48 protein-coding genes (2 of these 48 only partly in view) are annotated in these 57,469 nt (G+C 65.6%); 16 read left to right on the top strand and 32 right to left on the bottom strand.

All coding sequences use genetic code 11. The annotated features are described in order from the left end of the window. A protein-coding gene (locus tag CTR2_RS00990; RefSeq protein WP_087085439.1) for a feruloyl-CoA synthase crosses the window boundary here: on the top strand, positions 1-398 show its final stretch. 1,408 nt of this gene lie to the left of the window's left edge; the window shows 398 of its 1,806 coding nt (coding positions 1,409-1,806); its start codon lies beyond the left edge, outside the window; the stop codon is at positions 396-398. A gap of 131 nt (positions 399-529) precedes the next feature. On the opposite strand, the gene CTR2_RS00985 is transcribed toward CTR2_RS00990, so the two are convergent. Next, positions 530-1,597 carry an NAD(P)H-dependent flavin oxidoreductase gene (locus CTR2_RS00985; RefSeq protein ID WP_087085440.1) on the bottom strand — a complete coding sequence of 356 codons (1,068 nt, stop codon included), beginning with the start codon at positions 1,595-1,597 and terminating at the stop codon, positions 530-532. Positions 1,598-1,631: 34 nt separating this feature from the next. After that, on the bottom strand, positions 1,632-2,813 hold the full coding sequence (locus tag CTR2_RS00980) for a YbfB/YjiJ family MFS transporter (protein WP_087085441.1): 1,182 nt from the start codon (positions 2,811-2,813) through the stop codon (positions 1,632-1,634). Positions 2,814-2,923: 110 nt separating this feature from the next. Here CTR2_RS00980 and CTR2_RS00975 point away from each other — a divergent pair, with 110 nt between their 5' ends. Then, complete coding sequence (locus CTR2_RS00975; RefSeq protein ID WP_087085442.1) at positions 2,924-3,853, top strand: LysR substrate-binding domain-containing protein; 930 nt, start codon at positions 2,924-2,926, stop codon at positions 3,851-3,853. A 13-nt stretch (positions 3,854-3,866) separates the two neighbouring features. On the opposite strand, the gene CTR2_RS00970 is transcribed toward CTR2_RS00975, so the two are convergent. Beyond that, on the bottom strand, positions 3,867-5,405 hold the full coding sequence (locus CTR2_RS00970) for a YifB family Mg chelatase-like AAA ATPase (protein ID WP_087085443.1): 1,539 nt from the start codon (positions 5,403-5,405) through the stop codon (positions 3,867-3,869). Positions 5,406-5,489: 84 nt separating this feature from the next. Continuing rightward, complete coding sequence (locus CTR2_RS00965; RefSeq protein WP_087085444.1) at positions 5,490-6,038, bottom strand: MarR family winged helix-turn-helix transcriptional regulator; 549 nt, start codon at positions 6,036-6,038, stop codon at positions 5,490-5,492. Between the two features lie 92 nt (positions 6,039-6,130). Between CTR2_RS00965 and CTR2_RS00960 the strand changes: the two genes are divergently transcribed. From CTR2_RS00960 to CTR2_RS00920, 9 genes are all read left to right on the top strand, one after another. Then, on the top strand, positions 6,131-7,102 hold the full coding sequence (locus CTR2_RS00960) for a tripartite tricarboxylate transporter substrate binding protein (RefSeq protein WP_087085445.1): 972 nt from the start codon (positions 6,131-6,133) through the stop codon (positions 7,100-7,102). Positions 7,103-7,231: 129 nt separating this feature from the next. Next, positions 7,232-8,224 carry a Bug family tripartite tricarboxylate transporter substrate binding protein gene (locus tag CTR2_RS00955; RefSeq protein ID WP_087085769.1) on the top strand — a complete coding sequence of 331 codons (993 nt, stop codon included), beginning with the start codon at positions 7,232-7,234 and terminating at the stop codon, positions 8,222-8,224. Between the two features lie 113 nt (positions 8,225-8,337). Next, positions 8,338-9,666: a sulfatase family protein gene (locus tag CTR2_RS00950; protein ID WP_087085446.1), complete on the top strand. Its 1,329-nt coding sequence runs from the start codon at positions 8,338-8,340 to the stop codon at positions 9,664-9,666. A 375-nt stretch (positions 9,667-10,041) separates the two neighbouring features. Continuing rightward, a complete protein-coding gene (locus tag CTR2_RS00945) occupies positions 10,042-10,794 on the top strand; it encodes a TorF family putative porin (RefSeq protein WP_052057548.1) in 753 nt (250 codons plus the stop codon). Between the two features lie 17 nt (positions 10,795-10,811). Further along, a complete protein-coding gene (glnK, locus tag CTR2_RS00940) occupies positions 10,812-11,150 on the top strand; it encodes a P-II family nitrogen regulator (RefSeq protein WP_003059648.1) in 339 nt (112 codons plus the stop codon). A gap of 39 nt (positions 11,151-11,189) precedes the next feature. Further along, positions 11,190-12,542 carry an ammonium transporter gene (locus CTR2_RS00935; protein ID WP_087085447.1) on the top strand — a complete coding sequence of 451 codons (1,353 nt, stop codon included), beginning with the start codon at positions 11,190-11,192 and terminating at the stop codon, positions 12,540-12,542. Positions 12,543-12,674: 132 nt separating this feature from the next. Continuing rightward, positions 12,675-13,823, top strand: a complete 1,149-nt coding sequence (glcE, locus tag CTR2_RS00930; protein ID WP_087085448.1) for a glycolate oxidase subunit GlcE — start codon at positions 12,675-12,677, stop codon at positions 13,821-13,823. 18 nt (positions 13,824-13,841) lie between these two features. Beyond that, a complete protein-coding gene (gene glcF, locus CTR2_RS00925) occupies positions 13,842-15,095 on the top strand; it encodes a glycolate oxidase subunit GlcF (RefSeq protein WP_087085449.1) in 1,254 nt (417 codons plus the stop codon). A gap of 76 nt (positions 15,096-15,171) precedes the next feature. Further along, positions 15,172-15,924 (top strand): ProQ/FinO family protein, encoded by a 753-nt coding sequence (locus CTR2_RS00920; RefSeq protein WP_087085450.1) that lies wholly within the window; start codon positions 15,172-15,174, stop codon positions 15,922-15,924. A 55-nt stretch (positions 15,925-15,979) separates the two neighbouring features. Here CTR2_RS00920 and CTR2_RS00915 read toward each other — a convergent pair whose 3' ends face one another. Beyond that, positions 15,980-17,410, bottom strand: a complete 1,431-nt coding sequence (locus CTR2_RS00915) for an aldehyde dehydrogenase family protein (RefSeq protein WP_087085451.1) — start codon at positions 17,408-17,410, stop codon at positions 15,980-15,982. A gap of 104 nt (positions 17,411-17,514) precedes the next feature. Continuing rightward, entirely contained in the window at positions 17,515-19,641 is a 2,127-nt protein-coding gene (locus tag CTR2_RS00910; protein WP_087085452.1) for a PQQ-dependent dehydrogenase, methanol/ethanol family, read from the bottom strand. Positions 19,642-19,802: 161 nt separating this feature from the next. Here CTR2_RS00910 and CTR2_RS00905 point away from each other — a divergent pair, with 161 nt between their 5' ends. Both CTR2_RS00905 and CTR2_RS00900 read left to right on the top strand, forming a co-directional pair. After that, a complete protein-coding gene (locus CTR2_RS00905; protein ID WP_087085453.1) occupies positions 19,803-20,954 on the top strand; it encodes a helix-turn-helix domain-containing protein in 1,152 nt (383 codons plus the stop codon). A 115-nt stretch (positions 20,955-21,069) separates the two neighbouring features. Continuing rightward, complete coding sequence (locus CTR2_RS00900; RefSeq protein ID WP_087085454.1) at positions 21,070-21,585, top strand: AmiS/UreI family transporter; 516 nt, start codon at positions 21,070-21,072, stop codon at positions 21,583-21,585. 95 nt (positions 21,586-21,680) lie between these two features. Here the strand turns inward: CTR2_RS00900 and CTR2_RS00895 are convergent, their stop codons facing one another. Both CTR2_RS00895 and lplT read right to left on the bottom strand, forming a co-directional pair. Beyond that, positions 21,681-22,565, bottom strand: coding sequence for a DMT family transporter (locus tag CTR2_RS00895; protein WP_087085455.1), 885 nt, complete (start codon positions 22,563-22,565; stop codon positions 21,681-21,683). A gap of 87 nt (positions 22,566-22,652) precedes the next feature. After that, complete coding sequence (gene lplT, locus CTR2_RS00890) at positions 22,653-23,954, bottom strand: lysophospholipid transporter LplT (RefSeq protein ID WP_087085456.1); 1,302 nt, start codon at positions 23,952-23,954, stop codon at positions 22,653-22,655. 133 nt (positions 23,955-24,087) lie between these two features. On the opposite strand from lplT, the gene alr reads away from it, so the two are divergent. Beyond that, positions 24,088-25,194 carry an alanine racemase gene (alr, locus tag CTR2_RS00885; protein ID WP_087085457.1) on the top strand — a complete coding sequence of 369 codons (1,107 nt, stop codon included), beginning with the start codon at positions 24,088-24,090 and terminating at the stop codon, positions 25,192-25,194. 107 nt (positions 25,195-25,301) lie between these two features. Here the strand turns inward: alr and CTR2_RS00880 are convergent, their stop codons facing one another. The 3 genes from CTR2_RS00880 to CTR2_RS00870 all read right to left on the bottom strand — a co-directional run bounded on the left by CTR2_RS00880 (position 25,302) and on the right by CTR2_RS00870 (position 28,778). Beyond that, a complete protein-coding gene (locus CTR2_RS00880) occupies positions 25,302-26,501 on the bottom strand; it encodes an aspartate aminotransferase family protein (protein WP_087085458.1) in 1,200 nt (399 codons plus the stop codon). 218 nt (positions 26,502-26,719) lie between these two features. Then, the gene (locus CTR2_RS00875; RefSeq protein WP_087085770.1) at positions 26,720-27,544 is read right to left on the bottom strand and encodes a YggS family pyridoxal phosphate-dependent enzyme; all 825 of its coding nucleotides are present in this window, start codon (positions 27,542-27,544) and stop codon (positions 26,720-26,722) included. A 4-nt stretch (positions 27,545-27,548) separates the two neighbouring features. After that, on the bottom strand, positions 27,549-28,778 hold the full coding sequence (locus tag CTR2_RS00870) for a benzoate/H(+) symporter BenE family transporter (protein ID WP_087085459.1): 1,230 nt from the start codon (positions 28,776-28,778) through the stop codon (positions 27,549-27,551). Positions 28,779-28,886: 108 nt separating this feature from the next. Here CTR2_RS00870 and pdxR point away from each other — a divergent pair, with 108 nt between their 5' ends. After that, positions 28,887-30,368 (top strand): MocR-like pyridoxine biosynthesis transcription factor PdxR, encoded by a 1,482-nt coding sequence (pdxR, locus tag CTR2_RS00865; protein WP_087085460.1) that lies wholly within the window; start codon positions 28,887-28,889, stop codon positions 30,366-30,368. Positions 30,369-30,410: 42 nt separating this feature from the next. On the opposite strand, the gene bioF is transcribed toward pdxR, so the two are convergent. From bioF to CTR2_RS00800, 13 genes are all read right to left on the bottom strand, one after another. Beyond that, complete coding sequence (gene bioF / locus CTR2_RS00860) at positions 30,411-31,607, bottom strand: 8-amino-7-oxononanoate synthase (RefSeq protein WP_087085461.1); 1,197 nt, start codon at positions 31,605-31,607, stop codon at positions 30,411-30,413. Next, the gene (bioD, locus tag CTR2_RS00855; protein ID WP_087085462.1) at positions 31,604-32,287 is read right to left on the bottom strand and encodes a dethiobiotin synthase; all 684 of its coding nucleotides are present in this window, start codon (positions 32,285-32,287) and stop codon (positions 31,604-31,606) included. Before bioD ends, bioF begins: the two co-directional genes overlap by 4 nt. Further along, a complete protein-coding gene (gene bioA / locus CTR2_RS00850; RefSeq protein ID WP_087085771.1) occupies positions 32,284-33,627 on the bottom strand; it encodes an adenosylmethionine--8-amino-7-oxononanoate transaminase in 1,344 nt (447 codons plus the stop codon). The genes bioD and bioA overlap by 4 nt, the downstream gene beginning before the upstream one ends. A gap of 131 nt (positions 33,628-33,758) precedes the next feature. Further along, positions 33,759-34,751, bottom strand: a complete 993-nt coding sequence (gene bioB / locus CTR2_RS00845) for a biotin synthase BioB (RefSeq protein ID WP_254913495.1) — start codon at positions 34,749-34,751, stop codon at positions 33,759-33,761. A gap of 542 nt (positions 34,752-35,293) precedes the next feature. Then, complete coding sequence (locus tag CTR2_RS00840) at positions 35,294-36,289, bottom strand: porin (protein WP_087085465.1); 996 nt, start codon at positions 36,287-36,289, stop codon at positions 35,294-35,296. Between the two features lie 258 nt (positions 36,290-36,547). Then, positions 36,548-37,693 carry a Fe-S oxidoreductase gene (locus CTR2_RS00835; protein WP_087085466.1) on the bottom strand — a complete coding sequence of 382 codons (1,146 nt, stop codon included), beginning with the start codon at positions 37,691-37,693 and terminating at the stop codon, positions 36,548-36,550. A 149-nt stretch (positions 37,694-37,842) separates the two neighbouring features. Beyond that, positions 37,843-38,919 (bottom strand): homocysteine S-methyltransferase family protein, encoded by a 1,077-nt coding sequence (locus CTR2_RS00830; protein ID WP_087085467.1) that lies wholly within the window; start codon positions 38,917-38,919, stop codon positions 37,843-37,845. 66 nt (positions 38,920-38,985) lie between these two features. Beyond that, positions 38,986-39,660 carry a DNA oxidative demethylase AlkB gene (gene alkB / locus CTR2_RS00825; RefSeq protein WP_087085468.1) on the bottom strand — a complete coding sequence of 225 codons (675 nt, stop codon included), beginning with the start codon at positions 39,658-39,660 and terminating at the stop codon, positions 38,986-38,988. Then, on the bottom strand, positions 39,657-41,129 hold the full coding sequence (locus CTR2_RS00820) for an efflux transporter outer membrane subunit (protein WP_087085469.1): 1,473 nt from the start codon (positions 41,127-41,129) through the stop codon (positions 39,657-39,659). Before CTR2_RS00820 ends, alkB begins: the two co-directional genes overlap by 4 nt. Then, positions 41,122-44,316 (bottom strand): efflux RND transporter permease subunit, encoded by a 3,195-nt coding sequence (locus CTR2_RS00815; protein ID WP_087085470.1) that lies wholly within the window; start codon positions 44,314-44,316, stop codon positions 41,122-41,124. Before CTR2_RS00815 ends, CTR2_RS00820 begins: the two co-directional genes overlap by 8 nt. Positions 44,317-44,328: 12 nt before the next feature. Next, the gene (locus tag CTR2_RS00810; protein ID WP_087085471.1) at positions 44,329-45,519 is read right to left on the bottom strand and encodes an efflux RND transporter periplasmic adaptor subunit; all 1,191 of its coding nucleotides are present in this window, start codon (positions 45,517-45,519) and stop codon (positions 44,329-44,331) included. 131 nt (positions 45,520-45,650) lie between these two features. Further along, on the bottom strand, positions 45,651-46,508 hold the full coding sequence (locus tag CTR2_RS00805) for an AraC family transcriptional regulator (RefSeq protein WP_087085472.1): 858 nt from the start codon (positions 46,506-46,508) through the stop codon (positions 45,651-45,653). A gap of 20 nt (positions 46,509-46,528) precedes the next feature. Continuing rightward, a complete protein-coding gene (locus CTR2_RS00800; RefSeq protein ID WP_254913478.1) occupies positions 46,529-46,954 on the bottom strand; it encodes a hypothetical protein in 426 nt (141 codons plus the stop codon). Positions 46,955-47,135: 181 nt separating this feature from the next. Here CTR2_RS00800 and soxR point away from each other — a divergent pair, with 181 nt between their 5' ends. Next, on the top strand, positions 47,136-47,612 hold the full coding sequence (gene soxR, locus CTR2_RS00795; protein WP_087085473.1) for a redox-sensitive transcriptional activator SoxR: 477 nt from the start codon (positions 47,136-47,138) through the stop codon (positions 47,610-47,612). A gap of 22 nt (positions 47,613-47,634) precedes the next feature. Here the strand turns inward: soxR and hutG are convergent, their stop codons facing one another. The 8 genes from hutG to hutU all read right to left on the bottom strand — a co-directional run. After that, complete coding sequence (gene hutG / locus CTR2_RS00790) at positions 47,635-48,441, bottom strand: N-formylglutamate deformylase (RefSeq protein ID WP_087085474.1); 807 nt, start codon at positions 48,439-48,441, stop codon at positions 47,635-47,637. A 41-nt stretch (positions 48,442-48,482) separates the two neighbouring features. Further along, on the bottom strand, positions 48,483-49,910 hold the full coding sequence (locus CTR2_RS00785) for a formimidoylglutamate deiminase (protein ID WP_087085475.1): 1,428 nt from the start codon (positions 49,908-49,910) through the stop codon (positions 48,483-48,485). Further along, on the bottom strand, positions 49,907-51,136 hold the full coding sequence (locus CTR2_RS00780) for an MFS transporter (RefSeq protein WP_087085476.1): 1,230 nt from the start codon (positions 51,134-51,136) through the stop codon (positions 49,907-49,909). The genes CTR2_RS00785 and CTR2_RS00780 overlap by 4 nt, the downstream gene beginning before the upstream one ends. Positions 51,137-51,139: 3 nt before the next feature. Further along, on the bottom strand, positions 51,140-52,282 hold the full coding sequence (locus tag CTR2_RS00775) for a histidinol-phosphate transaminase (protein WP_087085477.1): 1,143 nt from the start codon (positions 52,280-52,282) through the stop codon (positions 51,140-51,142). After that, positions 52,279-53,667, bottom strand: coding sequence for an FAD-binding oxidoreductase (locus CTR2_RS00770; protein WP_087085478.1), 1,389 nt, complete (start codon positions 53,665-53,667; stop codon positions 52,279-52,281). The genes CTR2_RS00775 and CTR2_RS00770 overlap by 4 nt, the downstream gene beginning before the upstream one ends. Before the next feature lie 25 nt (positions 53,668-53,692). Further along, entirely contained in the window at positions 53,693-54,955 is a 1,263-nt protein-coding gene (gene hutI / locus CTR2_RS00765; RefSeq protein WP_087085479.1) for an imidazolonepropionase, read from the bottom strand. A gap of 139 nt (positions 54,956-55,094) precedes the next feature. Next, positions 55,095-55,661: a HutD/Ves family protein gene (locus CTR2_RS00760; RefSeq protein WP_087085480.1), complete on the bottom strand. Its 567-nt coding sequence runs from the start codon at positions 55,659-55,661 to the stop codon at positions 55,095-55,097. A 138-nt stretch (positions 55,662-55,799) separates the two neighbouring features. After that, on the bottom strand, positions 55,800-57,469 hold the 3' portion of the coding sequence (hutU, locus tag CTR2_RS00755; protein ID WP_087085481.1) for a urocanate hydratase. 52 nt of this gene lie beyond the right edge of the window; the window shows 1,670 of its 1,722 coding nt (coding positions 53-1,722); the start codon falls outside the window, past its right edge; its stop codon occupies positions 55,800-55,802.

The following is a 57,469-nucleotide window of genomic DNA, read 5'->3' as shown; positions in this document are numbered from 1 at the left end:
AGGATTTCAAGCTCTCCAGCGGCACCTGGGTCTCGGTGGGAACGCTGCGCGTGGAACTGGTGTCGCGCCTGGCGCCATGGGTGCAGGACATCGTCATCGCAGGCCACGACCGTGACGAGCTGGGCCTGCTGGTATTTGCCACGCCTGCGGGCGCTGCCGCCCCCGAAGCCCTGGCACAGGCGCTGCGCCGCGTGATGCATGAGCAGCGCAACGCAGGCGCGGGCAGCTCGCAAAGCCCCGGCTGCGCGCTGGTCCTGGCCGATCCGCCGGATGCGGAGGCCGGAGAGATCACCGACAAGGGCTACGTCAACCAGCGCGCGGTGCTAACGCGGCGCGCCGATGCGGTGCGACGTCTGTTCGCGTCAAAGGATGCATCGGTCATTCGCTGCAACAGCTGAAACCATAGCAGTCATCGCAAGTCAGTATTCAAATCTTGGCGCAAACAATCCATATTTGAAGCATTACAAGCGATGACAGCTATCAAATCAGATGCTTGCTCCAGGCGCACCGCATATCCGCTCAAGCCCGGTCAGGCGTGCTCCGCCTGCTCCAGCTCCTGCGCCAGCGTGCGCACGAGTTCGGCTGCGGGCATGGCGCGAGCCAGCGGTGCGCCCTGACCGGCCCAGTGCGCGGCATAGTCGCTGCTGCCTTGCGCGCTGGCTGCCTGGTGCAGCGCCTTGCCCGCGTCATACACCATGGGATAGGCGGGCAGTGCTCCCGCATAGTCTCGTCCCAGCTGGTGCAGACGGTTGAACATGCCGCGCGCAGGACGCCCGGAAATGGCCGCGGTGATGGCCGTGTGCTGCGCGCTATCGCTTTGCAGCTCGGCGCGGTAGGCCGGGCTGGCTGCGGACTCGGGGCAGAGGATGAAGGCCGTACCCATCTGCGCGGCACAGGCTCCCAACTGCAAAGCGGCAGCAATGCCGGCACCGTCCATGATGCCGCCTGCGGCGACCACGGGCAGGCGGGACTCGCGCGCCAGCAGCCGCACCAGCGCCAAAGTCCCCATCAGAGTGTCCTGCTCTGGCACGAAGGCGCCGCGATGACCGCCCGCCTCCATGCCCTGGGCCACGATCACATCCACCCCGGCCTGCTCGATCTGGCGCGCCTCATCGAGACTGGTGGCGCAGGCCAGCATGGTGATGCCGGCGGCGCGCAAGGCATCGACAAAGCTCTGCTCCGGCAGGCCGAAATGAAAGCTCACCACGGCGGGACGCAGCTCCAGCACCATGGCCTGCAATCGCGCATTGCCCTGCGCGGACTCGTAGATGCAGCGCAGGCCCGGCGGCGCGGACGCGCCGTAGCGCTCGAACTCCGGCGCCAGATAGCGCAGCCACTGTGCTTCGCGCTCTGCATCTGCTGCCGGTGCACGATGACAGAAGAGGTTGACGTTGAAAGGACGGTCGGTCAGCGCACGCGTCTGCTCGATGTGCTGACGTGCCTGCTCAAGGCCATAGGCGCCTATGCCGACCGAGCCCAGGGCCGATGCATTGCTCACGGCAGCTGCCAGCTGCGGGGTCGAGGTCCCGGCCATCGGGGCCTGAATGATGGGATGCTGCAGGCCCAGGCCTGTCATCCACAAAGGTAGTTTGCTCATCGTGCGTCTCCCGGTTGTCACATCTCGATCCTGATCATTGCGCAGTGCGGGCCAGGCGGCTTGAAGCCACCAGCAGCGCCCCCAGGCCCAGCGCCGCGCAGCCCAGCACGAACAGCTGGCGATAGCTGCCGCTGCTGGCGTAGACGAATGCCATCAGATAGCCGGAGCTGGCCTGCAACAGCGCAAACGCCGCCGTGGCATAGCCCCACATTTTCTTGTGCTGGCCGGGGCCGATCAGCTGCATCAGATAGCCCGAGGTGATGGCCGCCATGCCTGGCGACAGCGCCCCCACCAGAAAGCCCGACAGCGCATGACCGCCGAAACCGGCCCAGGCCAGCGGCAGGCCGATGGCCACGGCCTTGACAGCATAGGCGCCCGTGGTCGTACCCCACCAGCCCCAGCGCGTGGCACAGTAGGCCGCACACAGCGGCCCGACCATCGCTCCAAGCCCGAAGAATGCCCATTGCGTCGATGCATAGGCGCCGCCCAGTTGCAGCTCGCGATCCAGGTAGTCCACCCAGAACACGGTGTGCGGCACAAAGCCGAAGGCGTCGCAGGCATAGGCGACCAGCACCAGAACCACCGCCAGGCTCCACGGGGTTGCGCCGGAGGTTGCGGCCGTCGCCGTGGGCTGGACCGCCACCGGCGCATGCAGCTGGATCCGGCGCGCAGCATGCCAGCCGCTGTAAAGCGCCAGCGCAGACAGCGCCGTCAGCGCCCACCAGACGGCGCTCAGGCTGCTGCGCGCAAACATGGGCACCAGGGTGGCGGCCAGCAAGGCACCCACGCCAATGCCGCAGAACATCAGCGGACCCAGCGTGGCACGGCGCTGCGGCGCGGCTGCAGCCATGGCCACCGACGGGCCCAGCACCATCAACGCGGCCCCGGCAATGCCCGAGATCAGCCGCCAGACAAAGAACAGGGCCATGGGCTGGGGCAGGCTGCAGCCCGCAAAGCTGAGCATCACGGCCACCCAGCAGATCACCAGCACGCGCAGCGCACCCATGCGCTCGGCCAGCGGCGCTGCGATCAGGGCGCCGATCAGATAGCCCAGCAGATTGGCTGCGCCCAGATAAGCCACCTGCTCGCCGCTGAACCAGCCCGCATGCACCATCTGCGGCATCAGCGCGGTATAGGCGAAACGAGCCAGGCCGACGCCGCTCAGGGTGGCCATGAAGCCGGTCAACAGCAGGGGAAGTTCTTTGCGTTCGATCACAGCTCGGGTTCCGGAGGGAAATTGGCATCAAGCCTAAACGCTGCGACTCGATCATGTCCAATGATTCAAAATGATGACTTGCATCTCAATTCAAGATATTGGAGCCGTCTATGCAACTCAAATCCCTGCGCATGTTCGAAGCCGTCTGCGAAAGCGGCAGCTTTGGCGCCGCTGCCCAGCGGCTGCACACCGTGCAATCCAATGTCACGGCCCATATCAAAAAGCTCGAGGACGAAGCAGGCGTTCAGCTGCTGATGCGGGCCAACCCGGTCTTTCCCACTCCGGCCGGGCGTACGCTGCTGGAGTCTGCGCGGCAGATGCTGCAGTCGCATGACCAGGTGCTGGCCATGCTGCAAACCCCGCAATTTGCAGCCGGCCAGGTCAAAGGCGCCTTGCGCATAGGCTCGATGGAAACCACGGCCGCACTGCGTCTGCCGCCACTGCTGGCCGAGTTGCGCAGGCAGCATCCGGGTATCGACCTGGAGCTGGACGCCCAGCCCAGCGCCGCATTGCTGATGGAGCTGGCTGCCGGTCGCATCGACTGTGCCTTCATCAACGGTGCAGCCCCACAAAACGAGCTGCAATCCTGGCCGGTATTTCGTGAAGAGCTGGTGCTGGTCAGCGGACAGCCGCTGACGCGTTTCCCCACCGCCGCAGAGTTCAGCAGCTCCGTGTTTCTGGCCTTTCGCCAGGGCTGCAGTTACCGCCAGCGGATCGAGCTGCTGATGGCCTCTATGGGTGTGACGGCGGTACGCATCATGGAGCTGGGCATGCTGGACACCATCCTCGGCTGCGTGGCGGCCGGTATGGGCTATGCGCTGCTGTCGCGCTCGCTGGTCGAAGCCCAGCAGCAGCGCTTTGGTGTGCACTGGATGACTCTGCCAGGCAAGAGCGGACAGGAGCTGGCCTTTGTCGACACCTGTTTTGTGACTGCTGCCGTACAAGGCTGGTCGCCGGCACTGCATGCATTTGCGCAGGTACTGGGTGTCCATCCACATGCCACACAGGCACAGCCCGTGGCGCTGGCTCTTGCCGCCTGAGGGCGGCAGGACATCACGGCTGCATCAGCGCGCGGCGGTATTGCAATGCCTCGGCCAGATGGGCTTGCGTGATGGCATCCGAGTCCGCCAGATCGGCAATGGTTCGCGCCACCTTCAAGGCCCGGTGCGTGCCGCGCGCCGACCAGCCAAGGCGCGCTGCAGCCTTGTGCGCGAAGGTCAGCGCCTCGGGCTCCAGCTGCAGATGCGTGTCGAGCTGCACCCCCTGCAACTGATGATTGGGCAGGCCCTGGCGTTGCAAGGCCTTGTCTCTGGCGGCACTCACACGTTGCTGCACGGCAGCGCTGCTCTCCCCTTCGGGCGCTGCCAGCAGCTCCTCGGGCGACAGTGCCGCCACCTCAACATGCAGATCGATACGGTCCAGCAAGGGTCCGCTGATACGAGCCTGATAACGTGCCACCTGATCAGGCGAGCAGCGGCAGGCCCTCACGCGCGAGCCCCAGTAGCCGCAGGGACAGGGGTTCATGGCTGCCACCAGCTGGAAACGGGCCGGAAACTCCGCCCTCTGCACGGCCCGCACGATGGTGATGCGCCCGGTCTCCAGCGGCTCGCGCAGGGCCTCCAGGGCGCTGCGCGCGAACTCGGGCAACTCGTCGAGAAACAGCGCCCCGCAATGGGCATAGGAGATTTCGCCAGGCCGGGGCGGAGAGCCGCCGCCGACCAGCGCGATGGAGCTGGCCGTGTGATGGGGAGCGGCAAACGGCCGCTGACGCCACAACTGCGGCGTGAAACGACCGCTGAGGCTGGCAATGGCTGCGGCTTCGAGCGCTTCCTCATCGGTCATGCCAGGCAGCAAGCCCGCAAAGCGCTGGGCCAGCATGGATTTCCCCGAACCCGGAGGGCCGATCATCAGCACGCCATGTGCGCCGGCAGCTGCAATTTCAAGAGCACGCTTGGCCTGCATCTGACCGCGCACCTCGCGCAGATCCAGCGACTGCAAAGAGGCTTCAGCAGGTCTGGAGTGCACCCGCTGCCAGCCCTCCACGCCATCGCCCTGCTCCGACAGGGTGGCGTCATGGGCGATGAACTGCCTGACCACATCCAGCAGATGCGCAGCGCCGAAGACTTCGATAGCCGGCACAAAGGCGGCCTCCTGCGCACTGTCCGGCGGCAGCACCAGCCGCACGCGCTGTTGCTGACGCTGCAGGGCCAGTGCCGTCGCCAGGGCCCCGCGTACCGGGCGCAGGGCACCTGTCAGGGACAGCTCTCCTGCAAACTCATAATCGGCGAGCCGCTGTGCATCGATCTGCCCGCTGGCCGCCAGAATACCCAGCGCTATCGGCAGGTCAAAGCGACCTGAGTCCTTGGGCAGATCCGCCGGAGCCAGGTTGACAGTGATGCGCTGGTTGTTCGGGAACTCCAGCCCCGCATTGACGATGGCCGCGCGCACGCGCTCTCGCGCCTCCTTGACCTCCACATCCGCCAGGCCCACCAGGGTGAACGAAGGCAGGCCGTTGGCCAGATGAACCTCCACCGTGACGGCCGGTGCCTGCAGGCCCAGCAAGGCACGACTTTGAACCAGAGCCAGACCCATCACGCCCCTCCCCTTCAAGCCGGACTGTAGGGCCTAGCGTATGCGCCAGCGGCTCAAACAGGCAATAGGGATGTGCACAGGCCGTCAGCTGGCGGCGTCGTCACGGGCCGGCTGTTTGCCCGCGGCCCGGCCACGACGGCGCTCGGCCTTGGGAAAGCTGCCCTGCTCCTGCATGAGCGCCGCCCTGGTGCGCACACGCTCGAAGACCTGCGACAACACCTCAAGCTCGGCATCGCTGACGTCGCCGAGCAGCTCCTGATTGATCGCCTGTATCTGCGGAAACAGCTGGGCGTGCAGCGCCAGCCCGGCGGCCGTCAGCTGCACCATGGCCTGGCGCCCGTCGCCGGCCATACCCTGCTTGTGCAGCAGCCCCTTGGCAATCAACGCGGAGATGGTGCGCGAGGTGCGCGTGCGATCGAGCTGTGCCAGCTCTGCGAGCCCGGACGGCTGCATGGCGCCCTTGGTGGCCAGCAGTCCTATCATGCGCCACTCGCGCCGGGTGATGCCGAAGCCGCCCTCGCACAGGCGCACCACCATGGTTCCGGCCGAGCTCATCAGACGGGCCAGATGGTAGAGGAACAGATCGTCCAGCTCGGACGGTTGCCGCCAGGGGTGGCACTGCGCCTTGGTCATGGGTCTTTGTGGGTTTTCTCTAGGAATGATGGATTAGATCCATTATCGAGTCACTGCTTACAGTGGCTCCAAAGAAAACGACAGGAGACACCATGCCTTGCACCCGTATCGCCCGCAGCGCTCTGGCCGGGCTGGCGACCGCCGCGCTGCTCACGGCAGCTCATGCGGCCGACAGCTGGCCCGCCAAGCCCATACGCATCATCGTTCCCACACCGCCCGCAGGCCCTTCCGACATCGCCGTGCGTCCGCTGGCGGCGGCCGTGCAAAAGGCGCTAGGCCAGGCCGTGATCGTGGAAAACCGGGCCGGGGCCAACGGCAATATCGGGGCGGCCGAGGTCGCCCGAGCTCCAGCCGACGGCTACACCTGGCTGTGGGCCATGGACCCGGTGCTCACCGTCAACAAGCATATCTACAAGAACATCGGTTACTCCAGCGACGCCATCGTGGTGCTCAACGCCGCCGCCAGGTTCTCCCAGACCCTGATCTGCAACCCCGGCCTCGGCTTCAAGTCCGTCAAGGACATGCTGGAAGCCGCCAAGGCGCGCGAGCTGACCTATGCCACCGGCGGCGCGGGCTCGCCCGGCCATCTGGTCATGGAGTCCCTGCTGTCGGGCACCGGCGTGAAGATGGTGCATGTGCCCTACAAGGGGCCGGCACCGGCCATGCAGGATCTGATGGGCGGTCAGGTGGACTGCGGCTTCCTGGCCGCCCCCACGGTGCTGCCCCAGATCCAGAGCGGCCGGGTCACCGCACTGGCCACCACGGGGCGCACGCGCTCGCCCCTGCTGCCGACATTGCCCACGATTGCCGAGTCGGGCTACCCCGACTTCGACGGCACCTACTGGCTGCTGCTGGCGGCTCCCAAGGGCGTTCCTGCCGAGATCCAGAAGCGCTTTCTCGCAGCCATGGATGCCGCCATACGCTCGCCGCAGCAGCAGGAACGGGTGAAGGCCGTGGATATCGAGATGGTGGGCAGCAGTCCCGAGCAGGCCCAGGCCAGGGTGCGCGAGATCTCCGACAAATGGGAAGCGCTGGCTCGCAAGATCAATCTGAAACCCGATTGAGTCCGCAGGCCCGGACGCCGGCCATCCGAGCGGTTCAGGCCGGTGCCGGCACGCACCTACACTGCCCGCTTTTCAATCAGAAATGGCGTGAGCCCTCGGCTCGGGTCACAGACCAGGAGAGACATGACGATGCAAAGAAGAATCTTCGGCAAGCTCGCGGCGGGGCTAGGCCTGAGCGCAGGATTGCTGGGCAGCGGCGCGCTGCAGGCCCAGGAGGCCCATGCCCTGTTTCCCAACAAGACACCGCTGCGTATGGTGGTCGGCTATCCGCCCGGTGGCGCCACCGACCGCGTGGCGCGCATCGTGGCCGACCGGCTGCAGGCCCGGCTGGGCAGCCCGGTGATCGTGGAAAACAAACCCGGCGCGGGCGGCCGCCTGTCGGCCCAGTACGTGAAGAACGCACCCGCCTCCCAGCCCGCCGTGCTGCTGGCCAATCCTGCCGTGATGGTGGTGGCGCCGCTGGTGTTCCCGGACTCCGGCTACGAGCCGGAAAAGGACTTCCGCCCCATCAGCGAGGTCAACCGCTACGAGTTCGGTCTGGCCGTGGCCAGCGCCGTGCCCGTGAAGGAGCTGCCGCACCTGCTGGCCTGGCTCAAGGCCAATCCGCAGCAGGCCAATTTCGGCGTGCCGGCCACGGGCAGCCTGCCGCACTTTTTCGCGCTGATGCTGGGCGAGGCCGCCAAGGTGCCGGTCGAGGTCGTGGGCTACAAGGGCTCGGGCCCGCTGCTCACCGATCTGATGGGCGGGCAGATCCCCATCGCCGTGGACACTTTCGACACGCAGATTGCCCAGCACGAAGCAGGCAAGCTGCGCGTGCTGGCCACCTCGGGCGAGCGCCGCAGCACCATGGCGCCCGGCATTCCCACGCTCAAGGAGCTGGGCGTGAACCTGATCGGCACGGGCTGGAACACCTTGTTCGCCCCGCAGAGCATGGCGCCGGCCACGGTGCAGCGCCTGTCGCAGCTGGTGCAGGAGGTGATGAAGGAAGCCGACACGCAGCACAAGTTCGCCGCCTCCAACCTGGTGCCCGTGGTCAGCAGCGCGCAGGACACGGAAAAAATGCTCAAGGCCTACCGCGCGCAATGGGCTCCCGTGGTGCAGCGCTCGGGCTTCAAGCCCTGATATTTGAGGAGCATTTATCGCTTGCCATCAGACATTTTCAGCATCAAATCTATTCAAAATCTTTTCATAACAAGCGATAGAAGCTCCTGTTTTTGAATGTTCCCCGTTCTCCCATGACCGACTCCCGCCCCAATCTGATCTTCATCCTGGCCGATGACCTCGGCTATGCCGACCTGGGCTGCACCGGTGCGCGCGATGCGCACAACAACGCCACCGACGTCTCGCCGCGCCTGGACGCCATGGCGGCCCAGGGCCTGCGCTTCACGCGCGGTTACTCCAACTCCTCGGTGTGCTCGCCCACGCGCTTTGCGCTGGCCACGGGCCGCTGGCAGTATCGCCTGCGCGGTGCAGCCGAAGAGCCCATCGCCAGCGTGCATGGCGACAAGGTGCTGGGCCTGCCGCCCGATCACCCCACGGTGGCCTCGCTGCTGCGCGATGCAGGCTACGCCACGGCCCTGGTCGGCAAATGGCATCTGGGCTACCCCCCGCATTTCGGCCCGCGCCTGTCGGGCTACGAGGAGTTCTACGGCTTTCATGCCGGCGGCGCCGACTACTTCGCCCACTGCGACCCGCGCGGGCGTCCCGACTTCTGGCACAACGAGGAGCCGCACACCGAAGACGGCTACCTGACCGATCTGCTGAGCCGCCGCGCCGTGGACTTCGTCAAGCGCCAGACGGCCGAGCAGCCCTTCTACCTCTCGCTGCACTACAGCGCGCCGCACTGGCCCTGGCTGACGCGCGAGGACCGCGCCGAGTCCGAACGCCTGCAAGGCATGGGCAAGCATATCGACGGCGGCTCCATAGACACCTATCAGCGCATGATCCATCACATGGACGAAGGCATAGGCTGGCTGCTGGATGCGCTGGAGGAAAAAGGCATGAGCGAGAACACGCTCATCGTCTTCACCAGCGACAACGGCGGCGAGCGCTTCTCCAATACCTGGCCTTTCGTGGGCCAGAAGATGGACCTGCTCGAAGGCGGCATCCGCGTGCCTTTGCTGGCACGCTGGCCGGCGCGCATGACGGCCGGTGCCGTCTGCGACACGCCCAGCCTGACCATGGACTGGTCGGCCACCTTCCTGGCTGCAGCGGGCGTAGTCGCGCATGCCGACTATCCGCTGGACGGCATCAGCCTGCTGCCCCTGATGCAGGATCAAAGCTGGATGCCCGGGCGCGACCTGGCCTGGCGCATGAAGCACCGCGAGCAAAAGGCCTTGATACGCGGCGACTGGAAATATCTGCAGATCGAGGGCATCGAGTACCTGTTCCACATCGGCAACGACCCACGCGAGCGCGCCAATCTGCGTGACCGTGAGCCCCGGAAGCTGGCCGAGCTGCGCAGTGCCTGGGAGCTGTGGAATCAGGACTTGCCGCCGATTCCGCAGGAAGCCAAGGTTTCGCTGGTATTCACCAAGGCAGACCTGCCCCAGGCCAGCTTCTGAATTGCAGCCGACCCCAAGCCCATCGCCCAGTCGATGGGCTTTTTCTTTGCCGGCGCCCAAGCAGGGAGCACGTACTCACTCCCTCAGTCCCCTGATTGGTGCAAAAAGCCCGGAAAAAGCAGAGCCATGGCGGTGCATGCCAAAAACGCACCGCATTGGTGCAATACATGCGGACCATGGTCGGGGTGGCGAAAGTTGCGCACAGTGATTGTGAAAATTCGTAGCTTTTTGTACCGGGCGCCTCTGGCCCGGCCCCTGCTTTCAGGGCATGGGAAACAGGCGGGGCCATCGCGCTAAAAGAGACTGGCACGGTCTGTGCTTTGACAGTTCATCCGAGATTTTTGCCACGAAATTTTCAAACCGGAGGAACCCTGAATGCCTAGTCCCGCTGCAAGCCGTTTCAAGACTTTCGCCAAGACTGCCGCCCTGGCCTGCGCCGTTGTCGCCCCCATGTGGGCCCATGCCCAGCTCTCCGCCAACGTTGCCCTGACCACCAACTACAAGTTCCGCGGTCAGGACCAGGACGCCAGCCGCACCAGGGCCGTCAAGCCCGCGCTGCAAGGTGGTTTTGACTACACGTTCGGCGACAGTGGCTTCTACGTCGGCAACTGGAACTCCTCCGTGGACTGGCTGCCCGGCAACTCGCTGGAAACCGACTTCTACGGCGGCTACAAGTTCAAGGCCGCCGATGTGGACTGGGACGTGGGCATGCTGACCTATGTGTACTCGGGCAATGCCAACGGCAACACCACCGAGATCTACGGCTCCGGTACCTACGGCCCGTTCACGGCCAAGTACTCGCACACGGTGTCCAAGGACTACTTCGGCTGGGCCGGCGCCAAGGCGGGATCGGGCCTCAAGGGTCGCAATACCGGTTATCTGCAGTTCTCCTACAGCCAGGAAGTGATGCCCAAGGTGACACTGAAAGCATCAGTTGGTTACACCCATTTCTCCAGCGACATCAAGGACCTGGGCGTTCCCAACTATGTGGACTACAGCGTGGGTGGTGCCTATGACCTGGGCGACGGCTTCTCTGCTGCTGCAGCGGTGACCGGCGCCAACAAGAAGGCCTACTTCGGCGATGTGAACAAGGCGCGTCTGATCCTGACGCTCTCCAAGACTTTCTAATTTTTCAGGAGCACGTCATGAAAATGGTGATTGCCATCATCAAACCCTTCAAGCTCGACGAAGTGCGTGAAGCTCTTTCCCAAATCGGTGTTCAAGGCATCACCGTGACCGAAGTCAAGGGCTTTGGCCGTCAGAAGGGTCACACCGAGCTGTACCGCGGTGCCGAGTACGTGGTGGACTTTCTGCCCAAGCTGAAGATCGAGGCCGCGATTGCCGACGACCTGGTCGATGCCGCCATCGACGCCATCGAGGGCGCAGCCCGTACCGGCAAGATCGGCGACGGCAAGATTTTTGTGCAGGCGCTGGAGCAGTCGATCCGTATCCGTACAGGAGAAACCGGCGACGCAGCCCTGTAAAGGCCCAGTCTCTCTGGAACCGTTTTGAGAAAGATTGCCATGATCAAGAAACTATTGAGCGCAGGCCTGGGACTGGGCCTGCTGGCTGCCGGCGTCACCGGCTTTGCCCAGGAAGCTGCAACGGCTGCCGCCGCAGCAGCGCCTGTGGCCGAAGCAGCGGCCGAGGCCGTTCCCACCCTGAGCGCCGGTGACACCGCCTGGATGCTGACCTCGACCATGCTGGTGATCCTGATGGTCATCCCCGGGCTGGCACTGTTCTACGGCGGCCTGGTGCGCAGCAAGAACATGCTGTCCGTGCTGGCCCAGGTCTTCGTGATCTTTTCGCTGATCACCGTGCTGTGGGCCATCTACGGCTACTCGCTGGCCTTTGGCGGCGAGGGCAAGTTCTTCGCGGGATTCGACAAGCTGTTCCTCATGGGCATCACGCCTGACACGCTGTCGTCCATGCTCAAGACCATCCCCGAATATGTGTTCGTGGCCTTCCAGTCCACCTTCGCCGCCATCACCGTGGCGCTGATCGTGGGAGCGTTCGCCGAGCGCATCAAGTTCGCGGCCGTGATCGTGTTCTCCGTGCTGTGGTTCACCTTCAGCTACATCCCCATGGCCCACATGGTGTGGGGTGGCGGTCTGCTGGGTGCCGATGGCGCGCTGGACTTCGCGGGCGGCACCGTGGTGCACATCAACGCCGCCGTGGCCGGTCTGGTGGGTGCCTACATGCTGGGCAAGCGCATCGGCTTCGGCAAGGAAGCCCTGCCTCCTCACAGCCTGACGCTGACCATGGTGGGCGCTTCGCTGCTGTGGGTGGGCTGGTTCGGCTTCAACGCCGGCTCTGCCGGTGCCGCCAACGGCGCTGCCGGCCTGGCCTTCATCAACACCATCCTCGCGACCGGCGCTGCTGCCATCTCCTGGATCGTGGCCGAAGCGCTGCTGCGTGGCAAGGCCTCCATGCTGGGCGCTGCCTCGGGTGCCGTGGCCGGTCTGGTGACCATCACGCCCGCCGCCGGTTTCGTCGGCCCCATGGGCTCCATCGTCATGGGCATCATCGCAGGCCCCCTGTGCTTCTGGGGCGTCTCCGGTCTCAAGCGCCTGCTCAAGGTTGACGACGTCTGCGACGTGTTCGGCGTCCACGGCGTCGGCGGTATCCTGGGTGCCATCCTGACCGGCGTGTTCTGCGCCAAGGGCCTGGGCGGTATCGAGCCCGAGGGCTACAACATGGCGCATCAGCTGTGGGTGCAGGTCGAGAGCGTGCTGGTGACCATCGTCTGGTCCGGCGTGGTCTCCTTCGTGGCCTACAAGATTGCCGATCTGACCGTGGGTCTGCGTGTCTCGGAAGAGTCCGAACGCCAGGGTCTGGACATCACTTCCCATGGTGAGGTGGCCTACACCCGCTAAGCGGCAGGCTCTTCGCAAGTTCAGTTTCATTACGTTGCCCCGCAGTGCAAGCTGCGGGGCTTTTTTATTCACGCCTGCTTTTCAAAAAAATCAAAGACCAGGCCTTCCTGCCCAGGGGGCGCCCCGGCTACCATGCAGGCCATGGATTCAGCCACCAGCCAAATCAATCAGCTCGGCGAGCGCATTCGCGCCGCTGCCAGTGACAAGACCCCGCTGCGCATCTGCGGCGGTGGCAGCAAGGACTTCTACGGCCTGCGTCTGCAGGGCGAGCCGCTGTCCACGCGCGCGCTCAGCGGTATCGCCAGCTACGAGCCCAGCGAGCTGGTGGTGACCGTTCGCGCCGGCACGCCGCTGGCCGAGCTGGAGGCGACGCTGGCCAGCCAGGGCCAGTGCCTGGCTTTCGAGCCGCCGCACTTCGGCGCCGCCAGCACCGTGGGCGGCATGGTCGCCGCAGGCCTGTCCGGCCCGTCGCGTGCCAGCGTGGGCGCAGTGCGCGATTTCGTGCTGGGCCTGGAGATGATCAACGGCCAGGGCGAGCTGCTGCGCTACGGCGGCCAGGTCATGAAGAATGTGGCCGGCTATGACGTCTCGCGCCTGATGGCGGGCAGTTGGGGCACGCTGGGCCTGATCACCGAGGTCAGCCTCAAGGTCCTGCCCGTGGCTCCGGCCGAAGCCACGCTGCGCTTTGAGGGCTGCAGCCAGGAGCAGGCGCTGGACTGGCTCAATCACTGGGGCGGCCAGCCTCTGCCGCTCAATGCCAGCAACTGGCTGGAAGAAGACGGCAAGGGCACGCTGTATCTGCGACTGCGCGGCGCCCGCGCCGCCGTTCAGGCAGCCACGCTGCGCCTAGGCGGCGAGCGGCTGGACAACGATGCCGTTGCCGCCGACTGGAGCGCCAGCCGCGATCTGAGCCTGCCCTGGTTCCAGCAGCGCGCTGCCGATCATTGTCTGTGGCGTCTGTCCGTTCCCGCGACCACGGCGCCGCTGCCATTGCCGCAAGGTGCAGCAGGCCCGTTCATCGACTGGCATGGCGCCCAGCGCTGGGTGCAGGCCCCGCGTTCGGCCGCCGCAGCCTTGCAGCAACTCGCGCAGGCAGCCGGCGGGTCCGCTTCTCTTTTCAGAGCTGAAGGCGCCAATCAGACAAGCGCCAACAGCGATCTTGATGTTCATGCACAGGCCAGCCCGGCAGGCCGCACATCGGCACAGCTGCATGCCCGGCTCAAGCAGGCATTCGACCCCGCCGGCATTCTCAATGTGGGCCGTCTCTCGGCGCATTGGTAAGAACAAGGACAGCACCCCATGCAAACCAATCTCGCGCCCGAATACCGTGCCACGCCAGAAGGCCAGGAAGCCGAAGCCATCTTGCGCAAATGCGTGCATTGCGGTTTTTGCACCGCCACCTGCCCCACCTACCAGACGCTGGGCGATGAGCTGGACGGCCCGCGCGGCCGCATCTATCTGATCAAGCAGGTGCTGGAAGGACAAACACCCACGCGGGCCACGCAACTGCACCTGGACCGCTGCCTGACCTGCCGCAACTGCGAATCCACCTGCCCCAGCGGCGTGCAGTACGGCCATCTGGTCGATATCGGCCGCAAGATCGTCGATGAACAAGTCGAACGCCCCACGGGCGAGAGGCTGCAGCGCTGGCTGCTCAAGGAGGGCATGAATTCCCCGCTGTTCGCCCCCGCGCTGAAGCTGGGCCGCGCCGTGAAAGGCCTGCTGCCGGAGTCCCTGGGCGAAAAAATTCCGGCTGCCCAGGATGCCGGGGCCTGGCCCGTGCGCGAGCATGCGCGCAAGGTGCTGCTGCTGGCAGGCTGCGTGCAACCAGCCATGATGCCCCGCATCAACTACGCCACAGCCCGCGTGCTGGATGCCGTGGGCGTGCAGACCGTGATTGCCGACAAGGCCGGTTGCTGCGGCGCGGTGAAGTTCCACCTCAACGATCAGGACGGCGGCAAGGCCCAGATGCGCGCCAATATTGACGCCTGGTGGCCGCTTGTCGAGCGCGGCGAGGTCGAGGCGATCGTGATGAACGCCTCGGGATGTGGCGTCACCGTCAAGGAATACGGTCATCTGCTGCGGCTGGAGCCGCAATACGCCGACAAGGCCGCGCGCATCAGCGCCCTGACGCGCGACCTCAGCGAACTGCTGCCCGACATGCTGCCCGAGCTGGTGGACAAGCTCAGGAACCGCATCACGGCGCCACGGGCTCCCGTGGCCTATCACCCGCCCTGCACGCTGCAGCATGGGCAGAAACTGCGCGGCGGCGTGGAAGCGGGCCTGCGCGAGCTAGGGTTCGATCTGCGCGTAGCGCGCACCGAATCCCATCTGTGCTGCGGCTCTGCAGGTACCTACTCGGTGCTGCAGCCCGAAATCTCGCACCAGTTGCGTGACCGCAAGATCGCCGCGCTGGACGAGCCGTTCGCCCCCGAAAAACCCGCAGCGATTCTCTCGGCCAATATGGGCTGCATCGTCCATCTGCAAAACGGCACCGAGGTCCCGGTCATGCACTGGGTGGAGCTGCTGGATCAGGCGCTGGCCACCGGCTGACACCCCCGCATGCCACTGCAGTTTGCAATGCTGGCATGATTGGGGGTTTTGTTTTCCCAGGCCCACGGGCTTTGCCATGACTGAAATCGTGTCTGAATCACAAGAGCAGAAAGCCTCGCAAGCGGCATCGCAGCACAGCGTGCAGGACTCGCAGCCCGGCTCACGCTCGCGCCGTGGCGGCCGTGGCCGCCAGAACCCCGCTCCTGCAGCCAAAGCCGCCCCGCAGGCCGCACGCCCGCAACACCCCTTGCTGGAGCAGCTGGCGCAGTGGCACCCGGCCCTGTTCGGCGAGCAATTGCTGCCCTTCAAGCGCGGCATTTTTGAAGACCTGCTGGCCGCCCACCCGGAGCTGGACAAGGACGCGCTCAAGAGCGCTCTGCAGCAGCACACCCGCTCCGGTCGCTATCTGGCCGCCATGGCCAGCGGCCAGCAGCGCCATGACCTGAGCGGCCAGCCCGTGGAAGCCACACTGCCCGAGCATGTGCACCACGCGCTGATCGAAGTCTTCCGCCGCCGCCAGCAGCGCACGCAGGAAGACCTGACGCCCAAGCTGCGCAACCGCATCGTCGTCGGCTACGAAGCCTCCGGTCTCACGCGCGAGGAATATGCCGAGCGCGTGCAGGGCCGTGACGAAAAGACCAATGCCCTGGTGGCCGATGCGCTGGCCGAGGCCGATGCCCGCACCGCCAAGGACGAGGCGCTGCTGCGCTCCTTCCAGCTCAGCGGCCAGACTTCGGAGCAGGAGTTCGCCGAGATGTACGGCATGAATCCTCGCCAGGTCGCCCAGCAGCTGGAACGCGCGCGTCGCCGCCAGCAGAATATTCAATAAAAATAGCCACCAATGCCCATCATACGGGCGTTGGCAGCTATTGATTTTGAACAGATCAGGCCTCGCCGTAGCCCATGACGGCCTTGGTTTCCAGGAAATCGCGGAAACCGTGCTCGCCCCATTCACGGCCATTGCCTGACTGCTTGTAGCCGCCGAACGGCGCATTGAAGTCAGGCCCCGCACCGTTGAGGTGGACCATGCCTGTGCGCAGGCGCGCGGCCACGCGGCGCGCACGCTCCAGGCTGCCCGATTGCACATAGCCCGAGAGGCCGTACACCGTGTCGTTGGCCATGCGGATGGCGTCTTCCTCGTCATCGTAGGGAATCATCACCAGCACGGGACCGAAGATTTCCTCGCGCGCGATGGTCATGTCATTGCTCACGTCGGCAAACACCGTGGGTTTGACAAAGTAGCCCCGGGCCAGCCCCTCGGGGCGGCCTGTACCGCCTGCCACCAGGGTCGCGCCCTCTTCAATGCCCTTGCGGATCAGGGCCTGGATCTTGCCCCATTGCGCCTCGCTGACCACAGGGCCCATGTGCATGCCCTCGGCCAGCGCATCGGCCACGGTCGCTGCTGCGGCGACGCTATGGGCGATCTCCACGGCCTGCCCATGCAGGGCGCGCGGCACGAACATGCGCGTGGGCGCATTGCAGCTCTGGCCCGAGTTCATCAGCACCGCCTGCACGCCCTGGGTCACGGCCTTTTGCAGGTTGGCGTCATCCAGCACGATGTTGGCGGACTTGCCGCCCAGTTCCTGGGCCACACGCTTGACGCTGTCGGCCGCGGCCTTGGCCACGGCAATGCCCGCGCGCGTGGAGCCGGTGAAGGTCATCATGTCTATGCCGGGGTGGGAGGACATGGCCTCGCCCACGCCCGGGCCGTCGCCGTTGACGAGGTTGAAGACGCCGGGCGGCACGCCCGCCTCGTGCAGTACCTCGGCCACGAGCAGGGCATTGAGCGGAGCAACCTCCGAGGGCTTGAGCACCATGGTGCAGCCAGCGGCCAGGGCCGGGGCGACCTTGCACATGATCTGGTTGATGGGCCAGTTCCAGGGCGTGATCATGCCGACCACGCCCACGGGCTCATGCACGACGGCCGTGCTGCCCTGCACATGTTCGAAGGCGAAGTTCTTGAGGACTTCGATGGTGGAGCCCAGATGGGCCACGCCCATCGCCGCCTGTGCCGCCTTGGACAGCCACAGCGGCGCCCCCATCTCCTGCGAGATGGTCTGCACAAAGTCGCCGTAGCGGCGCTGGTAGACCTCCAGCACCTTGGCCAGCAGGGCCAGGCGCTCTTCGCGGCTGGTGCGCGAGTAGCTCTCGAAGGCGCGACGCGCGGCGGCCACGGCCTTGTCCACGTCGGCGGCCGAGCCCATGCTGATGCGGGCGATGGCTTGCTCGTTGGAGGGATTGATGACCTCCAAGCTGCGCGGGCTGACCGGATTCACCCATTGGCCGTCGATATAGAACTGCAGATGATCTTGCATGAGGCTATTTCCTTGGTATCGAGTCAAAAGAAGAGGTTTGCGATCTGGGGCCGCCGGTGCGTGGCTCGGACGCACCGGCGGCCCGGCGTGGCGAAGTGCAGGCTTCAGGGCTTGGGCCGGATGGCGTCCGCCGTGCCCTGGATGAAGGCCTTGATGGACTCCACGTCATCGCCCGACAGCTTGCCCGTGAAATCCGGCATGCCGCGCGCCATGGCCGGGCCCTTGAAGACGAAGCTGGGCAGGTTCTCGATATAGCTTGCATCCATATAGCCCAGATTGGGAATGTTGCCGCCGCGGTCCACGCCCGGCACGCCGTGGCAGAAAACGCAGTTGGCCACGTACAGCATGGTGCCGGCCTCGACCTTGGCAGAGTCGTACTTCACGCCCTGCAGCAGCTGGCCCGCGCGCTGGGCCACGAATTCCGGCATCTTGGCCTTGCCGCCCACGACGAAGGTATAGACCGTGCCCGGCCCCTGGCGCTCGGTGGCGCGCGCAGCCAGGCCGTAGACACCGCCCCAGCCCACAGCCACCGAGACATACTGCTTGCCGTCCACCATATAGGTGCTGGGCGCGGCCACCACGCCAGTGCCCGTGGGCGTTTCCCACAGCTTTTCGCCGCTGGTCGCGTTATAGGCCACGAGGCGGCCGTCCGCCGTGCCCTGGAACACCACATTGCCCGCTGTGGTCAGCGTACCGCCGTTCCAGGGCGAGACATGCTCCACGCTCCAGGCGGCCTTTTGCGCAACGGGGTCCCAGGCTAGCAGGCGGCCAAAGGGCTTGCTCTTGGGCGGCTCGGCATTGAAGAACTTGGCCGTGTTCCAGCCGGTGCCCGACTGGGGCTTGCCCGGTCCGGCCTGGTTGAACTCCCACTTCTTGTCGTCCATCAGATTGACGGGCACGTTCTGCGCAGGCAGATACACCAGACCCGTCTGGGGGTTGAAAGACATGGGGTGCCAGTTGTGCGCGCCATAAGGGCCGGGAACCGCGTCATGGGGCTTGCTGCCGTCGCGTGCCGCGGCAATGTTCATGGGCTTGCCGTTCTTGTCGTAGCCGCTGGCCCAGTTCACGGGCACGAAGTTCTTGGCCGAAATGAACTTGCCGTTGGTGCGATCGAGCACGAAGAAGAAACCGTTCTTGGGCGCATGCAATATGACCTTGCGCGGCTTGCCGGCGATCTTGATGTCGGCCAGGATCATGGGCTGGGTGGAGGTGTAGTCCCAGTTGTCACCCGGTGTTTCCTGGTAGTGCCACTTGTATTTGCCGGTGTCGGGGTCCAGGGCCACGATGGAGGCCAGATACAGGTTGTCGCCGCCCTTGGGGCTGCGCACCTTGTGCGACCAGGGCGAGCCGTTGCCCGTGCCCACATACATGGTGTTGAGCTCTGCATCGAAGGTCATGCTGTCCCACATGGTGCCGCCGCCACCGGCTTCCCACCATTTTCCGCTGGGGTCCCAGGTCTTGGCGGCGCGCTTCATGGACTCGTCCTCGAAGGGTTTGGACGGATCGCCGGGCACGCTGAACCAGCGCCATTTCTGCTCGCCGGTCTCGGCGTCATAGGCCGTGATGTAGCCGCGCACGCCATATTCGGCGCCGCCGTTGCCGATGATGACCTTGCCCTTGAACACGCGCGGCGCGCCAGTAATGGTCAGCGAGCCCTTTTGCCCCTCGAAGGTATTCTTGTGCCAGACCTCCTTGCCGGTGGCCGCGTCCAGCGCGATCAGGCGGCCGTCCCACGCACCCACATAGACCTTGCCCTTCCACAGCGCCACGCCGCGGTTGACGACGTCGCAGCACCCCTTGAAGCCGGTGCTGCGGTCGATCTGCGGGTCATAGGTCCAGATCCTCTGGCCGGTACGGGTGTCGATGGCGTGCACGACGCTCCACGAGGCGCTGACGTACATGATGCCGTCCACGACGACAGGCGTGGCCTCCACGCCACGCGTGGATTCAAGGTTGTACGACCATGCCAGGCCCAGGTCCTTGACGTTGGCGGCATTGATCTGATCGAGGCGGCTGTAGCGGGTCTCGGCATAGTCCACGCCGGTGGTGGGCCAGTCAGGCGTCTTGGCTGCATTGGCGCGGATGAAAGCGCCATCGACGCGCTGCACGGCGGCCGCAGCCTGCGCTGCAGGATCGGCTTGCGCGAAAGCCGCTGCGCTGCCCAGGCAGGCGGCCAGCATCCAGGCCATGCGACCGGGCCGTCCATGAGAGTTGTCGATCAGCCGTTCCATCGAGGTCTCCTGTTGTGATTTCTATGCCGCAAAGCATGGTGTATCGCCTGTTTTTCTTCATGATCGGGATTTCCCCAGGCTCGAACTGTTCCATTGCGGAACACATTGACCGCTCCTGCGGACAGCCTGGACATGACATGAACGTTGATGAGCCACGCGCGATGGACGCGCTACAGCAGTGCTTCTCGAGCACCGGGGCAGAGCGGGCCTTGCAGGCTCGCCGCCAGTTCTTCGAGGCCGGCATACGCCCCTCGGGCCTGGTCAGCGAGGCGGTCATCCAGTCCTGGCTGCGCAGCCAGCGCCAGCACTGCAATGGACGGCGGCTGGCTCTGGCTCCGGTCAGCCCCAGCCGGCTGCATGCCACGCAGGAGCGCTGCCGCGGACTGCTGCAGGCATTGCAGCACGAGCTGCCGACCCTGGAGCAGGCGTTAGCGGGCACCGGCACGCGCGTGATGCTGACCGACGACAAGGGCATCGTGCTCCATGTCTCCCCCGCATCCATGCGGCCCCGTGACGAGCGGGTCGGCCTGAATATGTCCGAGCAGGCCATGGGCACGAACGCACCGGGCATCGTTGCCGCCACCGGCCAGGCCTGCACCGTCACCAACGGCGAGCATTATTTCGACGAACTGCACGCCTTCCGCTGCGCAGCAGCCCCCATACGCGATGTGCACGGTCGCCTGGCCGGGGTGCTCAATCTGATGGTGGAGGAGCAGCATTTCAGCTTCGACGCCAGCCCCGTGGTCGGCATGTACGCCACGACCATCGAAAACACCTTGCTGCAGGCGCAGTCGCACGAGCATCTGGTACTGCGCTTTCAGGTAACGCCAGCACTGCTGCACACCCCGCTACAGGCGCTGATGGGGGTGGCTGCCGATGGCAGCGTTGCCTGGATGAACGGCACCGCCGCCCAGCTCATCGGCCAGCCCGTACATGCAGCGTGCAGCGCGCAGGAGCTGCTGGGCCATGATCTGTCGCACTTGCTGCAACTGAGCAGCCAGCCCGGCCCCGCGCCGCTGCGCCTGGCCAGCGGCCTGGGCGTCTGGATGCAGGCGCACCTGCAAGCCTCGCACGGCCTTGGCTCGCACCTAGACATCAGCAGCGCGGAAGACCAGGCCAGCCCTGCAGCCCCCGAAGCAGCGCCCGTCGTCGAGGCACAACCCCTGGCGACGTTGCGCGAGCACAGCGTGCAGCTGATCAGGGAGACGCTGGACCTGCATGGCGGCAATGTCTCCCAGGCCGCGCGTGCCCTGGGCATCTCGCGCGGCACGCTGTACCGCCGCCTGCGCGGCGGTCGGGACGAGGGTTTCTGAGCCCATTCCCGACCCATGGCGCAAGACTCTTTTGCGTTCGCCCAGGGTTCCGCCCCGCCCCGCACGGCCCCACAATCCTCGCCGCGCTGCACCGGCCTGCAGCCAAGGAGTGTGTATGTGGTTGGGTTTGTCGCTGTTTTATGTGGGTGCGGTGTTGTTTCTCAACGGCCTGTGGATGCTGGGCAAGATTGCCGACAAGGAAATCTGGGTCATCAATATCTTCACCGGTGTGGTGTCTCTATGTATTGGCCTGGCCAGCATCTTCGGCCCGGCGGCCGACGCGGCATCGGTCAAGAGCGGCGCATTGACCCTGCTGTTCGCCTTCACCTATCTCTGGGTGGCTTTCAATCGCTTCAGCGGTGCCGACGGCCGCGGTCTGGGCTGGTTCAGCCTGTTCGTGGCGATCACCGCCATTCCCGTGGCCCTGGATACGCTGACCAGCGCCAGCTCGGGGCTGGACTGGTGGATGGGCGTCAACTGGGCCGCCTGGGCCGTGCTCTGGGCCTTGTTCTTTGCACTGCTGGCCCTGAGGAAAAGCATTGAGCGCCCCACGGGCTGGCTGTGCATTGCCCAAGGCGTACTCACGGGCTGGGTACCCGGATACCTGATCCTGGCGGGAAAATTGGGATGACCCCCTGAGGCGCTGTGCGCCTCCCTCCTGGAAGGGGGCGATGCCCTTGCTGCGGCGCGGCTGGTTCGGACTCTCTGGACTTGATTGGCGCCTGTTCAGGCCTGCCTTCTTCGGCCCAGAGACGCCAGCAATGCCGCGCCCATGATGAGGGCGCCGCCGGCCAGCGTGCGCGCCGAAAGCGCCTCATGGGCGATCAGCACCGAGGAGACGCTGGCAAACACCACTTCGCTGAGCATGACCACCGAGGTCACGCCCGAAGGCAGATGGGCGGCACCGAATTGCAGGGCCCAGTTGCCCAGCATGAGCAGCACGGCCAGGCCCAGTGCCACCAGGGCCCAGTTGCTGTCGAAGGCCGGAAAGCCTGGCACCACGCCCAGGCTGCTGGCGGTCAAGGCAGTCAGCAGGCCCATGCTCATGCAGCCGGCAAACATGGCCAGCATGCGGGCCTGGGCCGGAATGCCTTGAAAGCGGCGCAGCAACACATTGGTCAGCGCAAACATGAAGCCGCCGAACACGGCCAGCGCATCTGCCACGGTGAGACCGGCAAACAGCCCGGAGAGGGAGGCATCGGCGGGCAGCAACACCAGCACCACACCGCCAAAGGCCAGCAACAGGCGCAGCAGCGCCATGGGAGTGGGCTTTTCGCCCAGCAGCTTCCAGGCCAGCAGCACCGCCCAGGCCGGCATGAGATAGAACAGCAGGATGACGCGCACCACGTCGCCCACGGTCACGGCCCAGTTGAAGGCAACGTTGTTCAGGCCCGAGCTGGCAGCCAGCAGCAGGAGCACCGGGTATTGCCAGGCCTGCCTGAGGCTGGCGGGACGCAGCGCCAGCAGACCGGCCAGCACCAGTGCATACATCGCTGCCGTGGCCCACAGCGGATGCAGCCCGGCCTCATGCATGAGACGAAACGGCCACCATGACAAACCCCAGATCAGGGCATTGAGCAACAGCGCAAATACAGGCAGTGGACTATGCATAAAAAAGGCTTCTAACGTTTGCTCTGCAAGCGTTAGAAGCTATTGATCGTGTAGTGAATGCAGCTTGTCGGCGCCAGCTGCAGAGCTTCAATGGCAGTCGCGGCGGGCGACTTCCAGCAGTTTCTCAACCTCTGCCGGGTGCCTTCTGCAATTATTCCAGTGCCAAATGCCGATCAGCACCATGCTAGCGGCAACCAGCAGACCGAAGACCGTGATCGCACCGAAGGCAGTCAATCCCATTTTGGTGGACAGGCTGTAGAAACCACCCATGGCCAGAATGGCCAGTTGCTCGTTGAAGTTCTGCACCGCAATCGAGCGACCCGCGCCCATGAGATTGTGGCCGCGATGCTGCAGCAGCGCATTCATGGGCACGACCAGAAAACCGCCCAGACCGCCCAGCAGAATGAGGAAGGGCACGGCCACCCAGAGATTGTCGATGAAGATCATGCAGACCACGAGCAGGCCCATGAGCACGCCCAGGGGGATCACACGCGTGGCGTTGTCCAGGCGCATGCGCATGGATGCCAGCACCGCACCGACGGCCGTACCTATTGCCACCACCCCCACCAGAGCCGAGGCCTGGGTGGTGCTGTAACCCAGGGCAGCGGCCCCCCAGGCCAGCACGATATAGCGCAAATTGCCCGACGCCCCCCAGAACAGCGTGGTGGTGGACAGAGAAATCTGGCCCAGCTTGTCGGCCCACAGGCGCTTGCTGCACTGCCAGAAGTCAGGCAGCAGGCCCAGCAGATTGGCAAGCAGGCTCTTGTTCGGGTCTTCGCGCAGCGGGCGCATGGCCACGCCCGTCAGCGGAATGTGCAGATTGAACCAGGCCGCAATGACGTAGATCAGGATCAGCAGGGCAATCGCGGCCTCGGCAGGGGTGTCCACGCCGGTATTGAAATACGGGAAGTCAAAGCCCAGCAGATGCTGGGAAATGGTCGGCCCCACCAGCTGGCCGCCCACCAGCACGCCCAGAATGATGGAGGTGATGGTCAGCCCCTCAATCCAGCCATTGGCCTTGACCAGTTGGGAGGCCGGCAGCAGCTCGGTCAGGATGCCGTACTTGGCCGGCGAATAGGCGGCCGCGCCCAGCCCGATGACGGCGTAGGCGATCAAGGGATGGTGGCCGAAGAGCATCATCAGACAACCGATCACCTTGATGGCATTGCTGATGAACATGACCTTGCCCTTGGGCAAGGCGTCCGCAAAGGCTCCGACAAAGGGGGCCAGGACCACATAGAACAGGGCGAACATGGGCACCAGGGCAGCACGTTGCCACTCGGGGGCACCATTGGCACGCAACAGCTCTACAGCGGTCACAAACAAGGCGTTGTCTGCCAGCGAGCTGAAAAACTGCGCTGACATGATGGTGTAGAAACCGCGCTTCATGAATTAGCTGTAACTGGCACCGGACGGACCGATGCCAAGGAAATATTAGACCCCATGGCAAGTGACTGGCGGTTATATCACGCAGGCTCCGGCTGACAGTGCCAGAATCCCACTGGTCTGATTGAGAAAAACCATGCCTCGTCCCATTACTGCCACCATCCATCCCGAAGCCGTTCGCCACAATCTGGAGCGGGTACGGCAAGCCGTCCCTGATGCCAAATTGTGGTCCGTGATCAAAGCCAACGCTTATGGCCACGGTATCGAGAACGTGTTTGAAGGGTTGCGAGCGACGGACGGTTTTGCCATGCTGGACCTCGATGAGGCCCAGCGCGTGCGCAATCTGGGCTGGCGCGGCCCCATCCTGCTGCTCGAAGGCGTGTTCGAGCTGCGCGACCTGGAAATCTGCTCGCGCCTCGGTATCTGGCATGCCGTGCACTGCGACGAGCAGATCGACTGGCTGGCCGCCCACAAGACCCAGGTCGGCCACCGAGTTTTCCTCAAGATGAACAGCGGCATGAACCGGCTGGGCTTTACACCCGAGCGTTTTCGTGCGGCTTATGCGCGACTGAACGCGTTGCCCCAGGTCGACGAGATCTCGTTCATGACCCACTTCAGCGATGCCGATGTGGACCATGGCATGGATCACCAGCTCAGGGTCTTTCACGAAACCACGCTGGACCTGCCCGGCGAGCGCAGCGTCAGCAACAGCGCAGCCACCTTGCTGCACGGTGATGAAAACAATGTGCGCTGCGACTGGGTGCGCCCCGGCATCGTGCTCTACGGCAGCTCGCCAGACTTTCCCACCCATGATGCGGCTCATTGGGGTCTTGAGCCAACCATGACGCTGTCGTCAAAAATCATCGGCACACAGGAGCTGCATGCCGGCGACACCGTGGGCTACGGCTCGCGCTTTCAGTGCGACGGACCGCTGCGCCTGGGCGTGGTGGCCTGCGGCTATGCGGACGGCTACCCGCGCGTCTGCCCCACGGGTACGCCCGTGCTGGTCGACGGTGTGCGCACCCGCACGCTGGGCCGCGTCAGCATGGACATGATGGCCGTGGATCTGACCCCCGTTCCCAAGGCCAGACTGGGCAGCGAGGTCACGCTCTGGGGTCGCGCCAGCAATGGCGCCGTGCTGCCCATCGACGAGGTAGCCGCTGCTGCCGGCACACTGGGCTACGAGCTGATGTGTGCCGTGGCTCCCCGCGTGCCCAAGCAGGTGGAGGGTGCGGGCAGGTAGACCGGCCTGCTCCCGACGCGATCCAGGCAGGCAGGACAGCGCATCAGAGTCCGAAATGCGGCGCCGAACCTGCGACGACTTCGGCCACAGCGCTCAAGCACCGGCAGCTAAACAGCGTGGCGACTTGGTGCACTGTCCAGGCACAGGCTGGCGACTCTGGCAACGATGTCGTCAATCTGTGCCTCGTCGCAGATCAGCGGAGGCAACAGCCGGATCGTGCGTTCACGGGTCACGGTAATCAGCAATCGCTGTTCGACCAGCGCGCGGCCGACCAGCTCCTGGCAGTTCCGGTTCAACTCGATCCCAGCCATCAGCCCCAGACCTCGGATGGCCTGCACACCCGGGTGTCCTCCCAGAGCCAGCCGCAGCCCGGCCAGCAGGCGCTCGCCAAGCAGGGCTGCCCGCTGCGCAATACCGTCTCTTTCCATGATGTCGAGCACGGCGCAGGCAACGCGGCATGCCAGCGGATTGCCACCGAAGGTGGAGCCGTGCTGGCCGGCAGAGAACAGGTTCGCAGCGGTGCCACGCGCCAGACAGGCGCCAATGGGAACACCGTTGCCCAATGCTTTGGCGAGGGTCATCACATCGGGCGCGATACCGGCGTGCCGGTGCGCGAACCAGGCCCCTGTGCGGCCCAGGCCGGTCTGTATCTCGTCGAGCATCAGCAGCCAGCCCTGGCTGTCGCAGAGCTCGCGCAGGGCGCGCAGGTAGCCGGGACTGGCGACACGGATGCCGCCTTCGCCCTGCACGGGCTCGACCAGCACGGCGACGATACCGGGTACTTCCTGAGCCGCTCGGCGCACCGCATCAATGTCGTCATAGGGCACGCGCACAAAGCCGGGCATCTGCGGCTCGAAGCCCTGTTGCTTGGCCGCGTTGCCCGTGGCGGCGAGCGTCGCCAGCGTGCGGCCATGAAAAGCGTTCTCCATCACAAGAATTTGCGGCTGAGCCACCTGCTTGCGATGCCCGTGCAAGCGGGCGAGCTTGAGAGCCGTCTCATTGGCCTCGGCACCCGAATTGCAGAAGAACACCTTTTCCATGCCGGCGAGCACGCATAAGCGCTCGCCAAGCTGCTCTTGCCAGTCGATACGGAACACGTTGGAGGTGTGCAGCAGCGTCGCGGCTTGCTCGGCCATGACGGCGGCGATCTCCGGGTGGGCATGACCCAGGCTGGTGACAGCCACGCCGGCGATGGCGTCCAGGTATTCCACCCCCTGCTCGTCCCAGAGGCGGGCACCGCGACCGCGCACAAAAGAAACAGGCTGGCGGGCGTATGCCCTCATCAGATGGGAATCGGTTTGCAGCATGCAATGCTCCGGTGGGATGTAAAAGAAAACTGACGGGCATCAATCAGCTCAAGAGAACTCTGCAGCGCGCCAATACCCGGTTTCAGCGGCAAAAAGCGCGCATTACGTTTGCCTGGCATGGCACAGCGCCCGCAGGACTTGGCGGCAGATTGGCCGGCTTGCTACGGCCGCAACGCACCGCGCGGGCACAAGCCACCTGCGATTGCGCCGATGCCATGTCAATCGGTAACGGATTCCGGCGTCTGCGGATCAGAGCGCGTTGGCCAGTAATAGCTATCGGGTAACGGACGCGCGCCGAAGATGGCCTGTCCCACGCGCACCACGGTAGCGCCCTCCTCGATGGCAATCTCGAAATCCCCGGACATCCCCATCGACAGAGCATCCAGCTCGATGCCCGCAGGTACGCCTTGCCGCAACTGATCACGCAGCTCGCGCAGGAGGATGAAGCACCGGCGCACCCGTTCGGTCTCGGCGGAAAACAGGGCCAGAGTCATCAGACCACGCACGCGCAACGCGGAAAACACCGGCAGCTGCCGGATGAAACCCGGCACATCCTCAGGACTCAAGCCATATTTGCTGGCCTCACCCGAGGTATTGACCTGAACGAACACGTCCAGCGACCGCCCTTCAGCCTGCAGGCGCCTGTCCAGCGCCTCGGCCACACGCAGGCTGTCCAGTGCCTGGAACTCGCTGGCAAAGCGAGCCACCAGCCTGGCCTTGTTGGTCTGCAGGTGGCCGATGACCGACCAGCGCAGGTCGGCCAGGTCCTGCATGGACTCCCATTTTCCAAACGCTTCCTGTACCTTGTTCTCGCCCAACAGGCGGCAGCCCGCTGCATAGGCCAGACGCAGGCTGGCTTGCGGCTTGGTCTTGCTGACGGGCAGCAAGCGCACGCTGGCTGGATCACGCCCCACGCGCTGGCAGGCAGCTGCAATGCGCTCCTGAACGGTGGCGAGGTTGCGGCGGAAGTCCTCTACCGTGCCGGCCTCGGGGTACAGGCCATGTTGATCGTGACGGGTCGGGGTTTCTGAAGTCATGGGCATCACCTCATCCTTGTTTCATGGCGGCTATCGCGCCCGGCTGTGCACTCCACGGCATCCGGCCGTTGAGGACCGCATAGGCGAGCAGCCCTATGACCAGGCCCCAGAAGGCGCCGCCAATGCCCAGCAGCGTGATGTTGGCGGCGGCGGCCAGGAAGGTGATCAGCGCGGCCTCGCGCACCTTGGCATCCGCCAGGGCCGTGGCCAGGCTGGCGCCGATGGTTCCCAGCAGGGCGAGGCCCGCCAGCGTGGTGATGAAGGTGGCGGGAAAGGCCATGAAGACCGCTGCCAGCGTCACTCCGAACACGCCGACCAGGATGTAGCACACGCCAGCAGCAACGCCGGCAATCCAGCGCCGGGAAGGATCTTCGTGCGCCTCCCGGCCCGTGGCGATGGCGGCCGTGATCGCGGCGATGTTGAACGCGTGCGAACCAAACGGAGCCATCAACAGCGAGCCCAGACCCGTGATCGTGACGATGGGATTGGCGCTGGTCTTGAAGCCATCGTTGCGCAGCACCAGCATGCCGGGCATGTACTGGCCGGTCAGCGTGATGAGAAACAGCGGCAGCGCGACGCTGAGCAGGGCATTGGGCGAGAACTCCGGCCTGGTGAACACCGGGGCGGCAAGCTGCAACTTCAGCCCTGACAGGTCGACCCGATTCTGCGACAGCAAAAAGGCCAGCCCCAGCACCAGGATGCCGACGACGGCATAGCGTGCCGAAATCCGTTTGAGCACCACATAGGTCGCGATCAGCAGGCCTGCCAGCATGGGATCGACGCTCATGCCACCAAACGCCTTGATGCCGAATTGCAGCAGGATGCCCGCGAGCAGTCCGGCTGCAATGCCGGCAGGGATCAGCCGGATGACGCGTTCGAAATATCCCGACAGCCCCAGCACCACGAAAGCCAGCGCCGAGACCAGGTAGGCCCCCACTGCTTCGGCGTAGGGCGTGCTCGCCAGGGCAGTCACAAGAAAGGCCGCTGCAGGCGTGGACCAAGCCGTGATGACGGGCTCGCGCGTCACCCAGCTCAGCAGCAGACCTGTCACCCCTACGCCAATCGAAATCGACCATACCCAGGAGGCCGTCAGCTCCGGGCCGAGGCCCGCCACCTTGGCGGCCTGGAACACAAGGATGAAGGTACCGCCGTAGTTGACGATGACCGAGATCAGGCCTGCCACGACGGGATGTGTGAGATCGTTCCAGCGAAGAGAGGAAGGCGAGTGGGTGGTTGACATGGTCTTGCAAGGGCTCCCGGAAAAGTGACTGACCCCATGGGGTAGCAGATTTATAGAATCAAAATGGCCTGATACTGCCAGCCACTTTTTTGCAGGAATACAGACCATTTGTTCAAGCACGCCCAACTCGAATCTGTCAAAGCCTGGATCGGCGACCCCGCTCATGGCGCCTTGCCGCTGCATGCCCGCATCCAGCGGGCCATACGGCACCTGATCCTCGATGGCGCGCTGGACGTGGGCCGGCGCCTGCCGGCATCGCGAGCCCTGGCCCAATCGTTGGGTGTCTCGCGCGATACGGTGGAGGCCGCCTATGGCCAGTTGCATGCCGAAGGCTTTATCGAACGACGCACGGGCAGCGGCAGCTTTGTGTCCGAGCAGGTGCAGCGCCTTCCGGGGCGCGGCCTGATGCAAAGTCCTTTGGCGCGCGCTCCCGCCCTGCGTTTGAGCCAACGCGGCGCAGCCATGTTCGCGGGCGGTGGCCTGCGTGATTTCCTCGCGCCACGCGCTTTTGCGCCCGGTGTGCCTGAGACACGCAACTTCCCGCTTCAGACCTGGGAGCGGTTGCAGCGGCAGGTGCTCAAGGAGCACGGCACCCAGGCTCTGCTGCACAGTCCGCCACAGGGCACCAAGGCTTTGCGCCAGGCCATTGCCGCCTATGTGAACCTGGAGCGCGGCGCGCGCGCCACACCTGAACGCGTGCTGGTGCTGACCAGTTCGCAACAGGCTCTGACCCTGTGCGCCAACGTACTGCTCGATGCCGGTGATCGCATCTTCATCGAAGACCCGGTGTATCACGGCGCACGCAAAGCCTTCGATGCGGCGGGGCTGGAATGTGTGCCCGTGCCGCTGGATGCCGATGGCATGCAGGTGGATCTATTGCAGACCATGCCGTGCGCCAAGGCGGTGTTCCTGACGCCATCCCACCAATTCCCGACGGGCACCACGCTGGCTCTGGATCGCCGGCTGGCCGCCATAGCCTGGGCGCAGCAGGAGCAGGCGTGGATCATCGAAGATGACTACGACAGCGAATTTCACTACGCCGGCAAGCCCACGGCCTGCGTGCAAGGGCTGGATCAGCACGAGCGCACGATCTATGTCGGCACATTCACCAAGTCGATGTTCCCTGGGCTACGCATAGGCTATATGGTGCTGCCGGCTTCGCTGGTTGCCCCCATGACGGTGGCGCGGACCTTGCTGGATGGACACAGCGCACCCATTGCGCAATTGACGCTGGCACGGTTCATCGAAGGCGGGCACCTGGGAGCGCATGTGCGTACCATGCGCGCCGTCTATGCCGAGCGGCGTGACGTGCTGGCGCGGCTGGTGTGCGAGCACCTGGAGGATTTTCTGGAGCCGCGGGTGCCTGCGGGCGGCATGCAGATGCCGTGTACCTTGATTCGCGACATTTCCGAGAGCGCCGCGGTGGATTGCGCTCGCAGAGCAGGCATCGACCTGCTCGGGCTGACGCAGTTGCATGCATCGAGCCAGCGCAAGGCGGGCTTCCTCATGGGATTTGCCGCTCACACACCGCATGAACTGGAGGTCGCTGCCAGAAAGCTGGCGCAGGTGCTGCAGGCGCTATGCCACTGACAGCGACCGACGCGGCAGCGCAAAACAGCCACCCGCCAGGCCTCAGCCGGCAAGCTCCTGCAACGCTGCCAGCAGTTGCTTCACATCGGCCTCGGTATGCAGCGCCGACAAGGCGATACGCAGCCGAGCCGTGCCCACGGGCACGGTGGGAGGACGGATCGCCGGCACCCACAGGCCATGGCGGCGCAGCCCCTCCATAAGGCTCAGCGCAGCGTCATTTCCGCCCACCACCAGTGCCTGCACGGCCGTGTCCGATGGCAAAAGCCGCCAGCCCTTGCCCTGCAACAAAGGCTGCAGCCCCGCACGCAGCTGTGCAATACGGGCCTGCAGCTGCTCGCGCAAGGCGTTCTGCTCCTCAATCAGCTGCAGACTGGTTTGCAATGCGCGCGCCAACATCGCAGGGGCAGCAGTCGCAAAGGTGTAGCTGCGCGTTTTTTGCAGCAGCCATTCGATCAGCAACGCATGTCCAGCAACAAAGGCCCCCGACACGCCGGCCGCCTTGCTCAGCGTGGCCATGTAAAGCACACGCGGCGAGGCCTTGGCCCCTGTCAGCCCCGCAGCCGCCAGGCTGCCACGGCCTTGCGGGCCGAGTACGCCAAAACCGTGGGCATCGTCCAGCAGCAGCAGCGCGTCGTAGCGCTCGCACAGGGCCAGCAGCCCCGCAATATCTGCCACATTGCCGTCCATGCTGAAGACGGCATCGCTCACCACCAGCTTGCGCTGCGCAGTGCAAGCCGCCAGCAGTCGCTCCAATGCGGCCAGGTCGCCATGTTCGAAACGGTGGATCTGGGCACGCGACAGGCGACAGCCGTCGATCAGGCTGGCGTGGTTCAGAGCGTCAGAGAAAATGGCGTCGCCCGCCCCCACCAGCGCCGGAATGATGCTGGCGTTGGTAGCAAACCCGGCATAGAAGTAAAGCGCACGGGGCAATTGCACAAAGCGGGCCAGCTCCTCCTCCAGCGCGGCATTGGCCGCACTATGGCCGTTGACCATTGGAGAGCCGCCCGCGCCCACACCGAAATCCCGCGCGCCGGCGCAGGCAGCCTCGACCAGGGCTGGGTGCTGTGCCAGCCCCAGATAGTCGTTGCTGCAGAACTGCAGCATGGGCTGCCCGTCGACCAGGATGCGCGCGCCTTGCAGGGGCGCCACGGTACGACGGGTACGGCGCAGCGCGGCCGCGTCGAGTGCTGCCAGCTGCCGTGGAATATCCTGCAGCCAGAAATTGGAAGATGCCGTCATTGCCATTCCTTGGGCAAAGAGAAACTGGTCAGGCGAGGATCGGGAGTGGCCTGCCACGGAATATCGGCCAGCAGCGGCGCGCCAAGCCTTCCCAGCTGGTTGCGCAGCCAGTCCATGTTTTCCTCGGGCACCAGCATCTGCGGCTCCACACGGCTGGCCACCCAGCCTGCCAGCGGCAAGCCGGCGGTGCGAATCGCCTCTGCGGTCAGCACCGCGTGGTTCAGACAGCCGAGCTTGACTCCGACCACCAGCACCACCGGCAGCTGCAGCGCCACGGCCAGATCGGCAATGCACAGACTCTCGGACAGCGGCACGCGCCAGCCACCCGCCCCCTCGACCACCACGGCATCAGCCTGGGCGGCCAATTGCCGGTAGGCGTCGAGAATCGGCGCCAGCGTCACCTCCACGCCCGCGCGCCGGGCAGCGATGTGCGGCGACATGGGGTCGGGCAGCAGCACAGGATTGTCCAGCGCTGGCCGAACGGCCAGCGTGGAGGCCGCGCGCAAGGCCACCGTGTCCTCGTTGACCCAGCCGCCCTGCCCGTCGGGATCGGCCCCGGCAGCTACGGCCTTCATGCCCACCACGCGCGGATGATGGCCTGCCAGTGCATGCAGCAGCGCACAGCTGGCCAGGGTCTTGCCCACACCGGTATCGGTGCCCGTGACGAAACAGCCGATCATGCTTTTCCCTTCTGCGCGCAAAGCTGCGCTTCCTGCTGCAAAGTGGTGTTCAGCGCGGCCAGCGCGGCCTGACCCAGGTGGGCGATGTCGGCATCGTCGAGCACATAGGGCGGCATGCAGTACAGCGTGCGCCCAATGGGGCGCAGCAGCAGACCGAGATCCAGCGCCGCCTGGTGGTAGCGCTGTGCAAAGTCCGGCAAGGCGGTATCGATGTCCCAGGCCCAGATCATTCCCTGCTGGCGCGCGTTGCTGACGCGGGGGTGAACATTCAGCCCGGCGAATGCAGCACTGATTTTCAGGGCCAGCTGCCGATTGGCGGCCAGCTGGTCCAGCTGCTCGAACAGCTCCAGCGTGGCCACGGCAGCGCGGCAGGCCAGCGGGTTTCCGGTATAGGAATGCGAGTGCAGAAAGCCGCGGGCGGCATCGTCGTCGTAAAAAGCGGCATAGACCTCATCAGTCGTCAGCACGGCAGACAAGGGCAGAGTGCCGCCGGTCAAACCCTTGGACAGACAGATGAAGTCCGGCCTGATGCCGGCCTGCTGGTGGGCAAACAGACTGCCGGTACGGCCAAAGCCCACGGCGATCTCGTCCACCACCAGATGCACCGAATAACGGTCGCACAGCGCCCGTGCCAGACGCAGATATTCGACATCGTGCATGGCCATGCCGGCGGCGCACTGCACCAGCGGCTCCAGAATCAGGGCAGCAGTCTCCTGGTGATGGGCTTGCAACCAGGACTCCAGGCCCTGTGCTGCGCGGCGCGCCACATCGGCAGCGGTTTCGCCAGGCCGGGCCTGACGGGCATCGGGGCTGGGCACCGTGGCCGACAGACGCACCAGAGGGCCATAGGCATCGCGAAACAGCGCAATATCGGTGACCGACAGCGCGCCTACGGTCTCGCCGTGGTAGCCGCCGGCCAGGCCCACGAAGCGGTGCTTGGCAGAATGCCCCTGGTTGCGCCAGTAATGGGCACTCATCTTCAGCGCGATCTCGGTGGCCGAAGCGCCGTCGCTGCCGTAGAACGCATGGCCCAGGCCGGTCAGGCCGGCCAGGCGCTCGGACAGCTCGACCACGGGGGCATGGGTGAAGCCGGCCAGCATCACATGATCGAGCTTCTGCAACTGCTCGGTCAGCGCCGCCCGGATATGCGGATGCGAGTGACCGAACAGATTGACCCACCAGGAACTGATGCCGTCGAGATAACGGCGACCCTCGGTGTCCACCAGCCAGGGCCCGGCGGCGTGGTCGATGGCAATCGGCGGCGCGGCTTCGTGCCGCTTCATCTGGGTACAAGGGTGCCAGACATGGCGCACGCTGCGGCTGGCAAGACTGTGTTCCATCAAAAACTCCTGAGGCGAATCACCCGCCTTGTCAAAACGCAGGCGCAGCGCGGCCTGGCCTGCACCGGAGGCAGGGCCATGCAATTTGCAATGAGAAAGCCCCGGTGCGATGGCCGGGGAAGAATCAGGGATCAGCTCGCGGCCGATGCCCCCAGGCCCTTGAGGCCCAGCTTGCGCATCAAGGTGATATCGGCCTCCACATCGGGATTGCCGGTCACCAGCAGCTTGTCGCCGTAGAAGATGGAATTGGCTCCCGCCATGAAGCACAGGGTCTGCACGGCCTCGCCCAGTTGCTGGCGGCCCGCCGACAGGCGCACGCGGGCCTTGGGCATGGTGATCCGCGCCACGGCGATCACACGAACGAAGTCCAGCGGATCCACCGGCTCGCTGTCGGCCAGCGGCGTGCCGGGCACGGGCACCAGGCTGTTGATGGGTACGGACTCGGGATAGGGCTCCATGTTCGCGAGCTGGGCAATCAGGCCGGCACGGTGGACCTCGGTCTCGCCCATGCCGATGATGCCGCCGCAGCACACGCTGATGCCTGCATCGCGCACGGCCGCCAGCGTGTCCAGCCTATCCTGGTACTGGCGCGTGCTGACCACATCCTTGTAGTACTCGGGCGCGGTGTCGAGGTTGTGGTTGTAGTAGTCGAGACCCGCATCGCGCAGCGATGCCGCCTGGTGCGGCTGCAACATGCCCAGCGTGGCACAGGTCTGCATGCCCAGCCCCTTCACGGCACCGATCAGCTCGTTCATCTTCTCGATATCGCGGTCCTTGGGCGCGCGCCAGGCAGCCCCCATGCAAAAGCGGGTGGCTCCGGCATCCTGGGCCGCCTTGGCGGCGCGGGTGACTTCCTCCACGCTCATCAGCTTCTCGGCCTTCACGCCCGTATCGAACTCGGCTGACTGCGGGCAGTAGCCGCAGTTCTCGGGGCAGCCGCCGGTCTTGACGGACAGCAGGGTCGCCAGTTCGATCTCGCCCGCAGGCCAGTTCTCGCGATGCACGCTCTGGGCACGGTGCAACAAGTCAAGAAAAGGCAGGTCCAGCAAGGACTGCACTGCCTCCACAGGCCAGCGCTGGGCTTGAGCGGCCGCGACGGGCTTGGCCGGCGCATGCCAGTGCATGGTCTGGCTGCCGCAGGCGGCTTGCTGTGCGTCGGCGGCGCGCACTGGGTTGTCTTGCTCGGGCACGGAATAGGACATCGCGGTCTCTCCTCAATCGGGGGAATGCCGCGCATTTTGGGCAAAAAAATCAAGGATTTACAGAGCCCACATGCAAATAGTTCGCCTCCAAACAGTTGCAGCAAGAAGCGCTATTTTTGAGCGCAATTTCAATGCATTTGACGGATTTTCAGCGCGCATTCGAAACAGCCCACCATAACTTCCGTCAACTGCCGCCCTTGTGCGCTCAATTCAGCGCAATGCCCCAGATTCAGACCTTGGATTTCAACGAGAAAGAGCGTAGATATCGGCAAAAAACACGGTTTTTGGCGATTTTTACCCGGACAAGGCCTGAATAAGGGTCAAAAACGGTGCTCTGCCACCCGTGCAAAGGCGGACAAACACCCCAAACTGGCGGATTTAATTCCCTCAACTCTTGTTGGACATTCGCACCGGGCGCAAAAAAGCCGCAGCAAGGCTGCGGCTGGAGGGCGGGAGGCTGGGGTTCAGAAAGCGTGCGCCATGCCCACGCCGAACGAAGTCCCCGAGTCCGCACCGTACTCGTAGCTCTTGCGCCCCAGGCTGGCATAGAGCGTGGTGCGCTTGGACAGCGCATAGTCGGCGCCCAGGGAGTAGAAATGATTGGTCTGCTCCTGCATGCGCTGGCGGCCATAGCCGGCCTTCAGGGTGGTCTGCCCCATCTGGTAGGTGGCACCCAGCGTCAGGGCCTTGGCCGAGAGTGCCGTCTGGGCCACGCGCGAATAGTCCCAGGCGGCCATCACGGAGGCTGCGCCAAAGCGGTATTTGCCAGCCACGAAAGTGTCTTTGTCACCGCTGCCGTTGCGCTCGAAGGCCAGCATACCGCTCAGGCTGTCAGAGTCGTAGTTGAGAGAGGCCGAATAGCCACGCCCCTCACGGCGCAAGGTCAGCGGCACCTCGGTGCGCTCCGGCGAGGTGCTCAGATGCAGGGTGAAGCCGGCCGCCGTGGGCGAGTCATAGAAGATGCCATTGGCCATGCGCCCATACTCGGCTGTGCCGTTGTTGCTGTAGCGATCGGTAGGCGTGAGGTAGTGCCACTGATACCAGGCCGGCGAGGAAATGCGGTTGAAATTGGCCCAGGGGTCGAACTTCCAGTCCTGCGACCACATGGCCGACAGGGCGCGCCCCAGGCGCAGGTGGCCAAAGCCGCCCTGCAAGCCCACCGTGGACTCGTCATGCCAGAACGGCTTGCTGCCCTGATCCTCCAGACGCCCGGTATCGATATCGAAACGTGCGCTCAGACGGAAGGTGGCCTTGAGGCCTCCGCCCAGGTCTTCCCAGCCTGCAATGGCCAGATTGCTGCGCTGGATCGTGCCGGCCTGGGCCGTGCCATCAAAGCCGCGATAGATGCCGCCGTCGATCAGACCGCCAATGCTGACGCTGGACGACTGGGCCGCCGCAGGCAGCGCGGCAGACAAAAGAGTGAAACATGTGGAACAAGCAATGCCAGTACGCAAGCGCATGCCGGTGGTTCTCCTTGAATTGTGAAGTCACTGCCCCCGCAGCCAGCCCTTGGCACAGCAGAAGACAGAGAAGGTCGAAGACCTGTGAGATGAGGCGATGACAGGCAGTCAGGCACTGCCTGATGCACTGAAGACAGCCGGAACATGGCTGGCAGCGGGGCTGCCAATTCCGACCCGAGAAGCCTGCTCAAAAAGCAGGCAACGAAACGCATTATGAAAGTGGGGACTTGGCAGAGTCCAGCCCAGCGTCAGCTTGGTTCAGCCGCTGCGCGCTACGCCGGATGCAGCCCAGATGCGGTTCATCTCGCTGCAGAACGGCTGGGCGCAGGGGGCCAGGCCCTGGTACTGACAGCCTTCGGTCATGCACAAATGCGAACGGTGCTCGCTATTGCGGCGCGGCACAGGCAGGGCATTGGCAGCCTGGGCCGCCGCCATCATCAGCCAGGGATCGGCCTTGTTCTGCAGCAGTTGCTGCACTTCCTGCGCCAGCGCCGGTGCGGGCAGGGCCAGGGGCAAACCGGCCATCTGCGCCGGCGTCGTCTGAGCGGCGCTCGCCGTGACGGGCTGCAGCTCCAGCCACAGCAATGCGCTGGTGGCAAGTGTGGTAGTTGCAGCCGACGACTGCGGCTGCACCACCAGGGCCAGAGGGCCGCTGCTCAAGACACCCGGATCCGCCATGGGCAGGCGCAGGGCCGTCACCGTTCCCTGGGCTGTCGGGATGCTTGCCGCGCCCACAGCCTGCGCCCAGGCGGCGGGGACCTGCAATGTCAGGGAAAAGCTGCGCTCGCCTTGCGGCGTTACCAGCGTGCCTTGCTGCACCAGCCAGTTCTGCAGCTGGGGCAGACGCGGTGCGGCAACGCCACCAGCAGCGGTTGCAGCCATGCCCTGCTGTGCCTGCTCCAGCGCCACGGCCGCCGTGGGCGACAGGGCCGTCGCCGTCTGCAAGGCCGAGCTGGGCGGCTGCGCCCCAGACGCCGCGGCCTGCGCCAAGGCCTGCATCAGCGCAACCGATCCTTGCTGGCCGGCCAGCAGCTGCAAGGGCTGGGCCTGTCCCTGCAGGCTGACCTGAACCTGCGCGAGCAGGCTTTGCACAAACTGCTGCACGGCCGCTGGCAGGCCCTGGCTAGGCCAGCTTGCCGCAGGTGCACCGGGCTGGGCCTGCACCTGCAGTGCCAGCTGCGCAATCAGATGCTCAAAGGCCTGGAGCTTGAGGTTCTGCAAGGTTTGCGGCGACCACTGCACGACGCTGGTCGCCGGGGGCGCAGTTTGAGCGACAGGCGGTTGCTGCGCTGCGGGAAGACCTGAGACAGCGGCCGCCACCACATTGCCGACCTGCACAGCCGCCTGACCCGTGGGCACGGACACGGGCAGTACGGGAGCAACGGGTTGCAGTGGTGCAGTCATGCGATCGTCGGTGCTGGGGCAGCAAAGCCGGAATCAGGCCATTGTGCCCGTGCCCTGCGGACAAGCATCGAAAAAAGAGCTGTCAGCGCTTGTGGCTCAAGCATCAGGGATGCCCGGATCGCGCCAGGGGCGAACCATTCCGGGCGGAATCAGGCTTCGGCCGGGTAGAACAGCTTGCGCGTGGTCGTGGCCTGCACGGCCTTGGCAATGGCACCGATATGGTCGGGCGTGGTGCCGCAGCAGCCGCCCACGATATTGACCAGGCCTTCGGCCGCGAACTCGTGTACCAGACGGCTGGTGATCTCGGGCGTTTCGTCAAAGCCGGTGTCGCTCATGGGGTTGGGCAGGCCGGCATTGGGGTAGCAGCTGATGAAGGTGTCGGGAGCCGCCTTGGCCAGCTCCTGCACATAGGGACGCATCAGCGTGGCGCCCAGGGCGCAGTTCAGACCCACGGACAGCGGGTTGCTATGGCGCACGCTGTGCCAGAAGGCCGTCACGGTCTGTCCGCTCAGAATGCGACCCGAGGCATCGGTCACCGTGCCGCTGATCATGATGGGCAGGCGCTCGCCGGTCTGCTCGAAGGCTTCGTCCACGGCAAACAGCGCGGCCTTGGCGTTGAGGGTGTCGAAGATGGTCTCGACCAGGATCACGTCGGCACCGCCTTCGATCAGCGCCAGCGTCTGCTCCAGATAGGCCTGGCGCAGCTGCTCGAAGGTGATGTTGCGCGCGGCAGGGTCGTTCACATCGGGGCTGATGGAGGCTGTCTTGGGCGTGGGGCCCAGGGCGCCGGCCACATAGCGCTTGTGATCGGGCGTGCTGTACTTGTCGCAGGCCGCACGCGCCAGCTGGGCGCTCTTGAGGTTCATCTCATAGGCCAGATCGGCCATGTGGTAGTCCTCCTGCGCAATCGTGGTCGCACCAAAGGTATTGGTCTCGATCAGATCGGCGCCGGCAGCCAGGTATTTCTCATGGATGTCGCGAATCACGTCGGGACGGGTCAGCGACAGCAGCTCGTTGTTGCCCTTGACGTCATGGGCAAAGTCCTTGAAGCGCTCGCCCGCAGCATCGGCACCGGCATAGCCCTCGCCGCGATACTGAGCCTCGCCCAGCTTGAAACGCTGAATCATGGTGCCCATCGCGCCGTCAAGAATGACGAGGCGCTTGGCAAGCGTTGCGGGCAGCTCCTGGGCTCGGGTGTAGGCGGGGGTGGGGTGCGACTGGCTCATAGACCGCCATTGTAGGAAAGCTGGCAGGCTTTGCCGGGCAGCCGGGCATTGCCCTGCCGCCAGCGCCTATTCCGATGGCTGGCCTGCCGGGTAGCGAGCCTTGGCCATGCGGAACGTCAGATTCCAGCGCTCATTGCCAAGCAGCGGGTGCTGGCCCGGCTTGAGCGGGGCGACACCATGAAACACCAGACGCGAAGGCCCGCCCCAGACCAGCACATCGCCATGGGTGAGCGCAAGGCGCCGGGTGGGATTCTGGCGCGTCAGCCCGCCCCAGAGAAAGCTGCAAGCCAGGCCCAGCGAGACCGAGACGATGGGCGCAGCAAAGTCATGCTCGTCCTGGTCGCGGTGCAAGCCCATGCGCGCGCCCGGCTGATAGCGGTTGATCAGGCAGGCATCGGGTGCAAAACCCGGATAGCCGGCCAGCGCCGCAGCCCTGGCGGCCTGCTCGCCCAGAAAAGCCGGAATGGCGGGCCAGGGCTTGCCGGTCTGCGGATCGACGGCGCTGTAGCGATAGCCCTGCAGATCCGAAATCCAGCCCCAGCCGCCGGCGTTGCTGATCGCCACCGACATGAACTTGCCGCCGGGCACCTGCATGGTGCGAAATGCGGCCCGTGTCTGCAAGGCCGTCACTTCGGCCACCCAGCGCTGCTCCTCGGCTGCCGCAAAGCCGCGCAGCAGCACGGCACCGTCATCAATGATTTCGGCGGGCAGGGGTTCGTCAGGAAACAGCGAAAGCGTCATTGCAACGCCATCATAGGCCTGGCCGGTGGCTGTCCCTCCCAGCCGCCAGCCAGCGCCTGATACAGCGCCACGGCGGCACGCAGGCCGCGCACGCGGCTGTCGGCCGCTGCGTCCTGGGCCGCATAGAGGTCGCGCTGCGCGTCCAGCACCTCGTACAGGCCCACGCTGCCCAGGCGGTAGCGGCGCTGCGCGAGATGCTCGGCCCGTGCGCGCTGCTCGGCGGCCTGGGCCAGATGGGCGTCCTCGGTGCGGGTGCGCGCCAGGCCCACCAGGGCGTTCTCGGTGTCCTCCAGCGCCAGCAGCACGCTTTGCTGGTACTGGGCCAGCGCGACCTGGGCGCCGGCCTCGCTGGCAGCGATGCGTGCACGCACGCGGCCCACGTCGAGGAAAGACCAGTCCACGCCCAGGAACACGCTGCGGCTGGCGCTGCCGGCCTCGAACAGCGCGCCCGTGCTGAGAGCGGAGCTTCCCAGCAGACCGCCCAGCGACAGGCGCGGGAACAGCTCGGCCGTGGCCACGCCCACCCGTGCCGTGGCCGCATGCAGACGCGCCTCGGCGGCGGCCACATCGGGGCGACGGCGCAACAGCTCGGCGGGCGTTCCGGGAGCGATGGTCTCTGGCAACTGCGGCAACGCGGTCGGCGCATCCAGCGCCGCGATCAGAGCCTCGGGCACCTGGCCGGTGAGCACGGCCAGCCGGTGCTGGGCCACGGCGATCCGGGCCTGCAGTGCCGGAATACGCGAGCGCGTAGTCTCCAGCTGCGCCTGGGCGCGCGCCAGGTCGAAGTCGGTGCCGCTGCCATGCGCCAGCCGCAGCTGTACCAGGCGCAGCGTGTCCTGCTGATTGGCAGCATTGGCCTCGGCCAGCTGCAGGCGCTGTTGCCAGCCACGCAGGTCGGCGTAGCTGGTCGCGACCTGAGCCGCAATGGCGACCTGCAGCGCAGCCAGATCGGCGGCACTGGCGCGCAGGTCGGCGCTGCCGGCCTCGATGCTGCGGCGCACGCGACCGAACAGGTCCAGCTCCCAGCTCGCGTTGATGCCGGCGCTGTAGCTGCGCTGGCTGCGCGGCCCGCCCATGGCCTGGTTTTCGCTGAGTCTTTGCTGCAGCGCCTGGCCCGACAGGGTGAGCGTGGGGAGTTGATCAAGACGGCTTTCGAGTAGCAGGGCCTGGGCCGCATCCAGCCGCGCCAGTGCACCGCGCAGATCCTGATTGGCCCGCAGGGCCTGCTCGACCAGCTGCGTGAGTTGCACATCCTGGAACTGGCGCCAGAACGCGACATCGGACCCGGTCTCGGGGGATGCCTGCTGCGGGACTGCAAACGGCTCGGCCCGCGCGAACTGCGCGCCGGCCGCGGGCAACTCGGGCGCGCGGAAATCGGGACCGACGGCGCAGCCTGCAAGCAGGGTCGCAAGGCTCGCCATGGCATATGCCAGAGCATGCCGGCGCAAGGGTTTGCAGATCTCAGACATGGCTGCCCTCCAGGGATGCAGGTGAAACAGGTGAAGCAGGATGGGCTGGCGTGCGGGTCGCCAGCGACCGGCCCGACAGGCGGCGCAGCGTGACGTAGAACACCGGCGTGAGGAAGAGGCCGAACAGGGTTACGCCCAGCATGCCCGAGAACACCGTCACGCCCGTGGCCGCGCGTACCTCGCTGCCGGCGCCGCTGCCGATCAGCAAGGGCACGGCGCCCGCGATGAAGGCGATCGAGGTCATGACGATGGGGCGCAGCCGCAGGCGGCAGGCCTGCAGCGCGGCATCGACGATGCCCACGCCGCGCAGCTCCAGCTCGCGTGCGAACTCCACGATCAGGATGGCGTTCTTGCAGGCCAGCCCCATCAGCACCACCAGGCCCACCTGCACGAAGACATTGTTGTCGCCCCCCGCCAGCCAGACACCGAACAGCGCCGCGCAAATGCACACGGGCACGATGAGGATCACGGCCAGCGGCAGCGTCCAGCTTTCGTAGAGCGCGGCCAGCACCAGGAAGACCAGCATCACGGCGATGGCGAAGACCACGGCCGCGGCGTTGCTCTGCTCCACCTGCTGGTAGCTCAGGTCGGTCCAGGCCAGCTCGATGCCGCGCGGCAGCGTGCGCTGCGCGATCTCCTGGAGCTTGGCCAGCACCTCGCCCGAGGACAGCACGCGCGGGTCGGAGTCGCCGATCAGGTCGGCCGCGGGAAAGCCGTTGTAGCGCAGCACCGGGTCGGGGCCGAAGCTGGGCACCACGGTGACCATGGAGCCTATGGGCACCATCTCGCCGCGCGCATTGCGCGTGCGCAGCCGGCCGATATCCTCCACGGCCTGGCGGTGGTCCGCATCGGCCTGGAGCATCACACGCCAGACGCGGCCGAAAGCGTTGAAGTCGTTGACGTAGACCGAGCCCAGATAGGCCTGCAGCGTCTGGAACAGGTCGGTCAGTGCCACGCCCTGGGCCTTGGCCTTGGTGCGGTCCACCTTCACTTCCAGCTGCGGGATGTTGGACTGGTAGCTGCTGACCGGGTAGGTCATGCCCGGTGTTTTGGCGATCTCGGCCTGGAAGGCCTGCAGCGCCTGCTGCAGCGCCGCGTAGCCCAGGCCCGCGCGGTCCTGCAGGAACAGCGAGTAGCCCGAGCCGTTGCCCAGGCCCTGGATGGGCGGCGGCATCAGTGCATAGGCAAAGCCGCCCTCGATATGCGCGAACTTGGCACCCAGCTCGGCATTGATGGCCTCGGCGCTGCGCGTGCGCTCGCCGAAGGGCTTGAGCATGATGTAGGAGCTCGTCAGATTGGGCGTGGTCGTGGACTGCAGCGCATTGAAGCCCGCGAAGGCGGCGACCATGTCCACGCCATCCACGCTTTTGGCCGTCTCCACCATCTGGCGCGTGACCGCGTCGGTGCGGTTCAGCGACGCGCCTTCGGGCAGCTTGGCGCCGGCAAACAGGTAGAGCTTGTCCTGCATGGGGATGAAGCCGCCAGGCACGGCCTGGAACAGCACGGCGGTGCCGGCCAGCAGCGCCGCATAGACCGCAAACACCAGGCCCCGGCGGCGCAGCGAATGCCCCACCGAGTTCTGGTAGCCGTGGGCGCTGCGATCGAAGAAGCGGTTGAAGGGCCGGAAGAGCCAGCCCAGGCCCTTGTCGATGACACGCGCCAGCGCATCGCGCGGTGCGCCGTGCGGCTGCAGCAGCCTGGCCGCCAGTGCCGGCGACAGGGTCAGCGAGTTGATGGCCGAGATCACCGTGGAGATGGCGATGGTCACCGCGAATTGCTGATAGAACTGGCCCGTGACGCCGCTGAGAAAGGCCATGGGCACGAAGACCGCGCACAGCACCAGGGCGATGGCGATGATGGGCCCGGAGACCTCCTTCATGGCCAGATGGGCCGCCTCCTGCGGGCTGTGGCCCTGCTCGATGTAGCGCTCCACGTTCTCGACCACGACGATGGCGTCGTCCACCACGATGCCGATGGCCAGCACCAGGCCGAACAGCGTCAGCGTGTTGATGGAATAGCCCAGCAGGTACAGACCCGCGAAAGTGCCGATGATGGACACGGGCACGGCCAGCAGCGGAATGATGGAGGCGCGCCAGGTCTGCAGAAAGACGATGACCACCAGCACCACCAGGATCACGGCCTCGATCAGCGTGCTCTGCACCGCCTTGATCGAGTCGCGCACAAAGACCGTGGGGTCCCAGACGGATTCGAAGGCCACGCCCTCGGGCAGATCCTTGGAGAGCCGGTCCATGGCCGCGTAGACCTGCTCGGCCACGCCCAGCGCATTCGCGCCTGGCGACAGGAAGATGCCCACGGCCGCCATGTTCTTGGTGTCGCTCCACGAGCGCAGCGTGTAGTCGCTGGCGCCCAGCTCGATGCGCGCCACGTCGGCCAGACGCACGACCTGGCCGCCTTCGCCGCTCTTGAGCACGATGTCACCGAACTCCTCGGCCGTCTTCAGCCGCCCGCGCACATTGATGGACAGCAGCTTGTCGGACTTCTGCGCACTGGGCTCGGCGCCCAGCTGGCCGGCAGAGACCTGGATGTTCTGCTCGCGGATGGCGGCGATCACCTCACCGGCCGTGAGCTGGCGTGCCGCCACCTTGCTCGGGTCCAGCCAGACGCGCATCGCATAGTCGCCCGCGCCGTAGATTCCGACGTCGCCCACCCCGGGAATGCGCGCCAGCACATCCTTGATCTTGAGCGTGACATGGTTGCGCAGGTACAGCGCATCATGCTGGCCATCCTTGGAGACCAGGCCCACATACATCAGCGGCGTGGACGCCTGCTTCTGCGTGGTCACGCCGAACTGCCGCACCTCCTCGGGCAGGCGGCTCTGGGCCTGGCTGACGCGGTTCTGCACGCGCACGGCGGCGGTGTCGGGGTCGATTTCGGGGCGGAAGGTGGCAACCACCTGCAGGCTGCCGTCCGAAGCCGCGACCGACTTCATGTACATCAGGCCTTCAACCCCGTTGATGGCTTCCTCCAGCGGCACGGCCACCGACTCTGCGACCTCCTTGGGATTGGCCCCCGGATAGGTGGCGCGCACCACCACGCTGGGCGGCACGACCTCGGGATATTCGCCCACCGGCAGCTGCGGAATGGCCACCAGGCCGACGGCGAACATGATGATGGAGAGCACGACCGCGAAGATGGGCCGGTCTATGAAGAATTTGGAGAAGTCCATGGCACTCCCTCCTTACTGCGCAGCGGCGGGCGCGGGCTGTGCGGCCGCTGCCGCTACCGGCCTGGGATTGACGGGCATGCCGGGGTAGTAAATGCGCTGCACGCCGCCCACCACCAGCCGGTCACCTGCGGTCAGACCTTTTTCCACCAGGCGCCGGCCATCGACCATGCGACCCAGCGTGAGGTCGCGACGCTCGGCCAGATTGCCTTCACCCACCACATAGACGTACTTGCGGTCCTGGTCGGTGAGCACGGCCTTGTCGTCGATCAGCAGCGCCTGGGACTCGGCTCCCTGTCGGTCCGGGCCGCTTTGCATCTGCACGCGTGCGAACAGGCCTGGCGTCAGCATCCGGTCGGGGTTGGCCAGGCGCGCGCGCAAACGCATGGTGCCCGTGCCCGGCTGGAGCTGGTTGTCGCTGAAATCCAGCGTGCCCGCATGGGGAAAACCGCTGTCGCCGACCAGGGCCACGCGCACGGCGCGCCCCTGGCCGGTCAGGCCGGCCTTCTGGTAGCGCAGGAAGCTGTGTTCGTCGGCATCGAAATACGCATACACCGGGTCCTGCGAGACCAGGGTGGTCAGCACGCTCTGGTCGGCCTGGGCCATATTGCCCACGGTGAGCAGAGCCCGGCTGGCACGGCCCGTGATGGGCGCACGCACCTCGGTGAAGTCGAGCTGCAGCCGGGCGGTGGCCAGCTCGGCCTCGGCCGCGCGCACCTGGGCCGCGGCCTGGGCCAGCGTTGCGGCCCGCGTGTCGGCCTCCTCGCGCGAGACCGCATTCTCGGCCACCAGCTGGCGCGCACGCTGGTCCTGCGTCTGCGCCAGCCCGGCTGCGGCACGCGCGCGTTCAAGCTGGGCCTGGGCGCTGGCCAGGGCCGCGCGATAGGGCCGCTGGTCAATCACGAACAGCAGCTGGCCTTTCTTCACCTCCTGACCCTCGACGAAGGCGATGCGCTCGATATAGCCCGACACGCGCGAGCGCAGCTGCACCGATTCCACGGCCTCGATGCGGCCGTTGAACTCGTCCCAGGGGCGTATGCCCTGCAAGGCGACCTCGGCCACCTGCACCTCAGGCGCTGGCGGCGGGCCGTTGCTGGCATGGGCGTCGCCCGCGCCGGGGCGGCCGCAGCCGGAAAGCAGGGCCAGCGCCGCAACGACGCTGGCAAACATGGTAAGCCGCAGCTGCGGTGGTTGGAAGACAAACATGAGACTCTCTCCTTCAGGAAACGGCCGTGCACGGCGTGCTGCGGCGCTTTGCGGGCACACCCGTCCCTGCGCGGCGCATGGCGCGCAAGAGACGTCGTGGGAAACAGGTTGGAAGCGGGGCCTGCCGGCCTTCAGACCGCGGACCCGGACACAGGCGACGGCCCGGGCCACGCAGGCTGCAGCGGTGCTCTGCGCTGCGCCAGAAAGCGCCGCGGCGAGCTACCCACCGCCTTGCGGAACATGGTCACGAAGGCTGGCGCACTTTCGTAGCCGAGGGCATCTGCCACTGTCTGTATGCGCTGCCCTTCCGAGAGCTGCTGCAGCGCGGTAAGCACATGAAGCTGACGGCGCCACTGGTTGACGGTAAGACCTGTCTCAGCTAGAAACAGTCGGGTCATGCTGCGCTCGCTCATGCCTATGCGCTGCGCCCAATCGGCCAGCCTAGCCTGCAGCTGCGGCTCGGCGCACAGGGCGCTGGCCATGCGGCGCAGACGCCGGTCGCGCGGCATCGGCAGGTGCAGCCCCTCGGGCTGTGCCGCCTGTATTTCGTCGATCAGCACCTGCATCAACCGGCCGTCGCCGTCATCAAGACGGTAGCGCTGCGGCAAGGCCTGTACGCGCTCCAGTAGCGCACTCAGAAATGGCGATACCGCCAGTGCATGACAGGGGCCGGTCATGGGATGCGCCGCCCCCGCTGCCACGAATACGATGTAGCCGCTGGCCGCGCCGCTGCAGCTGACGCGATGCGGCGTTCCGCCTTCGATCCAGGCAGCGCTGCGCGGTGGCACCACGCAGACGCCAGCGTCGGTCTCCAGCGTGATCAACCCCACATTCGTGACCATGAGCTGGCTCTTGCGATGGGCATGGAAATCCATGCCCCAGTCCCCCGGGCCCGACTGCATGGGCAGCACGATCACCGGACGGTCCACCTGATCGGGGTCCCACATTCCAGGCCGCTCCTGCAGCAAGGCTTCATCCACGGCATTCATCGCTTTTCCCTCATTCCATTTCAATCGCTCTCAAGAAGCTCCAGCGCTCGCTCGCGCGCCTCTTGTGTGGAGGCCACCAGCAGCATCGGATAACCCCAGGCCTTGCCGAACATCTGCGCCAAGGCCTGGGCCTGCTCTCGCTTTTGCTCATCGGGCTCGGCATGAACCAGGGCACGAACCAGGCTTTTGAGCTCGCTGCGGCGGCCTTTCATCCAGAGCACCACCTGCTTGCGCTCCTCGGGCGAGCGCTCCTCCTGGGACATGTCGCCGTCGCTGTAGAAGACAAAGACCTGGCCGCGGTCGAGCAGCGCCGAAAAATCCGCCAGCAAGCGGTCCATAGGCTGGGCCTTGTCACGCTCGTAGCCCATGCGGACCAAGGGATAGCTGCTGCTGTCGATGTACATGGGAACCTCCTGTGCATATTCATCAATAAAAATGAGACTCATTACTTTATGAGTGAGCAGCAGCGGCGTCATTGCAGCTTTCAGCCAAAGAATTTCGCAGTCCGGCCAACTGGCCTTCGTGGACTGCCTCAGCGGGCTTGCCCAGCTCCCACGCTATCGATCACAATGGCTCACATTCTTCAAGTTCAAGTTAACTTGAAGTCAAGCACCAAGGAAAGACACCATGAAAATTGAGGATGATCCGCTGATGAGCATCAGCGACTTTGCGCAGCGCAGCGGTGTCAACGCATCGGCACTGCGCTTCTACGAGTCGCTGGGTCTGATCGAATCGGTGCGCAGCAGCGGCGGAAGGCGACGCTACCACCGCTCGGGCCTGCGGCGCATCGCCTACATCGTGTTTGCGCAGCGCGTGGGTTTCACGCTGGAGGAGATCGCCGCACAGCTGGCGCAGCTGCCGACGCGGCATGTACCCACGGGCGGCGACTGGCAGAAGATGTCGCGCATCTGGCAGCAGCGGCTGGACGAGCGCATCGACGAGCTGCAGCGCCTGCGCGACAGCCTCAACCAGTGCATAGGCTGCGGCTGCCTGTCGCTCAAGGTGTGCAGCATGTACAACCCCGAGGACCAGTGCCAGCGCTGCGGCCCGGGACCGCGTCGCTGGATGGGCGATGCGCTACCGGCGGGGGCCGAAGGCCACTAGCGCAGCGGCGGCGAGGCCTGACTCAGCTGCGGGCGAAAGCCAGCACGGCCTGCAGCAGGCGCTGCATGGTGGGCTGGATGCGGGCCGCCACTTCGGGCAGGTAGTCGAACGGCATCTGCTCCTGCATATAGCTGGACTGTGTCATCTCCAGCTGCACGGCATGGAAGCCCAGCTCCGGCTGACCATAGTTGCGCGTGATGAAGCCGCCCTTGAACCTGCCGTTGAGCACACTGGTGTGGCCCGGTGCCTGCTGTGCAATATCCAGCAGCTGCTGGGCCAGCGCCGGCGCGCAGCTCTTGCCGTCGGCGGTGCCCAGGTTCAGGTCGGGTAGCTTGCCCTCGAAAAAGCGCGGCAGCACCGAGCGGATGCTGTGCGCATCCCACAGCATGGCCACGCCATGCTGGCTCTTGATGCGATCGAGCTCGGCACGCAACTGCGCGTGATAGGGCTGCCAGTAGAGTTCGCGGCGGCGCGCGACTTCCGCCTCGTCGGGCTCGAACGCCTTGCTCGCATACAGGGGCTTGCTGTCGAAGCCGTCAACCGGGCACAGCCCGGTCACGCTCTGGCCCGGATAGAGGCTGGCACCATCGGGCGGACGGTTCAGATCGATGACATAGCGCGAATGCGTGGCGACCAGAATGGATGCGCCCAGTGCCTTGGCGAAGTCGTAGAGCTGCGGCATATGCCAGTCGGTGTCGTGGACTTCGCGCCCTTCGGGCGTGAGCCTGGCCGCAATATCGGCCGGTACATGGGTGCCGGTATGCGGCATGGAAATCAGCAGCGGTGCCGTACCCTGGTGAAAGACAAAGGGGGCGATGGCTTGGCTCATGGAGCGTCTCTCTTCTGTCAAAAATCTGAATGCAGCCGCCCTCAGGCGCCTTGCAGCAATGCCTTGCGGGCCAGGACAAAACCCTGTTGCGCGACCTCGTGCAGCGCATGGCGGCCTGTCTGCACACGCTGCTGGCCGCGAACCCAGACATCGGCAATGGCCGAAGTGCGATGGCTTGCAAACACATGGGCTGCATGGCCGCTGCCGGCAGGCAGGCCGTTGAGGGCCACATGCCGGGCATCGAGCACCACGAAGTCGGCCTGCTGGCCCACAGCCAGACCGGCAATGGCACGGCCCGAAGCCTGGGCACCGCCGGCCACCGCCTGCAAGGTCATGGAAGTCGCCACCTGGGGCTGGGCACCGCCGCCGAGCACATTGCGCTGGCGCAGGTTCAGACGCTGGCTGTATTCGAGCATCAACAGCTCTTCGGCGGCATTCACCGAAGCATGGCTGTCCGAGCCAACACCCCAGCGACCGCCATGCCTGAGCCACAGCGGCATGTCGAAAATGCCGTCGCCGAGATTGGCTTCGGTGGTGGGACAGATGCCGGCCACGGCAGCGCTGCGAGCCGCGCCCGCATATTCCTCGGGCGTCATATGCGTGGCATGAACCAGGCACCAGCGCGCATCGACGGGCGCATGCTCGAGCAGCCATTGCACGGGGCGCTGACCACTCCAGGCCAGGCAGTCGTCCACCTCCTGGGTCTGTTCGGCGATATGGATGTGCACCGGCGCCTTGGGCAGCATGGCGTGCAGGCCTGCGAGCGCGGCTTTCAGGCTGTCCGGAGGCACGGCGCGCAGCGAGTGCGGAGCCAGGCCCAGAGCTGCCTGCTGCGCCCTGGTCACGGGCTCCAGTTGCTGCAGCAGGGAGAGCATGTTGTCCGTGCTGCGAATGAAGCGGGCCTGATCCTCGCGAGGCGGCAGCCCCCCGAAGCCGCTGGTCTGATAGAGCACGGGCAGCAAGGTCATGCCGATGCCCGTCTTCTGCGCCGCACGCAGCAGCGCCAGGGACAGGCTGGCATCGTTGGCATAGGGCTTGCCACCCACATCATGGTGCACATAGTGAAACTCGCACACCGAGGTGTAGCCCGCCTCCAGCATTTCCAGGTACAGCCAGGTCGCAATCGCCTCCAGCGCCTCGGGCGTCATGCGATTGGCAAAGCCGTACATCAGCTTGCGCCAGCTCCAGAAGCTGTCCTGCGCCTGACCACGGAACTCGGTCAGCCCGCCGAACGCACGCTGGAAGGCATGCGAGTGCAGATTGGGCATGCCTGGGATCACCGGGCCAGCGGCGCGGATGGCAGTATCGACCTCGCCGGCCTCGCCGCTCTGCGGATCCACATCGGTGAGCACCTCGGCCAGACGCCCGCTCTCATCCCAGCTCAGCAGGACATTGCGCGCCCATCCCGTGGGCAGTAAGGCGTCTTCGGCAAATAGTGTGCCGCTGGAGGAGGAAGAGTGCATGATCATTTCGAAATGCCTGAAGGAGATGAAACCAAACGCTGGCCACGGGCCGCAAGCGCCAGCGCAGCCACGGCCAGCAAGGCCAGCGCGGCGCTGACCTGGATGGCTTGGGTGTAGCCGCCAGTCTGGTCGAACACCCAGCCGGACGCGCTGGCGCCAACGACTGCCGCCAGCCCCACGCTGATGTAAAGAATGCCCAAAATGGCCCCCAGCCGCAAGGTGCCGAACCACTGGGCTGCCAGGACAGGAAACAGGGCAATGCAGCCGCCGTGCGCCGCGCCGAACAGCAGGGAAAAAGCGGCCAGCACAGCCCAGCCCTGGGCCTGCCACCACAGCAGGTGCAACAGGGCCAGGAAAATGCTCAGCCCCATGAGCAGACGCAGAGCTCCCAGTCTGTCGCCGAGACCGCCCAGCAGCGGACGGCCCAGCACATTGCCAGCGCCTATCAGCGCAATCAGCCACTGGCTTGAAACGGCATCGATATCCAGGCCCTGGGCCATGGGAGCGATATGCACCAGGGCCGCAAACAGGCTCACCGAGGCCAGGAAAATGGCCAGGAAAAACCAGCCGAAGCTGCCGCTGCGCACGGCCTGGGACAGCTCCATGCCCTGTGCCTGGGCTGCGGCCTGGGCAGGGTGAGGATCGCCGTCGCAGCTCAGGCCCAGCTGCGAGGGCTGCCCGACCATGGACAGCGCTGCCGGCAGTCCCAGCAGCAGGATGGCCAGCGCAAACCACTGCATGGCGACCTGCCAGCTCTGCTGCTCCAGCAGCCAGCCCGCAAACAGCGGCGCGACGAAGGTGCCGACTCCGGTGCCGGCCGAGGCCAGGCCGGAGGCACGGCTGCGCAGCCGTATGAACCAGCGCTGCACGGCGACCAGGGCCGGTACGTAGATCAGGCCCACACCACCGCCCACGAACAGGCCGAAAACCACGAACAGCTGCGCCAGCGAGCGAGTCTGACTGGCCAGCGCAAAGCCTGTGGCCAGCAGCAGGACCCCCGCACCGGTCACGCGACGCAGGCCTATGCGGTCGGCCAGGGGACCGGCAATGGCCCCAACGCAGTAATACAGCAAAGCCGTCACGGCAAACAGCGAGCCCACCGAGAAACGACCCGCATCGAACTGCGTCTGGATGCTCTTGAAAAAAGCGCCAAAGGAATAAGCTGCACCAAAAGCCAGGGCGAGCAGGCCATGGGCCGCCGCCACAATCGTCCAGCCCCGGAACAGCTTCATGGCTCAGACCTCGAGCGCGGCCAGCAAGGCCTGCACAAAACGCGCGTTGTCGCCTTCGGTGCCTATGGACACGCGCAGGAAATGCTCGAAGCCGGGCTCCTTCCAGGGCTTGACGATCACGCCCTGCCTGAGTAGCGCTTCGGTCACCGGGCCATTGGGACGTCCGAGGTCGAGAAACAGGAAGTTGGCTACCGAGGGCGCAATGCGCAGGCCTTGCAGCGGCCGGCCCGGCCCTGCCAGCGCCAGCAGCTGTCGGCGCAGATCTTCGCGCAGCGCCACCGTGGTCGCCACACCGCTGCGCATGTGCGCGGGATCGTTCCAGGCGGCCAGCGCCGCGCGCTGGGCCGCCATGTTCACATTGAAGGGCGAGCGCACCTTGTCCATCAGGCCCACCAGCTCGGCGCTGTCGGCCATGCCGTAGCCCACGCGCAGACCGGCCAGGCCCCAGGCCTTGGAGAAGGTGCGCAGCACGATCCAGGGTCCGACCCGCGCCTCCAGCATGGCCAGCACATCGGGGTAGTCATCGTCGTGCAGCGCGTATTCGTAATAGGCCTCATCCACCACCAGCACGGTGTTGGCGGGCGTGGCCTCCAGCACCTGCGCAAACTGCGCCGCATCTATCATGCAGCCCACGGGGTTGGACGGGTTGGGCAGGAAGGCGATCTTGGGGGCCTTGGCCACGGCAGCGCACCAGGCGCCCAGATCGAAGCCCAGCGCCTCGTTCAGTTCGAGGAGCTCGACCTCCGCGCCCATCATCTTCGGATAGATTTCGTGCAGGCCGAACACGGGACGCTGGGTCACCACCAGATCGCCGGGAGCGAGAAATACCTCGCAGAGAATCTTGATCAGGTCTTCCGAACCGTCGCCGAACACCAGACGCCCGGCGGGCAGCCCCGTGCGCCCGGCAATGGCTTCGCGCAAGGCCGTGCAGTTGGCATCGGGATAGTTACCCACATCGTCGGCCACCTCGGCAATCGCGCGGCGCACCGAGGCACTGGCACCGAAGGGATTTTCATTGCTGGCCAGTCGCGCAATATCGGTCACGCCATAGCGTGCCCGCACCGCTTCATTGGACAGGCCGGCGTTGTATGCGGGCAGCGGGCGAACCTGGGCACGGGCCAGCGAGGCCACCAGAGAATTCGTCATAGATCGAACACCTTTCCGGGATTCATCAGGCCCAGTGGATCGAGGGCCAGCTTGATGGCCCGCATCGCCGCCAGCTCCGCGGGGGTGCGGCTGTTGCTCAGATAAGGCTTCTTGTGCAGGCCGATGCCGTGCTCCGCGGAGACGCTGCCCTGCATCTCGCCCACGATGCGGTAGAGAAGCTCCTCCACCTGCTCGCATTCGCCGTTGACGGTCTTGCCATCCACCGAGACATGGAGATTGCCGTCGCCCACATGGCCGAAGTACAGAGCCTGGTGCGCGGGCCAGCGAGCGGCAAAGGCCTGCATGCAGGCTTCGGCAAAGCGGCCGATGTCGGCCTGGGGCAGGCTTACGTCGAAATTGATCGCGGGATGCATATTGTTGTTGAGCTCGGCCGGTGCCTCGCGCAGCTTCCACAGCTGCTGCACCTGGGCGACCGACTGGGCCACGATGGCATCGAGCACCTCACCGGCTTCCATGGCTTGCTCGAGCACCTGCTGCACATCGCCTTGCAACTGCGCCTCGTCCTTGCCGTCCACATTGATCAGGGCCAGCAAGGGGTAGCGCTGTTCAAAAGGCGCAGCGAGCTTGAGCCAGGCCATGGAGGCCTGCACAAAGCTGTCCCACATCAGCTCATAGGCCGCGACGCTGTTGCCGAAGTGCGATTGCATGCGCTTGAGCACGGCCAGCGCCGAGTCGAAATCGGGCATGGCCACCAGCGTCGTAGCCGTGGCCTGCGGCGCAGGACGCAGGCGCAGCAGCACGCGCGTGATGATGCCCAGCGTGCCTTCGGCACCGATGAAGAACTGCTTGAGGTCGTAACCCGTGTTGTTCTTGATCATGGGACGCAGCATGGGCAGCACCGTGCCGTCGGCCAGCACCACCTCTAGGCCCAGCACCTGCTCGCGCATCATGCCGTGCTGCAGCACGCCGTTGCCGCCCGCGTTGGTGGAGACATTGCCGCCGATCTGGCAGCTGCCACGAGCGCCGAGATCCACGCCGAACACCATGCCGACATCGACGGCAGCCTCCTGCACGGCTTGCAGGGTGACGCCGGCCTGCACCTGCATCAGTCCGGTCTGGGCATCGATGTCCTCGATGCGGTTCATGCGGTCCAGCGACAGCGCGACGGCGCCCTCCGTAGGGACCGCTGCACCGGCCAGCCCGGTCAGCCCACCCTGCGGAACCACCGCAATCCTGTGGGCGCTGCACAGACGCATGACGGTGCTGACTTCCTCCGTGGTGCGTGGGCGCACCAGCGCCAGCGGCTGCCGGGGCGGCGTGCCGCTCCAGTCGGTGCGGCTACGCTGCGGCGTGTCCGTGCCGCGCAGCGCCACATCGGCGCCCAGGGTGGAAATCAGTTCATTGAGAAATTGTTCGTGAGACATCAGCAACCTTTCGCGCACCCCGCTTTCAGGCTTTGGCTTGCTGCGCAATCCGGCCCTGGCGCACCACCGTACAGTCAGGCTTGCTGCCGAACCAGTAGGCCAGCTCTGCAGCCCGCTGCACGGGCCAGAGCACGAAATTGGCGGGACGGCCCACGGCAATCAGGCCTTGCTCGTCCTGCAGGCCCAGAGCCTGCGCGGCGTGCCGGGTGATGCCGGCCAGAGCCTCGGGAACCGTCAGACGGAACAGCGTGCAAGCCATATTGGCCATGAGCAGCAAGCTCAAGCACGGGGAGGTACCCGGATTGTGATCGGTAGAAACGGCCATCGGGACCTTGGCAGCTCTTAAACCTTCGATGGGCGGCACTTTGGTGTCGCGCAGCGTATAGAAGGCCCCGGGCAGCAGCACGGCCACGGTACCGGCCTTCTTCATCTCGGTGATGCCGTGTTCGGACAGGTGCTCGATGTGGTCGCAGGACAGCGCGCCATAGCGGGCCGCGAGGGCTGCTCCCTCCATATTCGACAGCTGCTCGGCATGCAGCTTGACGGGCAGGCCCAATGCCTTGGCCGCCTCGAAGACCTGCTCGGTCTCGGCCAGCGAGAAGGCGATGCGTTCACAGAACACATCGACGGCATCGATCAGGCCTTCGGCGGCCAGCGCCGGCAGCATGACCTGGCAGACCAGATCGGTGTATTCCTGGCTGCGGCCCGCATACTCGGGCGGCAGCGCATGAGCCCCTAAAAAGGTGGTGCGCACGGTCACGGCACACAGCTCGCCCAGACGCCGTGCGGCACGCAGCTGCTTGCGCTCGTGCTCCAGGGCCAGTCCGTAGCCCGACTTGATCTCTATGGCCGTCACGCCTTCGGCCAGCAGCTGTTCAAGACGCGGCAGCGCCAGCGCCACCAGTTCGTCCTCCGACGCTTCGCGCGTGGCCCTGACGCTGGAGACGATGCCGCCGCCGGCCCGGGCCACTTCCTCGTAGCTCGCCCCGGCCAGGCGCATGGCGAACTCGTTGGCGCGCTCGCCGCCATAGACCAGATGGGTGTGGCAGTCGATCAGGCCCGGCGTGGCCAGGCGCCCTGCTCCATCGTGCCTGGGCAGCGCCTGGTATTGGGCAGGCATGGCGTCCTGCGGGCCCACCCAGACCATTCGGCCTTGCTGCACCACGATGCAGGCCAGCGTGCCCTCGGGAATATCTGCCACCTCGGAGACATACAGCTCCGGCGCCAGACGCAGGTTGTGCCAGCAGCCATCGGCGGAGACTGCGGGATGGGGATTAGCTTGCGCCATGGCGATGCTCCTCGTGTTCGATGACGACAATCCAGGCCATGAAACTCCTGATTTCATAGCTACCAGCGCTTGCCCCTTTTAACTTTACAGATCAATTCTCATTGAAATGTCCGGTACAAAGGTGCAAGCCGCTCCTGTTTCAGGCGTGCGCTGTCAGGCTGACCAGGATCAGCCTGGCATCCTCGCTCTGCGCCACCAGCGGCTCGGGCCGGGCGCTGCTCCACCACAGGCCCTGTCCGGTCTCCAGCAGCCGGCCGTCGGCAGCTCTCCAGCGGCCCTGCAGCACCATGCAAAGTCCTGCGGCGCTCAGCCCTGCCTCGACCTGGCCGGCGAGCAGCTCCAGCCGTGCGGACCATTGTCCGCGCCGGGTCATGACATTGAAGTCGCTGGACGGCCCGCCCTGCAGATCGCAATCCAGCGCCATATCGCCCGAAAAGGCGAACGGCTGCCAGCGTTCGGTCAACGCGTGTTCGACCTGGCCCTGGGCGCTATGCAGCCGCACCCCGTCGCCATCGAGCAGCATGATCTGGCGGTCTACGCCCGGAAATGCCGAAAACGGGCCGGCCTGGGCAATCGTGGCCACGCTCACGCGCCAGCCAAAGCTGTCCATGCCCGCGCCCTGCGGCCAGCAGGCAATCTCGCGCGTGCTGCCGCCCCCGTTCTTCCACGGGCTGGGCGCAATCTGGTTCAGGTCAAAGCGTTGCATCGAAGACTGTTGTGAGTGAGGCAGAAGCTCAAAAAACAAGCACGCCCCAGGTGCGGGACGCCCAGCAAGGGCCGTCCCGCAGCAAAGGGCGTCGTCCCCCTGGGGGGGAAGCGGCGCAGCCGCTCAGGGGGGACGACGTTACTTAATCATCGGCAAGTTGAGACCATGGCGCTTGGACGCTTCCACGGCAATCTCGTAGCCGGCATCGGCATGGCGCATCACGCCGGTGGCGGGATCGTTCCAGAGCACGCGGTTCAGGCGGGCCGCAGCCTCGTCCGTACCGTCGGCCACGATCACAACGCCGGCATGTTGCGAGTAACCCATGCCCACGCCGCCGCCGTGGTGCAGGCTGACCCAGGTCGCGCCGCCCGCAGTGTTGAGCAGGGCGTTGAGCAACGGCCAGTCGGAGACGGCGTCGGTGCCGTCCTTCATGGCTTCGGTCTCGCGGTTGGGGCTGGCCACCGAGCCGCAGTCCAGGTGGTCGCGGCCGATCACGATGGGTGCCTTGAGTTCGCCGTTCTTGACCATTTCATTGAAGGCCAGAGCCGCCTTGTGGCGCTCGCCCAGACCCAGCCAGCAGATGCGCGACGGCAGGCCCTGGAAGGCGATGCGCTCCTTGGCCATGTCCAGCCAGCGGTGGGTGTGCTTGTTCTCGGGGAACAGCTCCTTGATCTTGGCGTCGGTCTTGTAGATGTCCTCGGGGTCGCCGGACAGCGCCACCCAGCGGAACGGGCCCTTGCCTTCGCAGAACAGCGGGCGGATGTAGGCGGGCACAAAGCCGGGGAAGTCGAAGGCGTTCTTCACGCCTTCGTCCAGGGCCACCTGGCGGATGTTGTTGCCATAGTCCACCGTGGGAATGCCCATGGCCTGGAAGTCCAGCATGGCCTGCACATGCTGGGCGCAGCCCTTGGCGGCGGCCTTCTTGAGCGTGGGGTGCTGGCCGGGGTCGGCCGCAGCGGCGTTCCATTGCTCCACGGTCCAGCCCACCGGCAGGTAGCCGTTGATCAGGTCGTGGGCGGAGGTCTGGTCGGTCACGATATCGGGACGGATGCCGCCGGCCTTGGCGCGCTTGACCAGCTCTGGCAGGACTTCGGCCGCATTGCCCAGCAGGGCGATGGAGACGGCCTCGCCCTTTTCGGTGTGGTGCTTGATCAGGGCCAGCGCATCGTCGATGTCCTTGGCCTGCTTGTCCACATAGCGGGTGCGCAGGCGGAAGTCGATGCTGGACTGCTTGCATTCGATGGCCAGCACGCAGGCGCCGGCCAGCACGCCGGCCAGCGGCTGCGCGCCACCCATGCCGCCCAGGCCGGCGGTGAGAATCCACTTGCCGGTCAGGTCGTTGTTGTAGTGCTGGCGACCGGCCTCGACAAAGGTCTCGAAAGTGCCCTGCACGATGCCCTGGGCACCGATGTAGATCCAGCTGCCGGCCGTCATCTGGCCGTACATGAACAGGCCCTTCTGATCGAGCTCGTTGAACTTCTCCCAGTTGGCCCACTTGGGCACCAGGTTGGAATTGGCCAGCAGCACGCGCGGCGCATCGGGGTGGGTCTTGAACACGCCCACGGGCTTGCCCGACTGGATCAGCAGCGATTCGTCGGCCTCGAGCTTCTTGAGCTGCGCCAGGATTTCGTCATAGCACTCCCAGTTGCGGGCCGCGCGACCGATGCCGCCGTAGACGACGAGCGCCTTGGGGTTCTCGGCCACATCCGGGTCCAGGTTGTTCTGGATCATGCGATAGGCCGCTTCGGCGAGCCAGTTCTTGCAGTGCAGCTCGCTGCCGCGGGGAGCGCGGATTTCTCGGCTGGCGT

The sequence above is a fragment of the Comamonas thiooxydans genome (assembly GCF_002157685.2).
In the GTDB taxonomy this organism is placed as follows: domain Bacteria; phylum Pseudomonadota; class Gammaproteobacteria; order Burkholderiales; family Burkholderiaceae_C; genus Comamonas; species Comamonas testosteroni_H.
This window is presented reverse-complemented; position numbering and strand designations above follow the sequence as displayed.

Excerpts from the sequence above, each read along its gene's own strand:
- CTR2_RS00960 (WP_087085445.1), top strand. The coding sequence starts at position 6,131 with ATGCCTTGCACCCGTATCGCCCGCAGCGCTCTGGCCGGGCTGGCGACC.
- glnK (WP_003059648.1), top strand. The coding sequence starts at position 10,812 with ATGAAAATGGTGATTGCCATCATCAAACCCTTCAAGCTCGACGAAGTG.
- CTR2_RS00910 (WP_087085452.1), bottom strand. The coding sequence starts at position 19,641 with ATGGAACGGCTGATCGACAACTCTCATGGACGGCCCGGTCGCATGGCC.
- CTR2_RS00895 (WP_087085455.1), bottom strand. The coding sequence starts at position 22,565 with ATGCATAGTCCACTGCCTGTATTTGCGCTGTTGCTCAATGCCCTGATC.
- hutG (WP_087085474.1), bottom strand. The coding sequence starts at position 48,441 with ATGAGCCAAGCCATCGCCCCCTTTGTCTTTCACCAGGGTACGGCACCG.
- CTR2_RS00915 (WP_087085451.1), bottom strand. The coding sequence starts at position 17,410 with ATGCAAGATCATCTGCAGTTCTATATCGACGGCCAATGGGTGAATCCG.
- CTR2_RS00805 (WP_087085472.1), bottom strand. The coding sequence starts at position 46,508 with ATGAATGCCGTGGATGAAGCCTTGCTGCAGGAGCGGCCTGGAATGTGG.
- CTR2_RS00970 (WP_087085443.1), bottom strand. The coding sequence starts at position 5,405 with ATGGGTCTGGCTCTGGTTCAAAGTCGTGCCTTGCTGGGCCTGCAGGCA.
- hutI (WP_087085479.1), bottom strand. The coding sequence starts at position 54,955 with ATGGCGCAAGCTAATCCCCATCCCGCAGTCTCCGCCGATGGCTGCTGG.
- CTR2_RS00815 (WP_087085470.1), bottom strand. The coding sequence starts at position 44,316 with ATGGACTTCTCCAAATTCTTCATAGACCGGCCCATCTTCGCGGTCGTG.
- alr (WP_087085457.1), top strand. The coding sequence starts at position 24,088 with ATGCCTCGTCCCATTACTGCCACCATCCATCCCGAAGCCGTTCGCCAC.
- lplT (WP_087085456.1), bottom strand. The coding sequence starts at position 23,954 with ATGAAGCGCGGTTTCTACACCATCATGTCAGCGCAGTTTTTCAGCTCG.
- CTR2_RS00975 (WP_087085442.1), top strand. The coding sequence starts at position 2,924 with ATGCAACTCAAATCCCTGCGCATGTTCGAAGCCGTCTGCGAAAGCGGC.
- bioA (WP_087085771.1), bottom strand. The coding sequence starts at position 33,627 with ATGGAACACAGTCTTGCCAGCCGCAGCGTGCGCCATGTCTGGCACCCT.
- CTR2_RS00965 (WP_087085444.1), bottom strand. The coding sequence starts at position 6,038 with ATGACCAAGGCGCAGTGCCACCCCTGGCGGCAACCGTCCGAGCTGGAC.
- CTR2_RS00835 (WP_087085466.1), bottom strand. The coding sequence starts at position 37,693 with ATGACTGCACCACTGCAACCCGTTGCTCCCGTACTGCCCGTGTCCGTG.
- CTR2_RS00935 (WP_087085447.1), top strand. The coding sequence starts at position 11,190 with ATGATCAAGAAACTATTGAGCGCAGGCCTGGGACTGGGCCTGCTGGCT.
- alkB (WP_087085468.1), bottom strand. The coding sequence starts at position 39,660 with ATGACGCTTTCGCTGTTTCCTGACGAACCCCTGCCCGCCGAAATCATT.
- bioF (WP_087085461.1), bottom strand. The coding sequence starts at position 31,607 with ATGACGGCATCTTCCAATTTCTGGCTGCAGGATATTCCACGGCAGCTG.
- CTR2_RS00920 (WP_087085450.1), top strand. The coding sequence starts at position 15,172 with ATGACTGAAATCGTGTCTGAATCACAAGAGCAGAAAGCCTCGCAAGCG.
- soxR (WP_087085473.1), top strand. The coding sequence starts at position 47,136 with ATGAAAATTGAGGATGATCCGCTGATGAGCATCAGCGACTTTGCGCAG.
- CTR2_RS00875 (WP_087085770.1), bottom strand. The coding sequence starts at position 27,544 with ATGCCCATGACTTCAGAAACCCCGACCCGTCACGATCAACATGGCCTG.
- CTR2_RS00770 (WP_087085478.1), bottom strand. The coding sequence starts at position 53,667 with ATGTCTCACGAACAATTTCTCAATGAACTGATTTCCACCCTGGGCGCC.
- CTR2_RS00820 (WP_087085469.1), bottom strand. The coding sequence starts at position 41,129 with ATGTCTGAGATCTGCAAACCCTTGCGCCGGCATGCTCTGGCATATGCC.
- CTR2_RS00830 (WP_087085467.1), bottom strand. The coding sequence starts at position 38,919 with ATGAGCCAGTCGCACCCCACCCCCGCCTACACCCGAGCCCAGGAGCTG.
- glcF (WP_087085449.1), top strand. The coding sequence starts at position 13,842 with ATGCAAACCAATCTCGCGCCCGAATACCGTGCCACGCCAGAAGGCCAG.
- CTR2_RS00905 (WP_087085453.1), top strand. The coding sequence starts at position 19,803 with ATGGACGCGCTACAGCAGTGCTTCTCGAGCACCGGGGCAGAGCGGGCC.
- bioB (WP_254913495.1), bottom strand. The coding sequence starts at position 34,751 with ATGCACTGGCATGCGCCGGCCAAGCCCGTCGCGGCCGCTCAAGCCCAG.
- CTR2_RS00785 (WP_087085475.1), bottom strand. The coding sequence starts at position 49,910 with ATGATCATGCACTCTTCCTCCTCCAGCGGCACACTATTTGCCGAAGAC.
- CTR2_RS00840 (WP_087085465.1), bottom strand. The coding sequence starts at position 36,289 with ATGCGCTTGCGTACTGGCATTGCTTGTTCCACATGTTTCACTCTTTTG.
- bioD (WP_087085462.1), bottom strand. The coding sequence starts at position 32,287 with ATGATCGGCTGTTTCGTCACGGGCACCGATACCGGTGTGGGCAAGACC.
- CTR2_RS00945 (WP_052057548.1), top strand. The coding sequence starts at position 10,042 with ATGCCTAGTCCCGCTGCAAGCCGTTTCAAGACTTTCGCCAAGACTGCC.
- CTR2_RS00870 (WP_087085459.1), bottom strand. The coding sequence starts at position 28,778 with ATGTCAACCACCCACTCGCCTTCCTCTCTTCGCTGGAACGATCTCACA.
- CTR2_RS00880 (WP_087085458.1), bottom strand. The coding sequence starts at position 26,501 with ATGCTGCAAACCGATTCCCATCTGATGAGGGCATACGCCCGCCAGCCT.
- CTR2_RS00775 (WP_087085477.1), bottom strand. The coding sequence starts at position 52,282 with ATGACGAATTCTCTGGTGGCCTCGCTGGCCCGTGCCCAGGTTCGCCCG.
- CTR2_RS00800 (WP_254913478.1), bottom strand. The coding sequence starts at position 46,954 with ATGAGTCTCATTTTTATTGATGAATATGCACAGGAGGTTCCCATGTAC.
- CTR2_RS00950 (WP_087085446.1), top strand. The coding sequence starts at position 8,338 with ATGACCGACTCCCGCCCCAATCTGATCTTCATCCTGGCCGATGACCTC.
- CTR2_RS00900 (WP_087085454.1), top strand. The coding sequence starts at position 21,070 with ATGTGGTTGGGTTTGTCGCTGTTTTATGTGGGTGCGGTGTTGTTTCTC.
- CTR2_RS00780 (WP_087085476.1), bottom strand. The coding sequence starts at position 51,136 with ATGAAGCTGTTCCGGGGCTGGACGATTGTGGCGGCGGCCCATGGCCTG.
- CTR2_RS00810 (WP_087085471.1), bottom strand. The coding sequence starts at position 45,519 with ATGTTTGTCTTCCAACCACCGCAGCTGCGGCTTACCATGTTTGCCAGC.
- glcE (WP_087085448.1), top strand. The coding sequence starts at position 12,675 with ATGCAGGCCATGGATTCAGCCACCAGCCAAATCAATCAGCTCGGCGAG.
- CTR2_RS00985 (WP_087085440.1), bottom strand. The coding sequence starts at position 1,597 with ATGAGCAAACTACCTTTGTGGATGACAGGCCTGGGCCTGCAGCATCCC.
- CTR2_RS00955 (WP_087085769.1), top strand. The coding sequence starts at position 7,232 with ATGCAAAGAAGAATCTTCGGCAAGCTCGCGGCGGGGCTAGGCCTGAGC.
- CTR2_RS00760 (WP_087085480.1), bottom strand. The coding sequence starts at position 55,661 with ATGCAACGCTTTGACCTGAACCAGATTGCGCCCAGCCCGTGGAAGAAC.